The following is a 55,618-nucleotide window of genomic DNA, read 5'->3' as shown; positions in this document are numbered from 1 at the left end:
TGGCAGCATTGATTTTCGCGGGCTGTGGCACCCAGGCGCCGGATCAAAGTGCTGCCCATATGCAGGGCACGGCACAAGCTGATTCCGGCTTTTATCTGCAACAAATGCAGCAAAGTTCAGATGATAGCAAGACCAACTGGCAATTACTCGCCATTCGTGCACTGCTGAAAGAAGGCAAAAGCCAGCATGCCATCGAATTATTCAACCAGTTGCCGCAAAACCTGAACGATGCGCAGCGTCGCGAACAGTCGCTGCTGGCGGTTGAGATCAAACTGGCGCAGAAAGATATCGCCGGCGCGCAGGCGCTGCTGGAAAAACTCACTCCGGCTGATTTGGATCAGAACCAACAGGCGCGTTACTGGCAGGCGAGAATTGATGCCAGCCAGGGCCGCCCTTCTCTTTCACTGCTGCGCGCGTTAATCGCCCAGGAGCCGCTGCTGTCTGCAAAAGACAAGCAGAAGAACATGGACGCCACCTGGCAAGCGCTCTCCTCTATGACCCAGGAACAGGCTCAGGCGCTGGTCATTAACGCCGATGAAAACGTCCTGCAAGGCTGGCTGGATTTACAGCGTGTCTGGTTCGATAACCGTAACGACCCGGACATGATGAAAGCCGGGATTGCTGACTGGCAAAAACGCTACCCGCAAAACCCAGGGGCAAAACTGCTGCCTACACAACTGGTCAATGTGCAAAGCTTTAAACCGGCTTCCACCAGCAAAATCGCCCTGCTGCTGCCGCTGAACGGCCAGGCCGCCATTTTTGGCCGCACCATTCAGCAAGGTTTTGAAGCGGCGAAAAATCTGGGGACGCAACCGGTGGACGCGCAGCCTGCCACTGTGCCTGTCGCGGAACCGACAGCGCCGGCAGAACCTGCCCAGCCGCAAGCCGCTGACGGCGTCGCCAGCCCTTCCCAGGCGGCGGTGAACGATTTAACCGGCGACGAACAAACGCAGCCCGTCGAGCAACCGGTAAGCGCCCCGGCGCAGACCGCTACGGCGAGCGCGCCGGCCAACCCTTCCGCTGAACTGAAAATCTACGACACCACCTCTCAACCGCTGGATCAGATCCTCACGCAGGTTCAGCAGGACGGCGCCAGCATTGTTGTCGGGCCGCTGCTGAAAAATAACGTTGAAGAGCTGATCAAAAGCAATACGCCGCTGAATGTCCTGGCGCTTAATCAGCCTGAGAAGGTGCAGAACCACGCCAATATTTGCTACTTTGCCCTCTCACCTGAAGACGAAGCCCGCGACGCGGCGCATCATATTCACGACCAGGGTAAACAAAATCCGCTGTTGTTGATTCCACGCAGCGGGCTGGGCGATCGCGTGGCGAACGCTTTCGCTCAGGAGTGGCAGAAGCTGGGCGGCGGCACGGTGTTGCAGCAGAAATTCGGTTCTACCGCTGAGCTGAGAATGGGCGTCAACGGCGGCTCCGGCATTGCCCTGACGGGCAGCCCTGTCGCCGCCAGCCAGCCCTCACAGCCGGGCGTCACCATTGGCGGCCTGACGATTCCAGCACCGCCGACAGACGCGCAGATCACTGGCGGCGGCGGTCGCGTTGACGCGGTCTACATTCTGGCGACGCCGGAAGAGATCGGGTTTATTAAACCGATGATCGCCATGCGTAACGGCAGCCAAAGCGGCGCAACGCTGTACGCCAGCTCGCGCAGCGCGCAGGGCACTTCCGGCCCCGACTTCCGTCTGGAGATGGAAGGCTTGCAGTACAGCGAGATCCCAATGCTGGCCGGTAGCAACATGCCGTTAATGCAGCAGGCGCTCGGCGCCGTACGCAACGACTACTCCCTTGCCCGTATGTACGCGATGGGCGTAGACGCGTGGTCGCTGGCGAACCACTTCTCGCAGATGCGCCAGGTGCCGGGTTTCGAAATTAACGGTAATACCGGGGCGTTAACCGCCACACAGGATTGCGTGATTAACAGGAAGTTATCATGGCTCAAATACCAGCAAGGGCAAATCGTCCCCGCCAGTTAACGAGTAAACAGACCGGCGACGTGTGGGAAGCCGCCGCACGCCGCTGGCTGGAGAGCAAGGGACTGCGTTTTGTTGCCGCCAACGTGCGTGAGCGCGGCGGCGAAATCGATCTGATAATGCGTGACGGAAAAACCACGGTCTTTGTTGAGGTTCGTTATCGCCGCTCGGCACAGTTTGGCGGCGCGGCCGCCAGTGTGACCTGGAGCAAACAACACAAATTATTACAGACCGCCCGCTTGTGGCTTGCTCGCCACAATGGGAGTTTTGATACTGTGGATTGCCGGTTCGATGTGTTAGCCTTCACCGGAAATGATGTTGAGTGGTTTAAGGATGCCTTTAACGACCGCTCATAATTGAAGATTTAAGGATTAGCGTGCTCGATAGAATTAAAGTCTGCTTTACAGAAAGCATTCAAACGCAAATTGCTGCGGCAGAAGCTCTCCCGGATGCAATTTCCCGTGCCGCCATGACGCTGGTTCACTCCCTGCTCAACGGCAACAAAATTCTCTGTTGTGGTAATGGTACTTCCGCCGCCAACGCACAGCATTTTGCTGCCAGCATGATCAACCGTTTTGAAACAGAACGTCCCAGTTTACCCGCTATTGCACTTAATACCGATAATGTGGTCTTAACAGCGATTGCCAACGATCGCCTGCATGATGAAATCTATGCAAAACAGGTCCGTGCGCTGGGCCATGCCGGTGATGTTTTATTGGCGATTTCTACGCGTGGCAACAGTCGCGATATCGTTAAGGCCGTTGAGGCCGCCGTCACTCGGGATATGACCATTGTGGCGTTGACAGGCTATGACGGGGGCGAGCTGGCCGGGTTATTAGGGCCGCAGGATGTTGAAATCCGTATTCCCTCGCACCACAGCGCGCGCATTCAGGAAATGCATATGCTGACGGTAAACTGCTTGTGCGATTTGATCGACAACACGCTTTTCCCTCACCAGGATGATTAAGGAGTACATATGAAGGCATTTTCGCCACTCGCAGTCCTTATTTCTGCGTTGCTGTTGCAAGGTTGCGTCGCTGCCGCGGTGGTTGGAACCGCCGCTGTGGGTACGAAAGCCGCAACCGATCCACGTAGCGTTGGCACCCAGGTGGATGACGGAACCCTGGAGCTGCGCGTAAACAGCGCGCTGTCGAAAGACGAACAAATCAAGAAAGAAGCGCGCATCAACGTAACGGCGTATCAGGGCAAGGTATTACTGGTGGGTCAGTCGCCGAATAGCGAACTCTCCTCGCGGGCAAAACAGATTGCGATGGGTGTCGATGGGGCGACGGAAGTGTATAACGAAATCCGCCAGGGCCAGCCGATTGGTCTTGGGACGGCTTCGAACGATACCTGGATCACCACCAAAGTGCGTTCGCAGCTGTTGACCAGCGATCAGGTGAAATCGTCCAACGTAAAAGTGACGACCGAAAATGGCGAGGTTTTCCTGTTGGGTCTGGTCACCGAGCGTGAATCAAAAGCCGCTGCGGACATCGCCAGCCGGGTCAGCGGTGTGAAACGCGTCACCACCGCCTTTACGTTTATCAAATAACCCGCCGTTTTAGCCGGATGGCGGCTAACGCCTTATCCGGCCTACGGGAAGTACCATTTGTAGGCCCGGTAAGCGCCAGCGCCATCGGGCATTGAGCCGGATGGCGGCTTCGCCTTATCCGGCCTACAGAGAAGCACTTACGTAGGCCGGGCAAGCGAAGCGCCCCCGGCATTGCCACTTCACACCAGCGCAATACTTCCCACTATCACCCCAGAAATCGCCACCAGTACGCCTGTAAGCCACAACGCTTTTGCCGGGAAGGCTTTACGCAGCATAATCAGCGACGGCAGACTCACCGCCGGCAAGGTCATCAGCAGCGCCAGAGCAGGCGCGGTTCCCATTCCTGCCAGCATCATCGTTTGTACAATCGGAATCTCTGCGGCGGTAGGGATCACAAACAGGCATCCCGCGACGGCCATCGCAATAACCCACATCAGCGTATTATCAACTGCGCCATCGGCATGCGGGAACAGCCAGACGCGCGCCGCGCCTAATACCAGTACCGCCAGGATATAAACCGGGATCGTACTCCAGAACAGCGCCCACAATGCTTTTCCCCAGCGAGCAAAGAATCCGCCCTGCGGTTCAGATACGGCGATCTCCTGAGGAATGTCTACCTGCGGCGACTCTTTCACCCATTTCTGCACCAGCGTCGCCACCACCAGCACCATCGCCAGCCCGGCAACCAGACGAATAGCCGCAAAATGCCAGCCGAGCACAAAGCCCATAAACACCAGCGTTGCCGGATTCAGTAACGGATTACCCATCCAGAACGCCAGCGCGCCGCCCATAGAAACCTGCTGGCGACGCATTCCCGCCGCCACCGGCGCGGCGCAGCAGGTACACATCATGCCTGGCAGCGAGAACAGGGTGCCAAACAGCGTGCCGCGAAAACGCGACTGCCCCAGCGTACGTAGCAGCCAGTCGCGCGGGATCAACACCTGAATCAGCGAACCGAGGATCACCCCCAGCACCGCCGCCTTCCAGACCGCGATAAAATAGATCATCGCGTAGTCCCAGGCAGCTCGCCACGGGTTCGCATCCGCCTGCGCCAGAATAGATTTACCGATACTGTGCGTTTCCGCAGCCGTGAAGGCTTTGCCGTAATAAGGCTGCCATTTCACATACCAGAGGCCAACGATAACGACGAGAAAGAAGAGTGCGGGTTTCCACCATTGAAATGGCGTCACCGCCTGAGATGAAGACTGACCAGCCATAGCATTCCCCAGGAAGTTATTGAGATAATTAAGCCCGTGAATACTACGCCTTTGGGAAATGTTTGGAAACGTCGTTTTTTATTGGATGGGGGCAAAATGCCCGGTGGCGCTCGCGCTTATCGGGCCTGGAGAACGCCACGAAATCCCATGTCGGATAAGGCGTTAGCCACCATCCGGCAGTGAACAGATGCTATAACGCCCTTTCCCGCAACTGGGATGAGGTCAGGATGGTAACGCCTTCTTGCTCCGGTGCCAGAGCCTCCTCCAGCATCGCACGCGCCACATCTCTGGCGTCGATGGATTTCCAGTTACCCGGCAGCAGCCGGAACAGCGGCGCAAACAGCGTTTCATTCATCCGGTGTTTAGCTCTGTCGCCAAGCAACATGGAGGGACGCGCAATCGTCAGGCGCGGCCATTGCTGGGCGATTAACGCCTCTTCCATTTCACCTTTGACCCGGTTATAGAAAAACGGCGATCGCGCATTTGCGCCCATTGCGCTCACGACCAGCATATGTCGGGCGCCCATCCGCCGCCCCGTCAGCGCGGTATCCACCACCAGCGTATAATCCGCATGAATAAACGCCTCTTTGCTTCCGGCCTCGCGGCGAGTCGTTCCCAGACAGCAAAAAACAATGTCCACCGGATCGGTCACCTGCGCCAGCGCATCGGTCAGTTGAGGATCGTGAGGATTATAAACGCCGACCATATCCGCCAGAGGGCGGCGTGTGGGCGCGGCTATCGAATGAATCCGGGGTTCATTAAGCAACATCCGCAGGAGGTGTCCTCCCACCAGCCCCGTCGCCCCTGTAATTAACACCTGAGTCATCACGCGCTCCATAACCTCAACCATTCATCTAACTATAGGCTACGGATCGGGCTGCGTAGCCAGTGCATTTTTTTGCCAAATCCCAACGTGTTGTCAGTGAATTTGATTTCATCCAGGCGGATTTCCCATACTGGCGCAGGCAGCATTCTGGCGACAGGAAAGCGGCGGAGATAGGCCTGACGCGCCGCATCGCTTTCCTCTCCCTCAAGCTTGCGGATCTCCCCTTTAAACTGTATTCCGCGAATCCGCGCCACCGTTTTCGGCTGGCCGTTGACCGTTCCGGCAACGGGCGCGCGCGGGCCGGACATCTGCGCATGGCGCGTTTTCTCTTCCGTGAGTACATAAAACGCAACCTTTTGCGCATCAAACAGATAAAACGCGTTTGCGCACCAGAGTTCGCCCTCATGCTGAACGCACCAGGTGACCACATGCTGCTTTGCCAGCCAGCGGCTTATCGCGGTGAGTGTTTCCATCGTTATTCTCTCTTATACTGGGCATCTGAAAATTAACACGCTAATGGTCATGATGACACCCTGGTATCTGTATCTGATCCGCACCGCAGACAATGCCCTCTACACCGGGATTACGACCGATGTAGCGCGTCGCTATAAGCAGCATCAAAGTGGTAAAGGCGCAAAAGCGTTGCGCGGAAAAGGGGAACTCACCCTGGCGTTTTCGGCGCAGGTCGGCGAGCGCTCGCTTGCCCTGCGCATGGAGTATCGCATCAAGAGACTCACAAAGCGCCAGAAGGAGCGACTCGTGACAGAAGGTGAAGGGTTTGAGGCGCTACTGGCCAGCCTGCAAACCCCAACGCTTAAAAGCGATTGAAATGGTCGTGGTATTCCACCAGGCCCGTCACGCCGTCCAGCGCATCTTCCGCCAGGCGGTGTACCTGGAAAGCGCTTTCGGTGCCCGGCCAGCGGCAATGAAGATCGTAATGCGCCGCCAGTTCAAAGCCGAAACGGCTGTACAATGCCGGCTCGCCCAGCGTGACGACCGCCGCATAGCCAAACTCGTTGAGTGAATCCAGTCCTTCGTAGACCAGTTGGCGCGCAAGCCCTTGTCCACGGTAGTTTTCATCTACCGCCAACGGCGCCATTCCCACCCATTGCAGGTCTTCACCCTGTACATCGACCGGACTAAACGCCACATAGCCAACCACCTGACCTTCGTCGTCAGTGGCGACCAGACCCAGCGTCAGGAAGCCATCTTCGCGCAGGTCATGCACCAGCTTCGCTTCCGCATCGCTTTCGAACGTGCGGCGCAGCAAAGCGTCGATACCGGGCGCGTCAATGGGAATTTCAACTCGAATCAGCATGGTTCACCTACCGAGGTCTGTTTGGTTTCTGGCGAGGTTTTCATACCCGCCTCAACAAAATCCGCCAGTTGCAGCAGCATAATGCGTAACGCTTTCGGCATCTGCTCCAGTTCGATGGCGTCCATCAGGTTTTTCACATACAGCCCTAACTCTGTATCGCCTTCAATGACCAGACGACGCTGGAAGAAGAGCGTATCAGGGTCCTGCTTACGCGCCGCAATCATCAACAAGTCGCTGGCATCGGCGCTAAAGCTCACGTCGGCCTCAGCGTTCTGACTGACAATCAGTTTGCCGTTCTCAACAGAGGTGTACCATCTGAGGTTAATATCACGCACCGTAATACTTAACCAACGGCCTTCGAGGAACTCAAGCTCCCCATCTGCCAGCGCCTGACGAAATTGCCAGCTCAGAACCTGTTCCAGAACCTGGCGCTTCAGCGCAAAGGGCGTCAGTTTAACCGGAACACTCATCAGAGACGGGCCAAAATGTACTAAGCGTGAACGCAGTTTATCCAACACGAGCTTTACTCCCTGTTTCAATAATCCCGTTATTTTGCCATATCAGATAAACGACATAGCGGCGTAAATCAACAATTCGATACGAAATTGTTACCCAGTTATAGGTGTAACCAATACGCCTTTAACTGCCTTAAATCAAAAATTGTCGCAGCAAGGTTAACTAAAATCTCTCTTCGTTAACAATTTTGCGGCCTGGACGGCGCAACATTCAGGAATAATTATGGAGCTGCTCTGCCCTGCCGGAAATCTCCCGGCGCTTAAGGCGGCCATTGAGAACGGTGCTGATGCCGTTTATATCGGGCTAAAAGATGATACTAACGCCCGTCACTTCGCCGGTCTTAATTTTACTGAGAAAAAATTGCAGGAAGCGGTGAATTACGTCCATCAACATCGCCGTAAACTGCACATCGCGATTAACACGTTTGCACACCCGGATGGATATGTTCGCTGGCAGCGTGCCGTGGATATGGCGGCGCAACTGGGCGCGGATGCGCTGATCCTGGCCGACCTTGCTATGCTTGAGTATGCAGCAGAACGCTATCCGCATATTGAGCGCCATGTCTCTGTTCAGGCATCGGCAACGAATGAAGAAGCAATTAACTTCTACCATCGCAACTTTGACGTTGCGCGCGTCGTCCTGCCGCGCGTGCTTTCCATTCATCAGGTGAAACAGCTCGCCCGCGTCACGCCCGTGCCGCTGGAGGTCTTCGCCTTCGGCAGCCTGTGCATTATGGCGGAAGGCCGTTGCTACCTCTCCTCTTATCTGACGGGTGAATCCCCCAATACCGTTGGCGCCTGCTCTCCGGCCCGCTTCGTGCGCTGGCAACAGACCTCCCAGGGGCTGGAATCGCGCCTGAACGAGGTGCTCATCGACCGCTATCAGGACGGTGAGAACGCCGGTTATCCAACGCTGTGTAAAGGTCGCTATCTGGTTGATGGCGAGCGCTACCACGCGCTGGAAGAACCTACCAGCCTCAACACGCTGGAACTGCTGCCTGACCTGCTGGCGGCGAATATCGCCTCGGTGAAAATTGAAGGACGTCAGCGCAGCCCGGCGTATGTCAGCCAGGTGGCGAAAGTGTGGCGTCAGGCGATCGACCGCTGCATGGCCGACCCGCAAAACTTCGTCCCGCAAAGCGCCTGGATGGAGACGCTTGGCTCCATGTCCGAAGGCACTCAGACCACGCTTGGCGCGTATCACCGTAAATGGCAGTGAGAGAAGCAATGAAATATTCCTTAGGGCCGGTGCTTTACTATTGGCCGAAAGAGACGCTGGAAGCATTTTATCAGCAGGCCGCCACCAGCAGCGCCGACGTGATTTACCTTGGCGAAGCGGTGTGCAGCAAACGCCGCGCCACCAAAGTGGGCGACTGGCTTGATATGGCGAAATCCCTTGCCGGAAGCGGCAAGCAGGTCGTGCTCTCCACGCTGGCGCTGGTACAGGCCGCCTCTGAATTAGGCGAACTAAAACGCTATGTGGAAAACGGCGACTTCCTGCTGGAGGCCAGCGACCTCGGCGTCGTGAATATGTGCGCCGAGCGCAAGCTGCCGTTTGTCGCCGGTCATGCGCTTAACTGCTATAACGCGGTAACGCTGCGTCTGCTGCTTAAACAGGGCATGGTGCGCTGGTGCATGCCGGTCGAGCTTTCCCGCGACTGGCTGGTGAATCTGCTGAACCAGTGCGATGAGCTCGGCATCCGCAATCAGTTTGAAGTGGAAGTGCTGAGCTACGGTCATCTGCCGCTGGCGTACTCCGCCCGCTGTTTTACCGCGCGTTCGGAAGACCGCCCGAAAGACGAGTGTGAAACCTGCTGCATCAAGTACCCGAACGGGCGTAACGTGTTGTCGCAGGAGAATCAGCAGGTGTTCGTGCTTAACGGTATTCAGACCATGAGCGGCTATGTTTATAACCTCGGCAACGAGCTGACCTCCATGCAGGGGCTGGTCGACATTGTGCGCCTTTCCCCGCTGGGTACGGAGACATTCGCCATGCTCGACGCCTTCCGCGCCAATGAAAACGGCAGCGCGCCGTTGCCGCTGGCCGCGCACAGCGACTGCAACGGTTACTGGAAACGCCTGGCCGGTCTGGAACTACAGGTGTAACTGAACCTTGCCGGATGACGGCATAAATGCCTTATCCGGCCTACAATGCGTTTGTAGGCCTGATAAGCGAAGCGCCATCAGGCAGTTGATGTTTGCGCCCCGCCTTATACCGCTCACTTTGTTAACAACGGTAATCAAATTTTAATGCAGTATTAAATGATTCACCGACGACAAAGTGAGCCGTTATGACTGACAAAACCATTCCATTTTCGCTGCTGGATCTGGCACCGATCCCCGAAGGCTCCTCTGCGAAAGAGGCCTTCTCACACTCACTGGATCTCGCCCGTCTGGCAGAGCGGCGCGGCTATCACCGCTACTGGCTGGCGGAACATCACAACATGACCGGTATCGCCAGCGCAGCGACATCGGTGCTGATTGGCTATCTGGCCGCCAATACCACCACATTGCATCTGGGTTCTGGCGGGGTGATGCTCCCCAACCACTCGCCGCTGGTTATCGCCGAGCAGTTCGGTACGCTGAATACGCTCTATCCTGGACGGATTGATCTGGGCCTGGGGCGCGCGCCGGGAAGCGATCAGCGCACCATGATGGCGCTGCGCCGTCATATGAACGGCGATATTGATAATTTCCCGCGCGACGTTGCTGAACTGGTGGACTGGTTCGACGCGCGCGATCCCAATCCGCATGTACGCCCGGTTCCGGGCTATGGCGAGAAGATCCCGGTGTGGCTGCTGGGTTCCAGCCTGTACGGCGCACAGCTGGCGGCGCAGCGTGGTCTACCGTTCGCCTTCGCCTCCCACTTCGCACCCGATATGCTGTTCCAGGCGCTGCATCTCTATCGCACCCAGTTCAAGCCGTCCGCGCGGCTGGAAAAACCGTATGCGATGGTGTGCATCAATATCATCGCCGCTGACAGCAATCGCGATGCGGAATTTCTGTTTACCTCTATGCAGCAGGCGTTTGTGAAACTGCGTCGCGGTGAGACCGGACAGCTACCCGCGCCAATTCAAAATATGGATCAGTTCTGGTCGCCGTCCGAGCAATATGGCGTGCAGCAGGCGCTGAGCATGTCGCTGGTGGGCGATAAAGCCAAAGTACGTCACGGGCTGGAATCTATTCTGCGCGAAACGCAGGCGGATGAGATTATGGTCAACGGGCAGATTTTCGATCATCAGGCGCGGCTGCATTCGTTTGACCTGGCGATGCAGGTGAAAGAAGAGTTGGTGGGGTAGTGCGTTGTTTTGCCCGGTGGCGCTTCGCTTACCGGGCCTACGAGATTGTTCAGGCCGGATAAGGCGTAGCCGCCATCCGGCACAACAAACTTACTGGTACACCGGTAGCAGGTTCACGCTCGACAGAATATGCACCAGCGCGTTGCCGATACCGAATACCAGGATCAGCGCAATCATCGGCTTGCCGCCCCAGACGCGGAATTTCGGGCTGCCGAAGCGTTGGCGTGAAGCTCGCGCCAGCAGAGCCGGAACAATGGCTGCCCAGATGGTTGCCGCCAGCCCCGCATAGCCAATAGCATACAGGAACCCGTTCGGCCACAGCAGACCGCCAATCACCGGCGGCAGGAAAGTCAGCAGCGCAGTTTTGAAGCGCCCCAGCGCCGAATCATCAAAACCAAACAGATCCGCCAGATAGTCAAACAGACCGAGCGTCACGCCGAGGAACGAACTCGCCACCGCAAAGTTAGAGAACACCACCAGCAGCAGATCCAGACTGCGGCTGTTCAGTACGCCGCTCAGCGCCTGTACCAGCACATCAATATTACCGCCCTGCTGCGCAATACCGATAAACGCCGGGCGCGGAATATTACCCATCGTACCCAACAGCCAGATGGTATACAGCACCAGCGCCATCAGCGTACCGTACACCAGGCATTTCACGATGGTACGCGGATCTTTACCGTAATACTTCATCAGGCTTGGTACGTTGCCGTGATAACCAAACGACGCCAGACAAAACGGCAATGTCATCAGCAGGTACGGCGTGTAAGACGCGTTGCTTTCGGCCACGTTAAACAGCGTCGCCGGCGTGACGTGCCCCAGCAGACTGCCGAAGGTCAGAAAGAAGGTGATGACTTTCGCGCCCAGCACAATCGCCGTCATCCGGCTAACCGCTTTCGTACTCAACCAGACGACAAAGGCCACCAGCAACGCAAACGCAAAACCTGCTGCCCGCGCCGGAACGTTCAGCGACATTTCAGCAAAGGTATGATGCAGAATCGAGCCGCTCGCCGAGATATAGGCGTAGGTCAGGATATAGAGCACAAAGGCAATAGAGATCCCATTCACCACGTTCCAGCCTTTACCCAGCAGGTCTTTGGTGATGGTGTCAAAGCTGGAGCCAATCCGGTAGTTGAGGTTGGCTTCGAGGATCATCAGCCCGGAATGCAGCATACAGAACCAGGTAAACACCAACCCCGCCATCGACCAGAAGAACCACGCACCGGACATGACCACCGGCAGGGAGAACATTCCCGCGCCAATAATGGTGCCGCCGATGATCACCACGCCGCCAAGCAGCGAAGGTGACGTTTGGGTGGTGGTTAGTGTTGCCATTCAGCCCTCTCTCCAGTGAATAATATTGCGACTACATTTTATTGTGTCGCACTGTACCAGTACGCGAGTACAAAGGAAATAAAAAAAGCCCCGATCGCAATCATCGGGGCTGTATATTTTACTTTACGGTGCGAGACCGCGATTTAGCGTGAATTACGCATCACCGCCGAAACGACGACGACCGGTGGAGTCGTCACGACGCGGCGCACGGCCTTCACGACGCTCACCGCTGAAACGACGACCATCACCACGGCCACCTTCACGACGTTCGCCGCCAAAACCACGACCGCCTTCACGACGCTCGCCACCGAAGCTACGACCACCGCCACGACGCTCGTTACCGGAATGCGGTTGCGCATCGCCCAGCAGTTGCATGTTCATCGGCTTGTTCAGGATGCGGGTGCGCGTAAAGTGCTGCAACACCTCACCCGGCATACCTTTCGGCAGCTCAATGGTGGAGTGGGAAGCAAACAGCTTGATGTTACCAATGTAACGGCTGCTGATGTCGCCTTCGTTAGCAATCGCGCCAACGATATGACGCACTTCAACACCGTCATCACGGCCCACTTCAATGCGGTACAGCTGCATATCGCCAACGTCACGACGTTCACGACGCGGGCGATCTTCACGATCACCACGATCAGCACGCGGGCCACGATCGTTACGATCGCGCGGACCACGGTCATCACGGTCACGGAATTCACGTTTAGGACGCATCGGCGCATCCGGCGGTACGATCAGCGTGCGTTCGCCCTGCGCCATTTTCAGCAGTGCGGCAGCCAGCGTTTCGAGATCCAGCTCTTCGCCTTCTTCGGTCGGCTGGATTTTCGCCAGCAGCGCGCGGTACTGATCCAGATCGCTGCTTTCCAGCTGCTGCTGAACTTTCGCTGCAAATTTTTCCAGACGGCGTTTGCCCAGCAGTTCTGCGTTCGGCAGTTCCACTTCCGGGATGGTCAGCTTCATGGTGCGTTCAATGTTGCGCAGCAGACGACGCTCGCGGTTCTCAACGAACAGCAGCGCGCGGCCAGCACGACCCGCACGACCGGTACGGCCGATACGGTGAACGTAAGACTCGGAGTCCATCGGGATATCGTAGTTTACAACCAGGCTGATGCGCTCAACGTCCAGGCCACGGGCCGCAACGTCAGTTGCAATCAGGATATCCAGACGACCGTCTTTCAGACGCTCCAGAGTCTGCTCACGCAGCGCCTGGTTCATGTCGCCATTCAGCGCGGCGCTGTTGTAACCGCTACGCTCCAGCGCTTCAGCCACTTCCAGGGTCGCATTTTTAGTACGAACGAAGATAATCGCCGCATCAAAATCTTCAGCTTCCAGGAAACGCACCAGCGCTTCGTTTTTACGCATGCCCCAGACAGTCCAGTAGCTCTGGCTGATGTCAGGACGCGTGGTCACGCTGGACTGAATGCGCACTTCCTGCGGCTCTTTCATAAAGCGGCGGGTAATGCGACGAATCGCTTCCGGCATGGTGGCAGAGAACAGTGCGGTCTGATGACCTTCAGGAATCTGCGCCATGATGGTTTCAACGTCTTCGATGAAGCCCATACGCAGCATTTCGTCGGCTTCGTCCAGCACCAGACCGCTCAGTTTAGAGAGATCCAGCGTGCCGCGTTTTAAGTGATCAAGCAGACGTCCCGGCGTACCGACAACGATCTGCGGCCCTTGACGCAGGGCGCGTAACTGCACGTCATAACGCTGGCCGCCGTACAGGGCAACCACGTTCACGCCGCGCATATGTTTAGAGAAATCCGTCATGGCTTCAGCAACCTGAACCGCCAGTTCGCGGGTCGGTGCCAGCACCAGAATCTGAGGTGCCTTCAGCTCAGGATCAAGATTGTTAAGCAGCGGTAAGGAGAACGCTGCGGTTTTGCCGCTACCGGTCTGGGCCATACCCAGAACATCGCGACCGCCCAGCAGATGCGGGATGCATTCTGCCTGGATTGGAGATGGTTTTTCGTAACCCAGATCGTTAAGGGCGTCAAGGATAGGAGCCTTCAGGCCCAGATCTGCAAAAGTGGTTTCGAATTCAGCCATGTAGTACGTGTGCCTCAAAATTAATGGCGGCCAGTCTACATAACTCATCATGAAATTGATCTGCAATTTTCATTGAAAAGTGTGAACCGGCTCAAAGTAGGTGTATTAACGAACAACAACGCCCTCACCCGTGAAGGTGATGGCAATCAAAAAGATTACGGGCTGATGTGTACGTCAGCTATTGCTGGTCCGATTCTGCCAGGTCATCTTGGTCCTGGCCCAGGAGCGATAATTCCAACAATGCGTATCGGTGCTCAACAAAGTTATGAACGTTGTTAGCCACCGCCAGTTTGAACAATGCCGTAGCGTTGTCCAAATCCCCCAGACTTAGGTAATACTTACCTAAATAGAAGTTGGTTTCACTGAGATGCTCAGCGAGCGAGGTGTTATCCGTTGCGTCCGCCTTCAGGCGTTCCATCAGCGTTGCTTCGCTAATGTTGCCCAGGTAGAACTCGACAATGTTCCATCCCCATTGTTCTTTATCCGATTTCTCGAAGCGTTGCTTTAACGCTTCTTTCGCCTGCTTCTCATCGAGCTTCTGCTCAGCGAGATAAAGCCACAGACTGCGGAAAGGATCATTGGGATCGTCTTGATAAAACGCCAGCAGATCATCTTGCGCTAACTTGTCGCGACCGCCGTAATACAATGCGATACCGCGATTTAAGTACGCGTAGTTGTAAGTTGGATCAAGCTCAAGTACAGAATCAAACGCTTCATAGGCAGCATCAAAATTGCCTGCCTGCGTTAAATAAATGCCTAAGTAATTGAATACTTCAGGCATATCCGGTCGGATTGCCAGCGCTTGTGAAAAATCATTTCGCGCTAATGCCCTCAGACCCAGACTATCATACAACACTCCGCGCTCATATAAAAGCTGTGCGCGTTCGTCATCGGTTAAAGCCCGACTGGCAAGAATTTGTTCCATGCGTGCCAGAATCACTTCCTGCTGCAAAGTCGGTTGCAATGGCACCGCGAGGACTTCACTCTTACGCCAGGCAGAGTTGCTGCATCCTGCCAGCGTGAGTGCTGTCGCAACGAAACACCAGCGCAAAAAAGGCTTCATTTCCCACTCCCGAAGACAACGATTGAATGAACGTCCTGTTCCCCGGTTGCTGACAAGGCGTCCTGCCGGGTCAAAGGCCCTCCGCCAAAGCGGAGGGCAAATGGCAACCTTACTCGCCCTGTTCTGCTGCCGGAGCTTCCGGCGCCGCAGTTGGTTGAGACTGCTCAGTTGCTTCTTTAATGCTCAGACGTACGCGGCCCTGGCGATCAACTTCCAGAACTTTAACCGGTACTTCCTGACCCATTTGCAGGTAATCGGTCACTTTCTCTACGCGCTTGTCAGCGATCTGAGAGATGTGTACCAGACCTTCTTTACCGCCGCCAATGGCAACAAACGCGCCAAAGTCAACGATGCGGGTCACTTTACCATTGTAGATACGGCCCACTTCGATTTCCGCAGTGATCTCTTCGATACGACGGATAGCATGTTTCGCTTTTTCGCCGTCGGTCGCCGCGATCTTCACCGTACCGTCATCTTCGATTTCGATGGTGGTGCCGGTTTCTTCGGTCAGAGCACGGATAACAGAACCGCCCTTACCGATAACGTCTTTGATCTTGTCCGGGTTGATCTTGATGGTGTGGATACGCGGAGCAAACTGAGAAATGTCGCCACGCGGCGCGTTGATCGCCTGTTCCATCACGCCCAGGATGTGCAGACGCGCACCTTTTGCCTGGTTCAGCGCAACCTGCATGATCTCTTTGGTGATACCTTCAATTTTGATATCCATCTGCAACGCAGAGATACCGTCGCGGGAACCCGCCACTTTGAAGTCCATATCGCCCAGGTGGTCTTCGTCGCCCAGGATGTCAGACAGAACAACAAAGTTGTCGCCTTCTTTCACCAGACCCATCGCGATACCCGCAACGGCCGCTTTAATCGGCACGCCTGCGTCCATCAGCGCCAGGGAAGCGCCACACACGGAAGCCATAGAGGAAGACCCGTTGGATTCAGTAATTTCAGACACCACGCGAACGGTGTACGGGAATTTGTCCATTTCCGGCATAACTGCCAGAACGCCGCGCTTCGCCAGACGACCGTGACCAATTTCACGACGCTTCGGAGAACCGACCATGCCGGTTTCGCCAACGGAGTACGGAGGGAAGTTATAGTGGAACAGGAAGCTGTCAGTGCGTTCGCCCATCAGTTCATCAAGAACCTGCGCGTCACGAGCGGTACCCAGCGTCGCCGTGACCAGCGCCTGCGTTTCGCCACGAGTGAACAGCGCGGAACCGTGAGTACGCGGCAGCACGCCAGTACGCACGTCCAGGCCACGGATCATGTCTTTTTCACGGCCATCAATACGCGGCTCGCCGGCCAGAACGCGGCTACGAACAACGTTTTTCTCGATAGCGTGCAGGATTTCGCCCAGTTCGTTTTCGTCCAGGGTTTCGTCTTCTGCAACCAGCGCAGCGATGGTTTCAGATTTGATCACGTCAACCTGAGCATAACGCTCCTGTTTGTCGGTGATACGGTAAGCGTCGCTCAGGCGAGCTTCGGCCAGCGCAGCAACGCGCGCGTTCAGCGCTTCGTTTACCGCTTCCGGCTGCCAGTCCCAACGCGGTTTGCCCGCTTCTTTCACCAGATCGTTGATGTTTTGAATCACAATCTGCTGCTGCTCGTGGCCGAATACCACGGCGCCCAGCATGGTGTCTTCGCTCAGCAGTTCTGCTTCGGATTCAACCATCAGAACAGCCGCTTCAGTACCGGCAACCACCAGGTCCAGCTTACTTTCTTTCAGTTCGTCCTGAGTCGGGTTCAGTACATACTGGTCATTGATATAACCAACACGCGCGGCGCCAATCGGGCCGTTGAACGGAATGCCGGACAGAGACAGCGCGGCGGAAGCACCGATCATCGCGACGATATCCGGGTTAACCTGCGGGTTAACGGAAACGACGGTTGCGATAACCTGAACTTCGTTAACGAAGCCTTCCGGGAACAGCGGACGAACCGGGCGGTCAATCAGACGCGCGATCAGGGTTTCGCCTTCGCTCGGACGGCCTTCACGACGGAAGAAGCTGCCCGGGATACGGCCAGCAGCGTAAGTACGCTCCTGATAGTTAACGGTCAGCGGGAAGAAATCCTGGCCCGGCTTCGCTTTTTTCTGACCAACAACGGTAACGAATACCGCAGTGTCATCCATGCTTACCATAACGGCGGCAGTTGCCTGACGCGCCATCATGCCAGTTTCCAGCGTAACGGTATGCTGACCGTACTGGAATTTACGAACGATCGGATTAAGCAAAATAATACCCTTTCTTAATTTTTGACGGCACACTCAGGCGCCATCGTTAATACCCGATCTTCTGCGCATCCTCGCGACTAATGACAACCCTAACCCATGCTCTTTGGGTGAAGCCTCTCATTAGCCGCGCGAACCTCTGCAACGGAAGATCATCCATAGCAACAATACATTAGTTTCCAGTGAATTGCTGCCGTCTGGTTGAAAAAAGGGGCCATGAAGGCCCCCTCTTTCTGAAACTCGCAAGAATTAGCGACGCAGACCCAGACGCTCGATCAGCGCGGTGTAACGTGCAACATCTTTACGTTTCAGGTAGTCGAGCAGTTTACGACGCTGAGAAACCATGCGCAGCAGACCACGACGGCTGTGGTGATCTTTTTTGTGCTCTGCAAAGTGGCCCTGCAGGTGGTTAATCTGTGCAGTCAGCAGAGCAACCTGAACTTCGGTAGAACCGCTGTCGTTAGTACCACGACCAAACTCAGAAACGATTTTAGCTTTAGCTTCAACGCTTAGAGACATGATGAACTCCAAAAATAATAAAGAATGAAAGGGTGCCAATCTCTAATTCAGCGACCCCATGTAAACGCCGCGCGAACTTGTTAAAAAATTTACGTGACGTTAAGCGGCGGTATTCTACTCGTAGCGTCCTGTTATCGCAAGACGGAGCAGCATTACGCCGGGTACTCAACCACTAACCGACGAGGCGCCACGCGGCCTTCATCGTCGATTTCACCCATGCCAATAAATTTTTCGTCATCACCTTCCGTCACGCGAACCAGCCCTTCAAGCGGCACGCCTGTCGTCCGTACCGGGTTACCGTTTTTAAAGTAAACCGATGACGTTAAAGGAAGATTGACAACTGGATAGTCCGAAGCCGGACTGTCCATCGGCATCAGCAGCGGATCTAACAGTTGCGCAGCCGGAATATCCTGCCGTTCCGCCTGTTCAACAAGCTCACGTAGCTGTTCCAGCGTGACCATACGGTCAACCGGATATTTACTGACCGCCAGACGTCGCAGGAAGATCACATGCGCGCCACACCCAAGTTGCTCACCCAAATCATCGATAATGGTGCGAATGTAGGTGCCCTTCGAGCAGTGAACCTCCAGCTCCAGTTCATCCCCTTCATGGCGAATAAACAGCAGTTCGTAAACGGTAATCGGGCGGGCTTCACGGGGAACTTCAATCCCCTGACGCGCATATTCGTAGAGCTTCTTGCCCTGATACTTCAGCGCCGAATACATCGATGGAATCTGCTCGATATCGCCACGGAACGTCTCCAGCGCGGCAGCTAACTGCTCTGCGCTGAAGGTTACCGGACGTTCCTGCACGATTTGACCATCGGCATCGGAGGTGTCGGTACGCTGCCCCAGGCGGGCAACCACGCGATAACGTTTGTCAGAATCCAGCAGATACTGCGAAAACTTTGTCGCTTCCCCGAGGCAGATGGGCAACATGCCTGTCGCCAGCGGGTCCAGCGCGCCGGTATGTCCGGCACGGTTGGCGTTATAGATGCGTTTTACTTTCTGCAAGACGTCATTGCTGGACATGCCCTGCGGCTTATCCAGCAGCAGGACACCGTGAATGTCGCGACCACGACGACGAGGACGACTCATTAGTCCTCCTTGCTGTCGTCCGGGTTCACACGACGTTCTTCGTCATGTTTCACCACGTTAGTCACCAGGTTAGACATACGCATCCCTTCAACCAGCGAGTTGTCGTAGAAGAAGGTCAGTTCCGGCACGATACGCAGACGCATCGCTTTCCCCAGCAGGGTACGGATAAAGCCAGACGCTTCCTGCAACGCTTTGATGCCCGCTTTTACCGCGTCTTCATCTTTGTCGTTCAGAAAGGTGACATACACTTTGGCATAGGCCAGATCGCGGGACATCTCCACACCGGAAACGGTGGTCATCATGCCAAGACGCGGATCTTTAATTTCGCGTTGCAGGATGATAGCGATCTCTTTTTGCATTTCCTGGGCTACGCGCTGCGGGCGACCAAATTCTTTCGCCATAATAAATTCTCCAGAATAAAGACAAAAAAGGGGCCAAAAGCCCCTTTTTAAATTTCATGCCGGGTGGCGTGGGCTATAAACTGTAGGCCTGATAAGCATGGCGCCATCAGGCATTACATTGCCGGATGGCGGCGTAAACGCCTTATCCGGCCTACAACCCGGCCGACCTTACGCAATCGTACGTTGGATCTCGATGATCTCGAACACTTCGATCATATCGCCAACGCGAACGTCGTTGTAGTTCTTAACGCCGATACCACATTCCATGCCGTTACGGACTTCGTTAACGTCATCTTTGAAGCGGCGCAGGGATTCCAGCTCGCCTTCGTAGATAACCACGTTGTCGCGCAGTACGCGGATCGGGTTGTGGCGTTTAATCGTACCTTCAGTAACCATACAGCCTGCGACAGCGCCAAATTTCGGTGATTTGAACACGTCACGGACTTCAGCCAGACCAATGATCTGCTGTTTCAGTTCTGGAGACAGCATGCCGCTCATTGCCGCTTTCACTTCGTCGATCAAGTTATAGATGACGGAGTAGTAGCGCAGATCCAGGCTTTCCGCTTCAATCACTTTACGCGCAGAGGCATCGGCACGCACGTTGAAGCCAACCAGGATCGCGTTGGATGCAGCAGCCAGGGTTGCGTCGGTTTCGGTGATACCACCTACGCCGGAACCGATGATCTTCACTTTCACTTCGTCGGTAGACAGTTTCAGTAAAGAGTCGGAGATCGCTTCCACAGAGCCCTGAACGTCCGCTTTCAGTACGATGTTCACTTCATGAACTTCGCCTTCGGTCATGTTAGCGAACATGTTCTCAAGTTTAGATTTCTGCTGACGCGCCAGTTTAACTTCGCGGAATTTACCCTGACGATACAGCGCAACTTCACGGGCTTTCTTCTCGTCACGAACCACGGTCACTTCATCACCGGCAGCCGGAACACCGGACAGACCCAGGATCTCAACCGGAATGGACGGACCCGCTTCCAGCACTTCCTGACCCAGTTCGTTACGCATTGCACGAACGCGGCCATATTCGAAGCCGCACAGGACGATGTCGCCTTTGTTCAGCGTACCTTCACGAACCAGGACGGTTGCAACCGGACCACGACCTTTATCCAGGAAGGATTCGATTACCGCGCCGCTCGCCATGCCTTTACGAACTGCTTTCAGTTCGAGGACTTCAGCCTGCAACAGGATTGCATCCAGCAGTTCGTCGATGCCAGTACCCGCTTTTGCAGATACGTGGACGAACTGGCTTTCGCCGCCCCACTCTTCCGGCAGGATGCCGTACTGGGACAGTTCGTTTTTAACACGATCCGGATCGGCTTCTGGCTTATCGATCTTGTTCACCGCAACCACAACCGGCACACCCGCCGCTTTCGCATGCTGGATAGCTTCGATGGTCTGTGGCATCACGCCGTCGTCTGCCGCCACAACCAGAACAACGATATCCGTTGCCTGCGCACCACGAGCACGCATAGAGGTAAACGCGGCGTGACCCGGGGTATCCAGGAAGGTGATCATACCGTTGTCGGTTTCAACGTGGTAAGCACCGATGTGCTGGGTAATGCCGCCCGCTTCGCCAGAGGCAACTTTCGTTGAACGAATGTAGTCCAGCAGAGAGGTTTTACCGTGGTCAACGTGGCCCATGATGGTCACAACAGGAGCACGCGGTTCTGCCGCCGCACCTGTATCACGGTCGCTCATTACCGCTTCTTCCAGCTCGTTTTCACGACGCAGGATAACTTTATGGCCCATCTCTTCAGCAACCAGCTGTGCGGTTTCCTGGTCGATGACCTGGTTGATGGTTGCCATCGCGCCCAGCTTCATCATCGCTTTGATGACCTGAGAGCCTTTTACCGCCATCTTGTTCGCCAGCTCGCCAACGGTGATGGTTTCACCAATCACAACGTCACGGTTAACAGCCTGAACCGGTTTCTGGAAGCTCTGTTGCAGAGCAGAACCTTTACGGTTTTTACCGCCTTTACCGCCGCGAACGGCCGCACGGGCTTCTTCACGATCGGCTTTCGATTCAGAGTGTTTGTTGCCTTTTTTCGCCGGACGCGCTGCTTTCGCATTGCGACTACGGCCACGGCCGCCTTCAACTTCACGGTCGTTTTCGTCTTCGGCCTGGCGGGCGTGTTGAGACGTGGTAACGTGATAATCGCTGGTGTCTTCAGTCGGCTCCGCGTTATCAGTCCATTTGTTCTCTTCCGCCATGCGGCGAGCTTCTTCTGCTACGCGACGCGCTTCTTCTTCAAGTTTGCGACGCGCTTCTTCTTCCGCTTTACGCTTCAGCTCTGCTGCTTCATTTTCACGGCGGGCTTTTTCGGCCTGGGCGGTTTTGGTCATATCGTCAGTCTGTTGATTGCTCACTTTGTCTTTTTCCGCAGCTTCACGTTTCGCTTTTTCAGCGGCGTCACGTTTAGCTTGTTCTGCGGCCTCACGGTCAGCTTTTTGTTGCGCCTCGCGTTTGGCTGTTTCTTCTGCCTCACGACGGGCTTGCTCTTCCGCTTCACGCTGCGCCTGCTCTTCCGCAGCGAGACGTTCTGTCTCTTGCGGATCGCGTTTCACAAAGGTGCGTTTCTTGCGGACTTCGATTTGTACCGATTTACTTTTTCCACCGGTACCTGGAATATTCAACGTGCTGCGCGTTTTACGTTGCAGCGTCAACTTATCCGGCCCTGAACCATTTTCACGATTCAGGTGCGCCAGTAAAGTCTGTTTTTCTTGTGCGGACACAGAGTCATCAGCAGACTTCGGGATACCGGCATCAGCGAATTGCTGTACCAGGCGATCCACGGAGGTCTGTATCTCTGCGGCCAGCGCTTTTACGGTTACATCTGTCATGCTGTTCCTTCCTGCTACAGTTTATTACGCTTCGTCGCCGAACCAGCAAATATTACGGGCAGCCATAATCAGCTCACCGGCTTTTTCGTCGGTCAACCCTTCGATATCAGCCAGATCATCAATGCCCTGCTCAGCGAGATCTTCCAGCGTACAAACACCACGGGCAGCCAGTTTGAATGCCAGGTCGCGACCCAATCCTTCCAGATTCAGCAGATCGTCAGACGGTTTGTTATCACCAAGGCTTTCTTCCTGGGCCAGTGCCAGAGTGGTCAGTGCGTTTTTGGCACGCTCGCGCAGCGCTTCAACGGTCGGTTCATCCAGCCCGTCGATTTCCAGCAGTTCTTTCATTGGCACGTAGGCCAGTTCTTCCAGCGTCGCGAAACCTTCTTCAACCAGTACGGTTGCGAACTCTTCATCAATATCGAGATATTTGGTGAAGGTATCGATCGCTGCATGTGCTTCAGCCTGATGCTTAGCCTGCAAGTCATCAACCGTCATCACGTTAAGTTCCCAGCCGCTCAGTTGCGCAGCCAGACGGACGTTCTGACCATTACGTCCGATCGCCTGAGCCAGGTTACCGGCTTCAACAGCGATATCCATGGTGTGTTTATCTTCATCCACCACGATAGAAGCGACGTCTGCTGGCGCCATCGCGTTAATCACGAACTGCGCCGGGTTATCATCCCACAGGACGATATCAATACGCTCGCCGCCCAGTTCAGTAGAAACGGCCTGAACGCGCGCACCACGCATACCCACACAGGCGCCGACCGGATCGATACGCTTGTCGTTGGTTTTCACCGCGATTTTCGCACGGGAACCCGGATCGCGAGCCGCCGCTTTAATTTCGATGACTTCTTCGCCGATTTCCGGTACTTCAATACGGAACAGCTCGATCAGCATTTCCGGTTTGGAACGCGTCACAAACAGTTGCGCACCGCGCGCTTCCGGGCGAACGGAGTACAGAACGCCACGAATACGGTCGCCAGGACGGAAGTTTTCGCGCGGCAGCATATCTTCACGCAGGATCACGGCTTCAGCATTGCTGCCCAAATCCAAAGAGATGTTGTCGCGGTTTACTTTCTTCACCACGCCGGTGATGATTTCGCCTTCGTGCTCGCGGAACTGATCGACCACCATCGCACGCTCGGCTTCACGAACTTTCTGTACGATAACCTGTTTTGCCGTCTGGGTGGTGATACGGTCAAAGGTGACAGATTCAATCTGATCTTCAACGTAGTCGCCCAGGTTCAGGCTTTCGTCTTCAAAACGCGCCGCTTCCAGCGTAATTTCTTTTGTCGGCAGCGTGACTTCTTCTACGATTAACCAACGACGGAAGGTATCGAAATCACCGCTTTTACGATCGATTTGTACGCGAACATCGATCTCTTGTTCGTATTTTTTCTTCGTTGCTGTAGCCAGCGCACTTTCCAGCGCTTCAAAAATCTTCTCGCGTGGCAGCGCTTTCTCATTGGAAACGGCTTCAACAACGGCCAAAATTTCTTTGTTCATCGCGGGCTTTTCACCTCAATCCAGACTATTAAAAGTGGGGAACCAGGTTCGCCTTCTGGATATTACTCAGCGCGAACACTTCATCTTTACCTTCGACTGTGACAGTGATCATTTCACCGTCAACCGCTTTGATAACGCCCTGCCATTTACGACGGTTTTGTACCGCCATACGAAGTACCAGCGTCACTTCTTCACCCAGGAAACGCGCGTAGTGCTCAGCCGTGAACATAGGACGGTCGAGACCTGGCGAGGAGACTTCCAGGTTGTATGCCACAGTGATGGGATCTTCGACATCCAGCACCGCACTCACCTGGTGACTCACATCAGCACAATCATCAACATTGATGCCATCTTCACTATCAATATAGATGCGCAGTGTGGATGTGCGACCGCGAATAAATTCGATGCCGACCAGTTCGTAACCTAAGGCTTCAACTGGCGCTGTAATCATCTCTGTTAATTTTTGCTCTAATGTGGACAAGCCCACCCCCAAGACATAAAAAAAGGGCCTAAAGCCCAGTTATTCTGTAGTCAGATAACAAAAAACCCCGATAAATCGGGGCTTTAGATAACTGAACCCTATAACCGCAACTGCGGTCTGGAGAACCTTCCGAAAGAATTTTTTTCAAATCCAGCTACGAAGGCCTAAGTCTTCACAGTATATTTGAAAAAGAACTCTAAGGGAAAGTGGTTGCGGGGGCCGGATTTGAACCGACGACCTTCGGGTTATGAGCCCGACGAGCTACCAGGCTGCTCCACCCCGCGCCTGAAACGTGGCAAATTTTACTCGCTTTGGGTAAAAGATGCAAATACTGCTGGGATTTGGTACCGAGGACGGGACGTAAAATCTGCGCGTATTATATTGATTCAATATGCGATATGTCAACCGCGTTAATAATATGCACATGAATGAATACTAACCCGGCCTCCGTTAAGAAGCCGCGCCAGTCAGGAAAGAAGCCACCCCATACCGTTTTTTAACGAAATTATCACTAAACTCTTCCTGTCATCCGTAAAAGATGATTAAATGAAAACTCACTTATTTTGCATAAAAATGCACTGAGAGCAGAAAGCCGATCTCTTCATCAGTCTATCAAGCAGGGTTTTATTTATGACGACGATTCTCAAGCATCTTCCGGTAGGTCAACGTATTGGTATCGCTTTTTCCGGCGGCCTGGACACCAGTGCTGCACTGCTGTGGATGCGACAAAAAGGCGCTGTCCCTTATGCATATACTGCGAATCTGGGTCAGCCGGATGAGGATGACTATGACGCCATTCCTCGTCGCGCAATGGAATACGGCGCAGAGAACGCTCGCCTGATTGATTGCCGTAAACAGCTGGTTGCCGAAGGGATCGCCGCGATTCAGTGCGGCGCTTTCCATAACACCACCGGCGGACTGACCTATTTCAACACCACGCCGCTGGGCCGCGCCGTTACCGGCACAATGCTGGTCGCCGCGATGAAGGAAGATGGTGTTAACATCTGGGGCGACGGCAGTACCTATAAAGGAAACGACATCGAGCGTTTCTACCGTTACGGCCTGTTGACCAACGCGGAGCTACAGATTTACAAACCGTGGCTGGATACCGACTTTATTGATGAGCTGGGCGGTCGTCATGAGATGTCCGAGTTTATGATTGCCTGCGGTTTCGACTACAAGATGTCCGTCGAAAAAGCCTATTCCACTGACTCCAACATGCTCGGCGCGACCCATGAAGCCAAAGACCTGGAATTCCTGAACTCCAGCGTCAAGATCGTCAATCCAATCATGGGCGTCAAGTTCTGGGATGAAAACGTGAAAATCCCGGCGGAAGAAGTTACCGTGCGCTTTGAACAGGGGCATCCTGTCGCGTTGAACGGTAAGACCTTCAGCGATGATGTTGAACTGATGCTGGAAGCTAACCGTATCGGCGGCCGTCACGGTCTGGGCATGAGCGATCAGATTGAGAACCGTATCATCGAAGCGAAGAGCCGGGGTATCTATGAAGCGCCGGGGATGGCGCTGCTGCATATCGCCTACGAGCGTCTGCTGACCGGCATCCACAACGAAGACACTATCGAGCAGTATCATGCGCATGGCCGTCAGTTAGGCCGCCTGCTGTATCAGGGCCGCTGGTTTGACTCCCAGGCGCTGATGCTGCGTGACGGTCTGCAACGTTGGGTGGCCAGCCAGATTACCGGTGAAGTCACGCTGGAGCTGCGTCGTGGTAACGACTACTCGATCCTGAATACCGTCTCTGACAATCTGACCTACAAACCAGAGCGTTTGACGATGGAAAAAGGAGACTCCGTGTTCTCGCCGGATGACCGTATCGGTCAGTTGACGATGCGCAATCTGGATATCACCGATACGCGTGAAAAACTGTTTGGTTATGCGCAGTCAGGCCTGCTTTCCGCCTCTTCCGCTACGGGTTTGCCGCAGGTTGAGAATCTGGAAAACAAAGGCAAGTAAGTTAACGGACAACGATTAAAGGCCGCGTAAGCGGCCTTTTTTGTGGGCGGTGTAGGCCTGATAAACAAAGTGCCATCAGGCACATTACGTAACATGTCGGATGGCGGCGTAAACGCCTTATCCAACCGACAAAAACAAAGTCTATAACCCCCGCGAGATACAGACGAAAAAAAAGACGCTTTTCAGCGTCTTTCTTTCGGAATATTGGTACCGAGGACGGGACTTGAACCCGTAAGCCCTATTGGGCACTACCACCTCAAGGTAGCGTGTCTACCAATTCCACCACCTCGGCACGGAAATCTTAGTGTGGGATATCGCTGCTCGGCTGTGCCGGTGCAACTGGCTGAGTCTGCTCGGTTTTTGCCGGAGCGCTCAGATTTTCCCACTCACTTCCTTTATTGGTCTTGTTGCTGTTGATATTGCCCAGCGCCAAACTGATGATGAAGAACAACGTTGCCAGCACCGCCGTCATGCGGGTCATGAAGTTACCAGAACCACTTGAACCAAACAGCGTAGCGGAAGCGCCTGCTCCAAAGGAGGCTCCCATATCAGCGCCTTTACCTTGCTGTAGCATGATCAAGCCTACCAGGCCAATTGCCACAATAAGGAAAACTACCAAAAGAGCTTCGTACATAATCAACCTGTTCCTTGCGGAGTTGCCGCATACCAATGCTTCAACCAATAAAGCGGGATAATTTACTGTTTCCCACTGAAGCGGGTGTGAATACTAACCAAAGCGAATGACCTTCGCAAGGGCAATTTTAGTGCATTGTATCAACTGCGGAAAAAAACAGCAAAAAGGTCTTTTTCCTGCAACAAAAAGGCGGCAAACGCCGCCTTTTTAGTCACTTATCACCAGGATTAAACCGCTTTTACGGCATCCGCAATACGATGAGCAAACTCAGTAACCTGCGCTTCATCCTCGCCTTCTACCATTACGCGAATTAACGGTTCAGTACCGGACTTACGCAGCAGCACGCGACCACGATTTCCCAGCGCCGCTTCGACTTCCGCCGTCACCGCCTTAACGTTGTCATTCTCCAGCGGATCGCCGCTACCGGCTGCATAACGTACGTTAACCAGAATCTGCGGGAACATTTTCATGCCGCTGCACAAATCGTGCAGACTCATGTGGTTACGCACCATCGCCGCCAGAACCTGTAGCCCCGCGACAATACCGTCACCGGTGGTGGTTTTATCCAGCAGAATAACGTGGCCGGAGTTTTCCGCCCCAATACGCCAGCCTTTTTCTTGCAGTTTTTCCAGCACGTAGCGGTCGCCAACTTTAGCACGCGCAAACGGAATGCCCAGCTGTTTCAACGCCAGCTCCAGGCCCATGTTGCTCATAAGCGTACCGACTGCGCCACCGCGCAGTTGACCCTGACGCAAACCTTCGCGGGCGATGATATACATGATCTGATCGCCATCGACTTTATTCCCTTCATGGTCAACCATGATCACGCGATCGCCGTCGCCGTCCAGCGCGATCCCTAAATCGGCTTTCTCCGCGATCACGCGCGCCTGTAGCGCACGCACATCCGTAGCGCCGACTTCTTCATTAATATTGACGCCGTTCGGCTCACAGCCAATCGCAATGACATTCGCACCCAGTTCACGCAGGACGTTCGGTGCAATGTGATAGGTCGCGCCGTTGGCGCAATCCACAACAATCTTCAGCTCATTCAGGCTCAGTTCGTTCGGGAACGTACCTTTGCAGAACTCAATGTAGCGCCCCGCAGCATCCACAATACGGCTGGCTTTACCCAGCTCAGAGGAATCCACGCAGGTGATCTCTTTTTCCATCTCTGCTTCAATGGCCTCTTCAACTTCATCAGGCAGTTTAGTGCCGTCAATGGAGAAGAATTTAATCCCGTTGTCATAAAACGGGTTATGTGAAGCGGAGATAACGATCCCGGCCTCTGCCCGGAAGGTTCGGGTCAGGTAAGCCACCGCAGGCGTCGGCATCGGGCCGGTAAAAGAGGCAGACAATCCCGCTGCCGCCAGACCGGCTTCCAGCGCAGACTCCAGCATATAGCCAGAAATACGCGTGTCTTTACCGATAATGATTTTACGTGAACCATGACGCGCCAGCACTTTCCCTGCGGCCCAGCCCAGCTTAAGCACAAAGTCAGGAGTAATGGGCGCATCGCCTACACGACCACGGATCCCATCGGTGCCAAAATATTTACGATTACTCATAGCGTTTATTTTCCTTTGCAGACAGGGTGGCTTCTACCACACGCATCGCTTCTACGGTTTCTTTAACGTCATGGACACGAATGATATGCGCCCCCTGCATTGCGGCGATAACCGCACACGCCAGGCTCCCGCTCAAACGATCGGAGGGCCCGACGTTGAGCAACTGACCAATCATCGATTTACGTGACATTCCCACCAGCAGCGGCAGGTTAAAATGATGAAACTCCGCCAGACGTGCCAGTAACGTATAGTTATGGGAGAGATTTTTACCGAAACCGAATCCCGGGTCGAGCAACAATTTCTCTTTTGCGATGCCAGCCCTTTCACAGCGTGCTATTTGGTCAATAAAGTAGCGATTGACCTCCGCAAAAACGTCTTCGTACTTTGGCGCTTCCTGCATTGTTTTAGGCTGCCCTTGCATATGCATCAGGCAGACCGGTAAACCAGTCTCAGCCGCCGCCTCAAGCGCGCCCGGTTCAGAGAGAGAGCGGATGTCGTTGATGATGTGAGCGCCCACTCTTGCCGATTCCCGAATCACCTCCGGTTTTGAGGTATCCACTGAAATCCATACCTCAAAACGCTGGGCGATGGACTCAACTACCGGGATCACGCGTTCCAGTTCTTCTTCAACGCTGACATCCGCCGCGCCAGGTCGCGTTGATTCGCCGCCGACATCAATAATCGTCGCTCCGGCGTTAATCATCAGATTAGCGTGCTTCACCGCCTCCACCAGCGTATTGTGCGTCCCGCCATCGGAGAAAGAATCCGGCGTGACGTTCAGGATGCCCATTACGTGTGGGTGAGAGAGATCCAGCGTGGAGCCCTGGGCGAAGAGTTTCATAGCTAATCCTTCTGATGTTATTTCAAATATAAAAAACCCCGGAGCAAGCCCCAGGGTTTCGGTGAAGCAGAGTCATCAATAACAGATAACTTATTTGTCGCCTAACTGCTCTGACATGGTGTTGCCTGGGTTCGGCGTACGCGGTTCATCAACCGGGCGCGGCGCACGAGGCGTGCCATTGTTGTCAGAGTTGTTGGTGCCGTTCGGATCTTCCCAGCCAGCCGGCGGGCGAACTTCGCGGCGCGCCATCAGGTCATCAATCTGCGGCGCATCGATGGTCTCATACTTCATGAGCGCATCTTTCATTGCATGCAGGATGTCCATATTGTCATTCAGGATCTGACGAGCACGATTGTAGTTACGTTCAATCAGCGCTTTCACTTCCTGGTCGATGATACGCGCGGTTTCATCAGACATGTGTTTGGCTTTCGCAACGCTACGTCCCAGGAACACTTCACCCTCTTCCTCTGCATACAGCAGCGGACCGAGCTTATCGGAGAAGCCCCACTGGGTGACCATGTTACGCGCCAGGTTAGTCGCGACTTTAATGTCGTTCGACGCACCGGTAGAAACATGCTCTACGCCATAGATGATCTCTTCCGCCAGACGACCGCCGTACAACGTGGAGATCTGGCTTTCCAGTTTCTGACGGCTGGCGCTAATCGCGTCGCCTTCAGGCAGGAAGAAGGTCACACCCAGCGCACGACCGCGCGGAATAATCGTCACTTTATGCACCGGATCGTGCTCAGGAACAAGGCGACCAATAATCGCATGGCCTGCTTCGTGGTAAGCGGTAGATTCTTTCTGCGCTTCCGTCATCACCATGGAGCGGCGTTCCGCACCCATCATGATTTTGTCTTTCGCTTTCTCGAACTCAACCATGGATACCACACGCTTGTTGCCACGGGCAGCAAACAGCGCAGCTTCGTTCACAAGGTTCGCCAGATCGGCGCCAGAGAAGCCCGGCGTGCCGCGTGCGATGATTGCCGCATCGATATCCGGCGCCAGCGGTACGCGACGCATATGCACTTTCAGGATCTGCTCACGACCACGCACGTCTGGCAGACCTACCACGACCTGACGGTCGAAACGGCCAGGACGCAGCAGCGCAGGGTCAAGTACGTCTGGACGGTTAGTCGCCGCGATAACGATGATACCTTCGTTACCTTCGAAGCCGTCCATCTCAACCAGCATCTGGTTCAATGTCTGTTCACGTTCATCATGACCGCCGCCCAGACCCGCGCCACGCTGGCGGCCTACGGCGTCGATTTCATCGATGAAGATAATGCACGGCGCCGCTTTCTTAGCCTGCTCGAACATGTCACGCACACGAGATGCGCCAACACCGACGAACATTTCGACGAAGTCAGAACCGGAAATCGTAAAGAACGGGACTTTCGCTTCGCCTGCGATAGCTTTCGCCAGCAGGGTTTTACCCGTACCCGGAGGGCCGACCATCAGGACGCCTTTCGGGATTTTACCGCCCAGCTTCTGGAAGCGGCTTGGTTCACGCAGATACTCGACCAGCTCAGCCACTTCTTCTTTCGCTTCGTCACAACCTGCGACATCGGCAAAAGTGGTTTTGATCTGATCTTCCGTCAGCATGCGCGCTTTACTCTTACCGAACGACATGGCGCCTTTGCCACCGCCGCCCTGCATCTGACGCATGAAGAAGATCCAGACGCCGATCAGCAACAGCATCGGGAACCAGGAAATAAAGATTGAAGCCAGCAGGCTCGGCTCTTCAGGTGGTTCGCCAACAACCTTGACGTTTTTGGTCAGCAGGTTATCAAGCAGCTTCGGATCGTTAACCGGAATGTAGGTCGTGTAACGGTTACTATCTTTCTTGGTAACGTTGATCTCACGTCCGTTGATACGCGCTTCACGAACCTGGTCCTGGTTGACCTCTTGCAGGAAGGTAGAGTAATCCACCTTACGGCCATTAGACTCGCTGGGCCCAAAGCTCTGGAATACTGACATCAGCACAACGGCAATGACCAGCCAGAGTATTAGGTTTTTCGCCATGTCACTCAAGGGATTAACCTCTTATTACAACTGTGTTAAAAACAGCGTCAGGATACTCTATATCCAGCTTCTTTCAAACTTTCGTCTGAAATCCCCCGGTTATGGTTTTCGCCCGGTCGCTACAATATACACTTCGCGTGAACGCGCACGCGAAGAGTCCGGCTTACGAACTTTAACCTTCGTAAACAGGGAGCGAATTTCCCTTAGGTACTCATCGAAACCTTCGCCCTGGAACACCTTCACTACAAAACTTCCACCTGGCGCCAGCACATCACGACACATTTCTAACGCCAGTTCCACCAGATACATGGCGCGGGGGATATCCACCGCCGGTGTTCCGCTCATGTTTGGTGCCATATCTGACATGACAACTTGTACTTTACTGTCACCCACGCGTTCCAGCAGCGCTTTCATAACAAGTTCATCACGAAAATCGCCCTGAAGAAAGTCCACACCAACGATAGGATCCATAGGTAAAAGATCGCAAGCGATGATACGGCCTTTGCCGCCAATCTGCGTGACCACATACTGTGACCAGCCTCCTGGCGCAGCACCGAGGTCGACAACTGTCATCCCCGGCTTAAAAAGTTTGTCACTTTGCTGTATTTCATCAAGTTTAAACCAGGCACGGGAACGTAACCCCTTTTTCTGCGCCTGTTGAACATATTTATCGCTAAAGTGTTCCTGAAGCCAGCGACTCGAGCTGGCAGAACGCTTTTTACCTGTCATTTAACTTTCCCATCGGGGCAATTCATCGTTACCCGTAGCGTAAATTTTTACGCGCTCATTTGGTGATATATGGGAGATGGCGGTAGAATGACCCGTTTTCAATCCCAACGTAAGCAAAAATATACGATGAATCTGAGTACTAAACAAAAACAGCACCTGAAAGGTCTGGCACATCCGCTCAAGCCGGTAGTTATGCTTGGCAACAATGGTTTGACCGAAGGGGTACTGGCCGAGATTGAACAAGCGTTAGAGCACCATGAACTTATCAAGGTGAAGATCGCCTCGGAAGATCGCGAAACCAAAACCTTGATCGTGGAAGCTATCGTACGCGAAACCGGCGCCTGTAACGTACAGGTCATCGGTAAAACGCTGGTACTTTATCGCCCAACTAAAGAACGTAAAATCTCGCTGCCACGCTAAGAATATCCTAAAGTCGAACACAAAATCTGTGTAAAACGAGGGGTTTTCCGCAAGCAGGAGAGCAAAATGCCACGCTCTCTTCGTTGATAAAAGGCCGCATAGCGGCCTTTTTCCTTTCTTTACAATACATCAACATCTTGAGTATTGGGTAATTCTTACAGGTATTCCACCTTAATCACTTCGTATTCCACTTCGCCGCCAGGCGTTTTGATGGTCACGACGTCATCCTGCTCTTTGCCAACCAGGCCGCGCGCGATAGGTGAATTCACGGAAATCAGGTTCTGTTTAAAATCCGCTTCGTCATCGCCGACAATACGCCAGGTCTGCTCTTCATCGTTATCGAGATTCAGAACAGTTACCGTTGCGCCGAAAACAACACGTCCGTTGTTCGGCATCTTCGTCACGTCGATCACCTGCGCATTCGACAGCTTCGCCTCGATATCCTTGATACGTCCTTCGCAGAAACCCTGCTGTTCACGCGCAGCGTGATACTCGGCGTTCTCTTTCAGGTCGCCATGCTCACGCGCTTCCGCGATAGCGGCGATGATTTCAGGACGGCGCACAGATTTCAGAAAATCCAGCTCTTCGCGCAGTTTTTCGGCACCACGTAAAGTCATCGGAATAGCTTGCATTTGTTATACCTCTTGAACATTCCTGTAGGGGGTGATTGACCCCGCCTCGGCTGCTAAGCCTGCTCCGGTATGCGTTCTACCAAAGCCAGAAGCAAAAAAATACCGACCCGGGTACAAAGCCCCAGGTCAGCTACAATTCTCAATTTGATACGTATTTTACCCTGGAGTTCCCTATGGGTCATCGTTTACTTTCCAGGGCATTGCGCCGTAGTATGACGGCTTGTTTCCAGGTTGTTAGCGCGAGATTATGCGATTTTCCAGATTTATCATCGGATTGACCACCAGTATAGCGTTCAGCGTCCAGGCCGCGAATGTTGATGAATACATCAATCAGCTCCCTGATGGGGCCAACCTTGCTTTCATGGCTCAGAAGGTCGGCGCGTCCACGCCCGCGATTGATTACCATAGCCAGCAGATGGCGCTGCCCGCCAGTACGCAAAAAGTGATCACGGCCCTCGCGGCATTGATTCAGCTCGGCCCCGATTTTCGTTTTACCACCACGCTGGAGACAAAAGGCAACGTGGACAATGGCGTCTTAAAAGGGGACTTAGTGGCGCGATTTGGTGCCGATCCGACGCTAAAACGCCAGGATATTCGCAATATGGTCGCAACGCTGAAAAAATCCGGCGTGACGCAAATTGCGGGAAATGTGCTCATCGACACCTCCATTTTCGCCAGCCATGATAAAGCGCCAGGCTGGCCCTGGAATGACATGACGCAGTGTTTTAGCGCACCACCCGCAGCCGCCATTGTCGATCGCAACTGCTTTTCCATCTCCCTCTACAGCGCGCAAAAACCGAATGACTTAGCGTATATTCGCGTGGCGTCCTATTACCCGGTGACCATGTTCAGTCAGGTTCGCACTCTCCCACGCGGCTCTGCGGAAGCGCAATACTGTGAGCTGGATGTCGTTCCGGGGGATTTAAACCGCTTCACGCTGACAGGCTGCCTGCCGCAGCGCGCCGAACCGTTACCGCTAGCCTTCGCCATTCAGGACGGCGCCAGCTATGCCGGAGCGATCCTGAAAGACGAGTTAAAACAGGCAGGTATTACCTACAGCGGTACGCTGTTACGCCAGACGCAGGTCAACGAACCCGGAACGGTGGTTGCCAGCAAGCAGTCTGCGCCGCTGCATGATTTGCTTAAGATTATGCTGAAAAAATCGGACAACATGATTGCCGATACCGTCTTTCGCATGATCGGCCACGCACGCTTCAACGTTCCCGGCACATGGCGGGCGGGATCCGATGCCGTGCGCCAGATCCTGCGTCAGCAGGCTGGCGTTGATATTGGCAACACCATCATCGCTGACGGTTCGGGCCTTTCTCGCCACAACCTGATTGCCCCGGCCACCATGATGCAGGTGCTGCAATACATCGCCCAACACGACAACGAGCTGAACTTTATCTCCATGCTGCCGCTGGCGGGATATGACGGCTCTCTGCAATACCGTGCAGGTCTGCATCAGGCTGGGGTTGATGGTAAAGTTTCGGCGAAAACAGGCTCGCTGCAAGGGGTCTATAATCTGGCGGGATTTATTACAACGGCAAGTGGGCAACGGATGGCATTTGTTCAGTATCTTTCCGGGTATGCCGTTACGCCAGCTGACCAGCGCAATCGTCGTATTCCGTTAGTACGTTTTGAAAGCCGGTTGTACAAAGATCTTTATCAGAACAACTAGGTGAGGATAGTGCCGGATGGCGCTGACGCTTATCCGGCCTACACACTAGATGGGTCATTTAATTGCCGGATGGCGGCGCTTTGCGCCTTATCCGGCCTACTATCCGTAGGCCCGGTAAGCGTAAGCGCCACCGGGCATTTGAACCAGATTAACGTTTGTAGATGAACTCGACGCCTTCTTCGTCGTCTTCGTCCCAGTCGTCATCCCAGTCATCTTCCGCTTCGTCTTCGACTTCAGCGAGCTGCTGACGGTGATAATCGTCCCACATGAACTCCACTTTCTCCGGCTGCTTCGCTTCATCAGCCTGAACGATAGGGTTCTCGATGATAAAGGTCATCACATCCCAGCAGAGATCTTTCACGCCAGTCTGGCTGGCAGCGGAAATCATGTAGTACTTATCTTCCCAGCCCAGCGCCTGCGCGATAGCTTTCGCTTTTTCTTCCGCTTCGGCCTGGTCCAGCAAATCAATTTTGTTGAACACTAACCAGCGCGGCTTAGCAGCCAGATCCTGACTGTATTTTTCCAGTTCGCCGATAATGATACGGGCGTTTTCCACCGGATCGGAACCGTCGATAGGATCGATATCAATAAGGTGCAGCAGTACGCGGCAACGTTCCAGGTGCTTCAGGAAGCGAATCCCCAGACCCGCGCCTTCCGCCGCGCCTTCAATCAGCCCCGGAATATCGGCAACCACAAAGCTCTTTTCGTTGTCCATACGCACAACGCCAAGGCTCGGCACCAGAGTGGTAAACGGATAGTCCGCCACTTTCGGTTTTGCCGCAGATACCGCGCGGATAAAGGTTGATTTACCGGCGTTTGGCATACCCAGCATACCCACGTCCGCCAGCAGCATCAGCTCCAGCATCAAATCGCGCTTATCGCCCGGCGTGCCCATCGTTTTCTGACGCGGAGTACGGTTAACAGAGGACTTAAAGCGGGTATTGCCCAGGCCGTGCCAGCCGCCTTTGGCAACCATCAGACGCTGACCGTGTTTGGTCATATCGCCCATGGTTTCGCCGGTGCCCTGATCGATAACACGCGTACCGACAGGCACTTTGATCGTGACATCTTTCCCACGTTTACCGGTGCAGTCACGGCTTGCGCCATTCTGACCACGTTCAGCGCGGAACGATTTTTCAAAGCGGTAATCGATCAGCGTGTTCAGGTTTTCGTCGGCTTCCAGCCAGACGTCGCCACCATCGCCGCCATCACCGCCATCCGGGCCGCCTTTCGGGATGTATTTTTCGCGGCGGAAGCTCACGCAACCATTACCGCCATCGCCAGCAACGACCAGAATCGATGCTTCATCAACAAACTTCATTTTACTCTCCGTAAATCATTCGCCTGAGCGGGGTTGCGAAACCACCGTTTCATGCTTGCGTAAACCGCCCCAAATACGATGACCAATGGCGGAATACATCGCGCCCGCAACCACGACAAACGCACCGAGATAACCTAAAAGGTTTAACATCGGTCTGGCGAAGAAATCGGGCCAGGCCATAGATAATAGATCTGAAAATAACAGCGTAAACAGCGGAGTGAGCGTGATTAACGCACTTACCTGCGCTGCCTGCCAACGCGCCATCGCTTCCGCCAGGGCGCCATATCCTACCAGCGTATTCAGCCCACAGAAAATCAAACACGCGAGCTGCCAGTCGCTTAACTGCGAGATAACCCCCGGCTTCGCCAGCGGCAATAACGCAATCGTACATAAAGTGTACAGTAAAAACAGGATCTGCTGTGAGGCCAGACGACGCAATAACACCTTTTGTGCGACGCCATAACTCACCCAGACCGTCGCCGCACCGACCCCAAAGATCACACCCCAGGTGTAATCGGTCAGTTTGGTAAAAATCTCGACCAGACTGGTATTAAAGAACATCACCAGCCCACAAAGCAGCATGAGCGCGCCAATCACCTGCGTGCCGCGCATCTTTTCTTTCAAAATAAAGACGCTGGCGACCATCATGCCAACCGGTGACAGCTGACCGATAACCTGCGATGCCGTCGGACTCAAATATTGCAGGGAAGAGCTGAACAGGATGAAATTCCCGAAAAGTCCACCTGTTGCAATCGCCAGCAGCACCAGCCAGCGCGGTTTGCGAAAAATACGCAATGGCGGGAGCTTTCTTTTAACTGCCAGGATCGCGCCGAGGCCGATACTCGCCATTAAAAAGCGATAGAAGACAATGGTTGGAGGTTCCATCACCTCCAGCACCTGCTTCATTGCAATTGGCAAAGCGCCCCAACACATTGCAGTGGTGAGTGCTAAAAGGATGCCAATGCCAGCCTGCTGCTTCATGCCCGTTTTCCCTACAAGAAAATTTTCCGGGTTTTCAATGTAAAAAGCCCCGCAACACGTTGCGGGGCTTTAATCCGTTACCGGACCACGAAGAACTTACTCAGCAACGATGCTGATGTATTTACGGTTGTTCGGGCCTTTAACTTCGAATTTCACTTTACCGTCTGCTTTAGCAAACAGAGTGTGGTCACGACCGCAACCTACGTTAGTGCCAGCGTGGAATTTGGTGCCACGTTGACGAACGATGATGCTACCCGCCAGAACGGTTTCGCCACCGAAACGCTTAACGCCCAGGCGTTTAGCTTCTGAATCGCGACCGTTACGAGTTGAGCCGCCAGCCTTTTTATGTGCCATTTAAATCTCTCCTCAGGTCTTAGGCGCTGATGCCAGTAATTTTCACATCAGTGAACCACTGACGGTGGCCTTGCTGCTTACGATAGTGTTTACGACGACGAAACTTAACGATTTTAACTTTCTCGCCACGACCGTGAGCAACAACTTCAGCTTTGATTACGCCGCCATCAACGAAAGGAACGCCGATTTTGACTTCTTCACCGTTTGCGATCATCAGAACTTCAGCGAACTCAATAGTTTCGCCAGTTGCGATGTCCAGCTTTTCCAGGCGAACGGTCTGACCTTCGCTTACTCGGTGTTGTTTACCACCACTTTGGAAAACCGCGTACATAAAAAACTCCGCTTCCGCGCACGCCTTTTCAATGATTCAGAGTGCGCTATAAATATTCACAATAGGGCGCGAATATTACGCAAAACGCGAGCCTTTGACAAGTGCTACCGTCAATACATGAAGAAAAAAAACACAACGTGTACGGTAACGTTTATCTGCGCCGTTTTTTCAGTACAATCAGCATATATTCCTAACCCTAAACCCTTAGTTATCTCATCCCATGATGAGTTAATCGGGGCGATAAGCCCGGCTTTTGCGATGAATTTAGAAAAAATCAATGAGTTAACCGCGCAAGATATGGCGGGTGTCAATGCGACAATCCTTGAACAGCTCAATTCCGACGTCCAACTGATCAATCAGTTAGGGTATTACATCGTTAGCGGCGGCGGAAAACGTATCCGCCCGATGATTGCCGTACTCGCTGCGCGCGCCGTTGGTTATCAGGAAAATGCGCACGTCACGATCGCTGCCTTAATCGAGTTTATCCACACCGCCACTCTGCTACACGACGATGTTGTGGATGAATCCGATATGCGTCGTGGGAAGGCAACGGCGAATGCGGCATTTGGCAACGCCGCCAGCGTCCTGGTCGGTGATTTTATCTACACCCGCGCGTTCCAGATGATGACCAGCCTTGGCTCGCTGAAAGTGCTGGAAGTAATGTCAGAAGCGGTGAACGTCATCGCCGAAGGCGAAGTGCTACAACTGATGAACGTCAACGACCCGGACATCACCGAAGAAAATTACATGCGCGTGATTTACAGCAAAACGGCGCGCCTGTTTGAAGCTGCGGCGCAGTGTTCCGGTATTCTTGCTGGCTGCACTCCTGAGCAGGAAAAAGGGTTGCAGGATTATGGTCGTTATCTCGGTACGGCCTTTCAGCTGATTGACGATTTACTCGATTACAGCGCTGATGGCGAGCAGTTAGGTAAAAATGTCGGCGATGACCTCAACGAAGGAAAACCAACGCTGCCGCTGCTGCACGCTATGCGTAACGGTACGCCAGAGCAGGCGCAAATGATCCGTACCGCCATTGAACAAGGCAATGGTCGCCACCTTCTGGAACCCGTTCTGGAAGCCATGACCGCCTGCGGTTCACTGGAATGGACGCGTCAGCGTGCAGAAGACGAGGCCGATAAAGCCATCGCCGCCCTACAGATTCTGCCTGATACGCCGTGGCGCGAAGCCCTGATCGGTCTGGCGCACATCGCCGTACAACGCGATCGTTAACCCTCCCTTCTCATCCCGTGCCCTGCGCGGGATGAATCTTTTAGTTCCAGTAAATTCCAGTTACTCATTTCTTTTCCAGCCCCTTAGCCATCGCACGTATGCTGTCACATTTTATGAATATGCATACTCTTTACAGGAACATATTAGAGCAATACTATCACCTGGCGTATAGTATTTCTCACAGGCTGATTATCCAGGCCGCAAGCGACTGACTGACCGAAGGAGTGAGGGAATAATGGAAAATAAACTCATTGACTGGCATCCCGCAGACATCATTGCCGGATTACGTAAAAAAGGGACATCTATGGCGGCGGAATCACGCAAGAATGGATTAAGTTCCTCGACGCTGGCAAACGCCCTGACCCGACCGTGGCCGAAAGGAGAGCTCATCATTGCGAAGGCGCTGGGTACAGAACCCTGGGTGATCTGGCCGTCGCGCTATCATGACCCAGAAACCCATGAGTTCATTGACAGAACGCGTCTGATGCGGGCTCGAAAAGGGAAATAGAGAAGTAAGGAACGGATAACGCTCTGAACGGTAGCCCCCGAACAAGGGGCTACCAGTGCATGTAGAAAAGATTACTCGCCTTTCACACGCTCAATATTCGCGCCCAGCGCGCGCAGTTTGTCTTCAATGCGCTCATAGCCACGATCGATGTGATAAATACGATCAACCAGCGTCGTGCCTTCTGCAATGCATCCCGCCAGCACCAGGCTCGCAGACGCACGCAAGTCGGTCGCCATCACCTGCGCCCCGGAGAGTTTTTCAACGCCGTGGCAAATCACGGTATTGCTCTCGATTTCCGCGTGCGCGCCCATACGGATCAGTTCAGGCACATGCATAAAGCGGTTTTCGAAAATGGTTTCCGTGATGAAACCCGTCCCTTCCGCGACAAGGTTCAACAGCGTGAACTGCGCCTGCATATCGGTCGGGAAAGCCGGGTGCGGCGCGGTACGCACATTCACAGCTTTCGGACGCTGGCCATGCATGTCCAGGCTGATCCAGTCTTCACCGGTTTCAATATCCGCTCCGGCGTCACGCAGTTTAGCCAGTACGGCATCCAGCGTATCCGGCTGCGCGTTACGGCAGACGATTTTACCGCCGGAAATCGCCGCCGCGACCAGGAAGGTGCCGGTTTCAATGCGATCGGGCAGAACACGGTATACGCCGCCGCCCAGACGCTCAACGCCCTCAATGGTAATACGATCGGTGCCCTGACCGCTGATCTTCGCTCCCAACGTCACCAGGAAGTTCGCGGTATCGACGATCTCCGGCTCACGCGCGGCGTTTTCAATCACGGTGGTCCCTTCGGCCAGCGTTGCCGCAGACATGATGGTCACCGTCGCACCGACGCTGACTTTGTCCATCACGATATGCGCGCCTTTCAGACGACCATTAACAGACGCCTTCACATAGCCTTCTTCCAGCTTGATCTCAGCGCCCAGTTGTTCCAGGCCGGTGATGTGCAGATCGACCGGACGCGCGCCGATGGCGCAGCCGCCTGGCAGAGAAACCTGCCCCTGACCAAAACGCGCAACCAGCGGCCCCAGCGCCCAAATCGACGCGCGCATGGTTTTTACCAGTTCATAAGGCGCGCAGAAGATGTTGACCTGGCTGGCGTCGATCCAGACAGAACCGTTACGTTCCACTTTCGTTCCAAGCTGGCTGAGCAGTTTCATCGTCGTATCGATGTCTTTCAGCTTTGGAACGTTCTGGATCTCTACCGGTTCTTCTGCCAGCAGCGCCGCGAAAAGGATCGGCAATGCGGCATTTTTAGCGCCTGAAATTGTGACTTCGCCCTGGAGCGTTGTCGGCCCCTGTACACGAAATTTATCCATTATTCTGTTCTCTGTTAAGAATTCATATCTGCTACCGGCGTGTCGCCCGTCGCTCAAAAACCGTTAAGTTTGCGATCGCGTTCCCATTCCGCTGGGGTATACGCTTTGATCGATACGGCATGGATACGGTTATCCGCAATAAACTCCATCAACGGGCCGTAAACAGACTGCTGCTTCTTGACCCGGCTCATGCCGTCAAACATCTCACCCACGGCGATAACCTGAAAGTGACTGCCATCGCCAGAGACGTGGACTTCCTGGAGGGAGAGTGCGCTCATCAGCACGCTCTGAATTTCATGATTTTCCATGGGCTCTTCATTCGTCAAATAGGGAAAACAGCCCAACATCTTAGAGCAAAGTGGCGCTGTCATAAATAAGCAAAAAGCCCAGCTGATAAATCAGGCAAGGCTTTGGTGGCAAATCCCACTTAGGGGTTTTGCCGGATGGCGGCACAAGGCCTTATCCGGCCTACAAAAATTAACGTGGAAGCACGTCAGCAGGCAAATTATAGAGCTTCGCCAGCGTGTAAACCTTCTCGTTTACCCCTTGCAGCGAAACGCTGTTGCCCTGTCGCTTCGCCTGATCGACAAGATGCACCAGTAACGCCAGACCACCGCTATCCACCCGGGAGACCTGGCTCAGATCGATGCAGGTTACGCCTTTCATCGCATCAACGCGCGCATCCCACAGCGGGTTCAGCACGTCCTGGTCCAGCTCCCCCGCTAATGCCAGCGTGTCACCTTCGCGCGTCCAGCTAAGTGACTGCGTCATTATTTTTTCTCTTCCAGCGAAATTTTCTGACGAGAAATTGACTGCAACTGCGCGGTCAGGCCGTCGATGCCTTTGGTACGCAGCAGATCGCTCCACTCATTCTGTTTTGTGGTGATCATACTGACGCCTTCCGCGATCATGTCATAAGCCTGCCAGTTACCGGTCTGGGTGTTTTTACGCCACTGGAAATCCAGTCGAACCGGAGGACGGCCATTCGGATCGATGATCGTCACGCGGATCGGCACGATGGTCGCATTGCCCAGCGGTTGTTCCGGCGCAATCTGGTAAGTCTGGCCGTGGTACATCGCCAGCGCCTGACCATAAGCCTGTTTCAGGTATTCACGAAACGCCGCGAAATAGGCGTCACGCTGCGCCGGCGTCGCATCCCGGTAGTAACGACCCAGTACCAGCGCGCCCGCGTATTTCACCTGCACATACGGCAGCAGTTCCTGGTCAACGACGTCGCGCAGGTAATCCGGGTTGGCACGGATTTTCGGCTGTTCGTTTTTCAGACGATCGAAGGTTTTCTGCGCCGCCTCATTCATCAATTTATACGGGTTAGTCTGGTCCGCCGCGGTTGCCGCGCTCAACGGTGCAATGACCAGCAGCGCTACCATCATTAATCGCTTAAACATACATCGATTCTCCTGTGATTAATTTGTTGCGCCCGCAGGCGGTGTCGCTTCATTATTGCCTTCAGTTGGCGCTGGCGCATCGCCAGAATTCTTATTGTCGTCCCCTTTACTGTTGTAAAGGAACTGACCAATCATGTCTTCAAGCACCATCGCGGACTTGGTGTCCTGAATAGTGTCGCCATCTTTGAGGATAGACGTTCCCAGTTCAGGATCTTCAAACCCAACGTTTAACGCCAGATATTGCTCCCCCAGCAGGCCAGAGGTGCGGATACTCAGCGAACTGGTATCAGGAATGTGGTTATAGCGCTCTTCAATATCCAGCGTGACGCGCGGCAGGTAGGTTTTCGGATCCAGCGAGATATCCGCAACCCGGCCGACAACCACCCCGCCGATACGTACCGGAGAGCGCGCTTTCAGGCCGCCAATATTGTCGAAGGTCGCATAAATCGTGTAGGTCGGCTCCGTGCGCATCGAGGTGACATTGGCCGCTTTCAGGCAAACAAACAGCGCCGCCAGCAACGCAACCAGCAAGAAGATCCCTACCCAAATTTCACTTTTTTTCGTTTGCATGAACTCAATTCCCAAACATCAGTGCGGTCAACACAAAATCCAGACCCAGAACGGCCAAAGACGAGTGCACAACGGTGCGCGTGGTTGCGCGGCTAATCCCGGCAGAGGTCGGAATCGCGTCATACCCATTGAACAGCGCAATCCACGTTACCGTGATGGCGAACACCACGCTCTTAATCAAACAGTTCACGAGATCCAGACGCCAGTCGACGGCATCCTGCATCGCCGACCAGAAGAAACCGGCATCGATCCCCTTCCAGCTAACGCCAACCAGCGATCCTCCCCAGATGCCAACGGCCACGAAGATAATCGTCAGCAACGGCAGCGAAATCACCCCCGCCCACAGGCGCGGAGAGATCACCCGGCGCAGCGGATCGACGGCCATCATTTCCATACTGGAGAGCTGCTCAGTCGCTCGCATAAGACCAATTTCTGCGGTCAGCGCAGACCCAGCGCGCCCGGCAAACAGCAACGCCGCGACAACCGGCCCCAGTTCACGCAACAATGAAAGCGCCACCAGCATACCCAGGCTGGTTTCCGCGCTGTAGGTCGTCAGAACCAGATAGCCCTGCAACCCGAGCACCATGCCGATAAAAACGCCAGAGACGATAATAATGAGCATCGACAGGACGCCCACATTATAAAGCTGACGCACCAGCAGCGGCGCATGCTTGCGAAATTCCGGCTTACCAATCACCGCATTGAATAACATTAACCCGGCACGCCCGAACGTTCTGAGGGTTTTGATCCCCCGGTGTCCAAGCGATGCCAGCGCATTTAACAGCATGAGTGGCTTAACTCCCTGTTTCGAGTAAATCGGAGTGATAATCGCCCGCCGGATAGCGGAACGGAACCGGCCCGTCGGCAATACCGTCCAGGAACTGGCGGACGCGCGGGTCGGCATTTTCTTGCAGTTCCTTCGCGCTACCGTGCGCCACGATTTTTTTGTCCGCCATAATCCAGGCGTGATCGGCGATGCTCAGCACCTCCGGCACATCGTGGGACACGACAACGCAGGTTACGCCCAGCGTGCTGTTCAGTTCTGAAATCAGCTTCACCAGTACGCCCATCGTAATCGGGTCCTGACCCACAAACGGCTCATCGAACATAATGAGGTCGGGTTCCAGCGCAATAGCACGGGCTAATGCCGCACGCCGCGCCATCCCCCCGGACAGTTCAGAGGGCATGAGCTTTGCCGCACCGCGCAGACCAACGGCTTCCAGTTTCATCATCACCGTGCTTTTCAACAGCGGCGCGGGTAAATTCGTGTGCTCCCGCAGCGGGTAGGCTACGTTATCAAACACGTTCATGTCGGTGAACAGCGCCCCCGACTGAAACAGCATGCTCATCCGTTTTCGTACCGTGTACAACCGCGAGCGAGACATAGCAGGTACGTTTTCGCCATCAAACAGTATTTCCCCGCTATCCGGCGGGATCTGTCCGCCAATCAGTCGTAACAGCGTGGTTTTACCGATCCCCGATGGCCCCATGATCGCCGTGATCTTCCCGCGTGGCACGGTCAGGGAAATATTATCGAAAATGCAGCGGTCGCCACGCGAAAAGCTGACGTCGCGCATATCGACTAAATTCGCCACAGACTGACCCATTGATTCATCCTTTGTATCGCCTTGTTGATCTAAGCATGGCGCTGAATTTAGCCATGAACCCAACATATTTACAGAATATTACCTGCCCTGGTTAGCTAAAGCTGGCATTTGTTTTACTTTTTAGCCGCATAAAGTCAAAATTAAGACTTCGTTACGGCTTCCAGAAGATCCCTCCAGTGGACCGGCGAGTATACCTGAAGAAAGGACTTTAGATGCTTTTAGCTACGGCGCTGTTAATTATTGGTTTACTTCTGGTGGTCTACAGCGCCGATCGTCTGGTGTTTGCCGCATCGATTTTGTGTAGGGCAGTGGGGATTCCTCCGCTCATTATCGGGATGACGGTCGTCAGTATCGGAACATCATTACCGGAGATAATTGTCTCGGTTGCCGCGTCGCTTCACGGGCAACTGGATTTAGCCGTGGGCACCGCGCTCGGCTCCAACATCATCAATATCTTGCTGATTCTGGGCCTGGCGGCGCTGTTTCACCCTTTTACCGTGCATTCTGATGTTTTGCGCCGCGAATTGCCGCTAATGTTATTTGTCAGTGTGCTGGCGGGCTCCGTCCTGCACGATGGCGAGCTGAGCCGTAGCGACGGAATCTTTCTTCTGCTGCTGGCCGTGCTATGGCTGCTGTTCATTGTTAAGATCGCGCGCCTGGCGGAGCGGCAAGGAAATGACAGCCTCACCCGGGAGCAGGTGGCGGAGCTGCCGCGCGAAGGCGGCTTACCCGTCGCGTTTTTGTGGCTGGGTATCGCGCTGATTATTATGCCGATGGCGACGCGGATGGTGGTTGATAACGCCACCGTACTGGCGAACTACTTCGCCATGAGCGAACTGACTATCGGCCTGACGGTGATTGCGATTGGCACCAGCCTGCCGGAGCTGGCGACGGCGATCGCGGGCATCCGCAAAGGTGAAAATGATATCGCCATTGGCAACATTATCGGCGCCAATATTTCTAATATCGCCATCGTTCTGGGGCTGCCTGCATTGATTACGCCAGGCGACGTCAACCCGCTGGCGTTTGGGCGTGACTATAGCGTGATGCTGTTAGTGAGCATTGTTTTGGCATTGCTGTGCTGGCGGCGTCCGCGCCAGATTGGTCGGGGCGCAGGCGTGCTGCTGACCGGCGGTTTTATCGTATGGCTGGCGATGCTGTACTGGCTATCGCCGCTTCTTATTGGATAACGGGAAAACGGACTATGTCGCACTTAGCGTTACAACCGGGTTTTGACTTTCAGAAAGCAGGCAAAGACGTCCTGGAGATTGAACGTGAAGGCCTGGCGGAGCTTGATCAATACATCGACCAGAACTTCACGCTCGCCTGTGAAAAAATCTTCTCGTGTACAGGCAAAGTCGTTGTCATGGGGATGGGGAAATCAGGTCATATCGGGCGGAAAATGGCCGCCACCTTTGCCAGCACCGGCACTTCCGCCTTTTTTGTTCACCCAGGCGAGGCCGCGCATGGCGATCTCGGCATGGTCACCTCGCAGGATGTGGTGATCGCGATTTCCAACTCTGGCGAATCCAATGAGATTGCCGCATTAATCCCGGTTCTCAAACGCTTGCAGGTGCCGCTGATTTGTATCACCGGGCGGCCAGAAAGCAGCATGGCGCGTGCGGCGGATGTGCATCTGTGTGTTAAAGTGCCGAAAGAAGCCTGCCCGTTGGGTCTGGCGCCGACCAGCAGCACTACGGCTACGTTGGTCATGGGCGATGCGCTCGCGGTCGCGTTATTAAAAGCCCGCGGCTTTACCGCCGAAGATTTTGCGTTGTCGCATCCGGGCGGCGCACTTGGCCGTAAACTTCTGCTGCGCGTTAACGATATCATGCACACCGGCGATGAAATCCCGCATGTGAATAAAAACGCCAGCCTGCGTGATGCCCTGCTGGAAATTACGCGTAAAAATCTCGGCATGACCGTCATTTGTGATGACACAATGAAGATTGACGGCATCTTTACCGATGGCGACTTGCGTCGTGTTTTCGATATGGGTGTGGATGTTCGCCAGTTAGGGATTGCCGACGTCATGACGCCAGGGGGAATTCGCGTTCGCCCCGGTATTCTCGCCGTTAACGCCCTGAACTTAATGCAGTCCCGTCATATCACCTCCGTTTTGGTTGCTGATGGCGACCAGTTACTGGGTGTGTTACATATGCATGATTTACTGCGTGCAGGCGTAGTGTAGAAACTCAAGGATAAAAGAAATGAGTAAAGCAGGTGCGTCGCTTGCGACCTGTTATGGCCCCGTCAGTACACAGGTTATCGCCCAGGCGGAAAACATCCGTCTGCTCATCCTCGATGTGGATGGCGTGCTGTCTGATGGTCTGATTTATATGGGCAACAACGGTGAAGAGCTGAAGGCCTTTAACGTCCGTGATGGCTACGGCATTCGCTGTGCGCTCACTTCCGGGATTGAGGTCGCTATTATTACCGGGCGAAAGGCTAAACTTGTAGAAGATCGCTGTGCCACCCTGGGGATCACGCATCTCTATCAGGGGCAGTCGGACAAACTTATCGCGTTTGGCGACCTGCTCGATAAGCTGGGCGTTGCGCCTGAAAATGTGGCTTACGTCGGTGACGATCTGATCGACTGGCCGGTGATGGAAAAAGTGGGTCTGAGCGTTGCGGTCGCTGATGCGCATCCGCTCCTGATCCCCCGCGCCGACTATGTGACGCATATCGCCGGTGGACGCGGCGCGGTGCGGGAAGTGTGCGATCTACTCTTGCTGGCGCAGGGTAAGCTTGATGAGGCCAAAGGGCAATCGATATGAGTAAAACCAGACGTTGGGTTATCATTCTACTGTCGTTGGCCGTACTGGTGTTGATCGGAATTAATCTGGCGGATAAAGACGATCCTGCTCAGGTTGTGGTGAACACCAGCGATCCGACTTATAAGAGCGAGCATACCGATACGGTCGTCTATAGCCCGGAAGGCGCGTTGAACTATCGTCTTATTGCGCAGCACGTTGAATATTATTCAGAACAGGCGCTTTCGTGGTTTACCCAACCGGTATTAACCACCTTTGATAAAGATAAAGTCCCGACATGGTCGATTAAAGCGGATAAGGCGAAATTGACCGAAGACCGGATGCTCTATCTGTATGGTCACGTTGAAGTCAATGCGCTGGCGCCTGACGCTCAACTACGCAGAATCACGACGGATAACGCGACGATCAACCTGGTGACGCAGGATGTCACCTCTGAAGATCTGGTCACGTTATACGGAACAACATTTAACTCCAGCGGACTGAAAATGCGCGGCAACTTACGCAGCAAGAACGCCGAGCTGATTGAAAAGGTTAGAACCTCCTATGAAATTCAAAACAAACAAACTCAGCCTTAATCTTGTGCTTGCCAGCACACTTCTGGCCGCCAGTCTTCCGGCGTTCGCGGTCACCGGCGATACCGAACAACCGATTCATATTGAATCGGACCAGCAGTCACTGGATATGCAGGGTAACGTGGTGACGTTTACCGGAAATGTCGTCGTGACTCAGGGCACCATCAAAATCAATGCCGATAAAGTGGTCGTCACCCGTCCGGGCGGCGAGCAAGGCAAAGAGGTGATCGACGGCTTCGGCAACCCGGCGACGTTTTATCAGATGCAGGACAACGGCAAGCCGGTAAAAGGCCATGCCCAAAAAATGCATTATGAGCTGGCGAAAGATTTCGTCGTCCTGACCGGTAACGCCTACCTGGAGCAGCTCGACAGCAACATCACCGGCGATAAGATCACTTACCTGGTGAAAGAGCAGAAAATGCAGGCGTTCAGCGAAAAAGGCAAACGTGTAACGACGGTTCTGGTGCCGTCGCAATTGCAGGACAAAAACAAAGACCAGGCCCCGGCACAGAAGAAGGGTAACTAATTCGTTATGGCAACATTAACTGCAAAGAATCTTGCGAAAGCCTATAAAGGCCGTCGCGTGGTGGAAGATGTCAGCCTCACCGTGAATTCCGGGGAGATCGTCGGTCTGCTCGGGCCGAACGGCGCAGGTAAAACCACTACCTTCTACATGGTGGTGGGCATTGTGCCGCGCGACGCTGGCAACATTATTATTGACGATGAGGACATCAGCCTGCTGCCGCTGCATGCCCGCGCGCGTCGCGGTATTGGCTATTTACCGCAGGAAGCCTCCATTTTCCGCCGTCTGAGCGTGTTTGATAACCTGATGGCGGTGCTGCAAATTCGTGACGATCTCACGACCGAACAGCGTGAAGACCGCGCCAATGAACTGATGGAAGAGTTCCACATCGAGCATCTGCGCGACAGCCTCGGACAAGCGTTGTCCGGCGGTGAGCGCCGCCGTGTGGAGATTGCCCGCGCGCTGGCCGCAAATCCGAAATTTATCCTGCTGGATGAACCGTTTGCAGGCGTTGACCCGATTTCCGTCATCGACATCAAACGCATTATCGAGCACCTGCGCGACAGCGGTCTCGGCGTTCTGATTACCGACCACAACGTTCGTGAAACGCTGGCGGTGTGTGAACGCGCGTATATTGTCAGCCAGGGGCATCTGATCGCACACGGCACACCGACAGAAATCCTGCAAGACGAGCACGTTAAGCGCGTATACCTTGGGGAAGACTTCAGACTCTGATAGGGTAGAAGACTGCGACGTCACAGCGGGAGAAAACGACTCTGAACATGAAGCAAGGTTTGCAACTCAGGCTCAGCCAACAACTGGCGATGACGCCCCAGCTACAACAGGCCATCCGTCTGTTGCAGTTGTCTACGCTGGAACTTCAGCAGGAACTTCAGCAAGCGCTGGAGAGTAATCCGCTGCTTGAGCAAACCGATCTTCACGATGAAATCGACACGCGCGAAACCCAGGACAACGAAGCCCTGGATACCGCAGACGCGCTCGAACAGAAAGAGATGCCCGAAGAGCTGCCGCTTGACGCCAGCTGGGATGAGATTTACACCGCAGGTACGCCGTCCGGCACCAGCGGCGACTACATCGACGACGAGCTGCCGGTGTACCAGGGCGAAACCACGCAGTCCCTCCAGGACTACCTGATGTGGCAAGTCGGGCTGACTCCGTTCTCGGATACCGATCGCGCGATTGCCACCTCAATTGTCGATGCCGTTGATGATACCGGCTATCTCACCATTTCGCTGGATGACATTCTCGAAAGCATCGGCGATGAAGAGATCGGCCTCGATGAAATAGAAGCGGTACTCAAACGCGTTCAACGCTTCGATCCCATCGGCGTGGCGGCGAAAGATCTCCGTGACTGCCTGCTGATCCAGCTCTCACAGTTCGATAAATCCACGCCCTGGCTGGAAGACGCCCGGTTGATCATCAGCGATCACCTCGATCTGCTGGCCAATCATGACTTCCGCACCCTGATGCGCGTTACGCGGCTGAAAGAAGAGGTGCTGAAAGAGGCGGTCAATCTTATCCAGTCGCTCGATCCCAGACCGGGTCAGTCTATCCAGACCGGCGAACCTGAATATGTGATCCCGGATGTGCTGGTGCGTAAGCATAACGGTTACTGGATGGTGGAGCTGAACGGCGACAGCATTCCCCGTCTACAGATCAATCAACATTATGCCGCCCTGTGCAACGGCGCGCGTAATGATGCCGACAGCCAGTTCATTCGCAGCAACCTTCAGGATGCGAAGTGGCTGATCAAAAGTCTGGAAAGCCGCAACGACACCCTGTTACGCGTGAGCCGCTGTATTGTTGAGCAGCAGCAGGCCTTCTTCGAGCAAGGCGAAGAGTTTATGAAACCGATGGTGCTGGCGGACATCGCCCAGGCCGTCGAGATGCACGAATCGACGATTTCCCGTGTGACCACGCAGAAGTATCTGCACAGTCCACGCGGCATTTTTGAACTGAAGTATTTCTTTTCCAGCCATGTGAATACCGAAGGCGGAGGCGAAGCCTCTTCCACGGCGATACGTGCGCTGGTGAAGAAATTAATTGCTGCGGAGAACCCCGCGAAGCCGCTGAGCGACAGCAAGTTAACCTCTATGTTGTCGGATCAGGGTATCATGGTGGCGCGCCGCACCGTTGCGAAGTACCGAGAGTCTTTATCCATTCCGCCGTCCAATCAGCGCAAACAGCTGGTTTGAACCAACCGATAAGGAAGACACTATGCAGCTCAACATCACTGGAAATAACGTCGAAATTACTGAAGCCCTGCGCGACTTTGTCTCAACCAAATTCGCCAAACTTGAGCAGTATTTTGACAGGATTAATCAGGTCTACGTTGTTTTGAAAGTGGAGAAGGTAACACACATCTCGGATGCGACACTGCATGTAAACGGTGGCGAAATTCACGCCAGCGCGGAAGGTCAGGATATGTATGCCGCCATTGACGGTTTGATCGATAAACTGGCAAGGCAGCTAACGAAACACAAAGATAAACTGAAACAACACTAATTGTCCGGGCAGTTAGCGAGTGCAGGACGGCCTGTTGTGACGCACAACAGGCCATTTGTACAGTTAGCGCTCCGAATCTGCCTCATCAGGAATCATTCTGATGGAACAGGTTCTTAGGTGAAATTATGACAAATAACGATACGACTCTACAACTGAGCAGCGTACTTAACCAGGAATGTACGCGCAGCGGCGTTCACTGCCAGAGCAAAAAACGTGCGCTGGAGATTATCAGTGAACTGGCGGCAAAACAGCTCAGCCTGCCTCCGCAGGTGGTATTTGAAGCAATCCTGACGCGTGAGAAAATGGGCAGTACCGGCATTGGCAATGGTATCGCCATCCCACACGGCAAGCTGGAAGAAGATACGCTGCGCGCCGTCGGCGTGTTCGTCCAACTCGAAACGCCTATCGCTTTCGATGCCATTGATAATCAACCGGTCGATCTGCTTTTCGCCCTGCTGGTGCCCGCAGATCAAACCAAAACGCATCTGCATACACTGTCGCTGGTCGCTAAACGTCTGGCGGATAAAACCATCTGCCGCCGTCTGCGCGCCGCGCAGAGTGACGAAGAGCTGTATCAAATCATCACTGACACCGAAGGTGGAAAGGATGAGGCATAACCACCCAATGGCATCTGTTGTGAGGAGAAACGGTACATGGTACTGATGATCGTCAGCGGTCGTTCAGGGTCAGGGAAATCTGTCGCCCTGCGTGCGCTGGAAGATATGGGTTTTTACTGCGTGGACAACCTCCCCGTGGTGCTGTTGCCCGATCTGGCTCGTACGCTGGCCGATCGCCAGATTTCTGCGGCCGTCAGCATTGACGTGCGTAACATGCCTGAGTCCCCTGAAATTTTCGAGCAGGCGATGAACAACCTGCCCGATGCATTTTCACCACAGCTTCTGTTCCTTGATGCCGATCGCAACACGCTGATTCGCCGTTACAGCGATACGCGCCGTCTGCATCCGCTTTCCAGCAAAAATCTCTCCCTGGAGAGCGCCATCGACCAGGAAAGCGATCTGCTGGAACCGCTGCGTTCCCGCGCCGATCTGATTGTCGATACCTCTGAAATGTCCGTGCATGAACTGGCGGAAATGCTGCGTACCCGTCTGCTGGGCAAGCGCGAACGCGAGCTGACAATGGTGTTCGAGTCCTTCGGCTTCAAGCACGGTATTCCAATTGATGCCGATTATGTTTTTGACGTGCGCTTCCTGCCTAACCCGCACTGGGACCCGAAACTGCGTCCAATGACCGGCCTCGATAAACCAGTTGCGGCATTCCTCGACAGGCACACAGAAGTACACAATTTTATCTACCAGACTCGCAGCTATCTTGAGTTATGGTTACCCATGCTGGAGACAAACAACCGTAGCTATCTCACCGTAGCCATCGGCTGTACCGGCGGGAAACACCGTTCGGTGTATATTGCAGAACAGCTGGCAGACTACTTCCGCTCACGCGGTAAGAACGTGCAGTCACGCCATAGAACGCTGGAAAAACGCAAAACATGACCGTGAAGCAGACTGTAGAAGTCACGAACAAGCTGGGTATGCATGCCCGGCCTGCCATGAAACTGTTTGAATTAATGCAGGGTTTTGAGGCCGAAGTGCTGTTACGCAATGATGAAGGCACCGAAGCCGAAGCCAATAGCGTCATCGCCCTGCTGATGCTGGACTCTGCTAAAGGTCGCCAGATAGAAATTGAAGCCACCGGCCCGCAGGAGGTCGAAGCGCTGGCGGCGGTGATCGCGCTGTTCAATTCAGGATTCGACGAAGATTAGGCCATTTCGCTTTCGTCTCTTCCTCTCCCCCAGAAAACGCCACCCGGCGTTTTTTTATTCCCTCGTCTTTCTGCCTGCGTCGATATTGTACATTCCGTGCGCTTTTCCGTCCTGATTAAACCTTAAGAAAACCTTAAGAGGGGTTGTTTACGTTCTATTTAAGTTGAGCGTTCATACTGGTTCTATTAGCAACATTACCAGGAGATCTCATGATACTTTTATCTGAACAAAATCCCCTGGGCACCGGACGCCATCGTAAATGTTATGCGCATCCGGGCGATGCCCAACGCTGCATTAAGATCATTTACAATGCCGACCGCAGCGGCAAGAAAGAGATCCGCCGCGAGCTGAAATATTACGCGCATCTGTCACGTTACCTGCAAGACTGGAGCGGCATCCCGCGCTATCACGGTACGGTAGAGACCGATTGTGGTACGGGCTACGTCTACGATGTAATAACCGATTTCGATGGCAAACCGTCCGTCACGCTGACTGAATTTGTGGCGCAGTGCCGCAATGACGAAGATGCCGCCGTCCTGCGCCAGTTGCTGAAAACGCTCAAGCGTTATATCTACGATAACCGCATCGTCACCATGACCCTGAAGCCGCAAAATATTCTGTGTCACCGCATTAGCGAATCCGAAGCGATCCCGGTGATCTGCGACAACATCGGCGAGAGCACGCTGATCCCGCTGGCAAGCTGGTCAGCCTGGTTTTGCCATCGCAAACAGGAAAGACAGTGGGAACGGTTGATTGCCCAACCGGGTCTGGTGGCGGCGCTGAAGATGAACCGCCAGGAAGAAGACAAAAGCGCGCTGCCGCTCCCCTCTCTTGAGGCCGCGCGTCAGCGCAATCTTAATACAGATGGTTACGCGTCATAAACGATTCGCCGCCCAACTGGCGCATCTGACGCAAAATCCACGCCTGACGGCTACGCACGTAGCCTGAAGGCGCGTTCGCTTTAAAGCGTAAAGGGTTCGGCAGCACCGCCGCCAATAGCGCGGCTTCTGACATACTTAACCGGCTGGCAGGTTTATTAAAATAGCGCTGCGACGCCGCTTCCACGCCAAACACGCCGTCGCCAAACTCCGCAATATTCAGGTAGACGGTCAGAATGCGTTTTTTACTCCAGACGGTTTCCAGCCCGACGGTGAGCCCGGCCTCCAGCCCTTTGCGCAGCCAACTGCGGCTATCCCATAAAAAGAGATTCTTCGCCGTTTGCTGAGAAAGCGTGGACGCCCCACGAATTCGGTTTTCATTGCGCTCATTGTGCGCCAGCGCCTTCTCAATGGCCGAAACATCAAAGCCCCAGTGTTCCGGGAATTTCTGATCTTCCGCCGCAATCACCGCCAGCCCCATCCACGGCGAGATCTCATCCATGCCAGCCCAGTCGGAATGCGCAACATAGCCGAAATCGCCTTGCAGCCACGCGCTAATCTGCCGCTCCACCATCACTGCGGAAAAAGGCACCGGAACGACGCTGAACAGCGCGATGCCGCCGCCCCAAAAAACCGCCAGCACCACAAGGATGCGCAGGAGCAAACGGCGCAGGGACGCCAGCGGAGTGAAACGCCCTTTACTCATTCAGCCAGAACCAGTACGCGAGACACCAGTTTTTCAATGCCGGTCGCCGCCTGTGCAATATCCTGCGCCAGCATGTAAGCAGGCGTGGTGACAATTTTGTTATCTTCATCCACCACAATATCGTCAACCGGACATGGCACATGCTCGGCCCCCATATCTTCCAGCACTTCCGCCGTATCGATATCGGTGCCAATCGTCAGACGAAGCGGGAAACCAAAAATCTTGGGCAGCATTGCCGGGGCAATGCACATAAACCCTAACGGCTTACCCGACTGGTGCATGGCGATTGCCAGCGCGGCCAGGTCGCTATCTACCCGGCACTCACTGCCCTGGCTGGCAAAATTACTCAGGTTTTTCGCCGCGCCAAATCCACCCGGAACAATCAGCGCGTCCAGATCGCTGGAGACCGCCTGGGCGAGTGGACGAATTTCACCTCGCGTAATGCGCGCGGCTTCGATCAGGACATTTCGCGTCTCCGCCATCGCTTCGCCCGTCAGATGATTAATCACATCAGCCTGCTGTTTATCCGGCGCAAAGCAGATGGCCTGCGCGCCGCTGCGGGCAATCGCCAGAAGGGTCAGAACGGCTTCATGAATCTCGGCGCCGTCGTATACGCCACATCCACTGAGCACTACGCCAATTTTTTTCATCGTGATGATCCTTTTCGCAACTTACTGAAGCGTATTAATAATTCTGATTAAAATGCTGCGCTTCACACATTTAACTGATTCATGTAACAAAACATTTAAGATTTGCTATCTTAACTGCGTGCGGCCTGAAAAGCAGAGCTGCGCCTGTGTAAAAAACAATCATAACTTACGGCGCAGCCACGATTTCCCTGGTGTTGGCGCAGTATTCGCGCACCCCGGTCAATCCGGGGTCATTTTTTTTCCGCGTTTGCCACCCAGGCTTTCAGCACCGCGACGTCGTGCTGCCACTCCTGCTTCATCTCTTCAACCCATTCACCCACGTTATCTTCCCAGGCAGGAAGATCCGGCGACTGAATTTGCTGACCCAGTTGCTGTAGATGACGCAACCCGACGGAGCCCGCCGCGCCTTTAATTTTGTGCCCTTCTTCAACAACGCCTTTGGTATCTCGCGCCGTCAGGTTGGACTCCAGAATGCTTAAGTAACCCGGCATCATTTTTTCGAACACCGCCAGTCCATCCGTAATTAATTTCGGGCCGACCAGTTCGATATACTGCTCTAACATCGGGATATCTAACAACGCTTGCGATTTACTGCTCTCTTCAGATGTCACAGTGCTCTCCTCTTCGTTACGGGTATCCCAGTATTTTTTAATCATGGCGGTTAACGCTGGAACCGACAGCGGCTTGCTCAACACATCATCCATTCCCGCGTCCAGATACTCTTTCTTGTCTTTCAGGACGTTAGCAGTGAGTGCGACCAGCGGCGGTAATTCTTCCCGCGCATAGCGGCGGGTAAGTTCTC

The 55,618-nt window shown here is 54.2% G+C and carries 61 protein-coding genes and 2 tRNA genes (2 of these 63 only partly in view); 25 read left to right on the top strand and 38 right to left on the bottom strand.

What is annotated here, in order from left to right; translation table 11 throughout:
• The 4 genes in view from FD428_RS02800 to dolP are tightly spaced (at most 20 nt apart) and all read left to right on the top strand, a layout consistent with a single transcriptional unit that may run on beyond the window.
• Positions 1–1,991 carry the 3' portion of a penicillin-binding protein activator gene (locus FD428_RS02800; protein ID WP_114848363.1) on the top strand. The gene continues 55 nt to the left of window position 1, outside the view, so 1,991 of the gene's 2,046 nt are visible here — the last part of the coding sequence; its start codon lies off the left edge, out of view; the stop codon is at positions 1,989–1,991.
• Complete coding sequence (locus FD428_RS02795) at positions 1,949–2,344, top strand: YraN family protein (protein ID WP_047461029.1); 396 nt, start codon at positions 1,949–1,951, stop codon at positions 2,342–2,344. The genes FD428_RS02800 and FD428_RS02795 overlap by 43 nt, the downstream gene beginning before the upstream one ends.
• 20 nt (positions 2,345–2,364) lie before the next feature.
• Positions 2,365–2,955 carry a DnaA initiator-associating protein DiaA gene (gene diaA / locus FD428_RS02790; protein ID WP_012135279.1) on the top strand — a complete coding sequence of 197 codons (591 nt, stop codon included), beginning with the start codon at positions 2,365–2,367 and terminating at the stop codon, positions 2,953–2,955.
• A gap of 9 nt (positions 2,956–2,964) precedes the next feature.
• Entirely contained in the window at positions 2,965–3,540 is a 576-nt protein-coding gene (dolP, locus tag FD428_RS02785; RefSeq protein ID WP_012135280.1) for a division/outer membrane stress-associated lipid-binding lipoprotein, read from the top strand.
• Between the two features lie 179 nt (positions 3,541–3,719).
• Here dolP and FD428_RS02780 read toward each other — a convergent pair whose 3' ends face one another.
• The 3 genes from FD428_RS02780 to FD428_RS02770 form a co-directional block, all read right to left on the bottom strand.
• Positions 3,720–4,757, bottom strand: coding sequence for a permease (locus FD428_RS02780; RefSeq protein WP_114848364.1), 1,038 nt, complete (start codon positions 4,755–4,757; stop codon positions 3,720–3,722).
• 190 nt (positions 4,758–4,947) lie between these two features.
• The gene (locus FD428_RS02775; RefSeq protein WP_114848365.1) at positions 4,948–5,583 is read right to left on the bottom strand and encodes an NAD(P)H-binding protein; all 636 of its coding nucleotides are present in this window, start codon (positions 5,581–5,583) and stop codon (positions 4,948–4,950) included.
• 32 nt (positions 5,584–5,615) lie between these two features.
• Positions 5,616–6,056: a YhbP family protein gene (locus FD428_RS02770; protein ID WP_012135284.1), complete on the bottom strand. Its 441-nt coding sequence runs from the start codon at positions 6,054–6,056 to the stop codon at positions 5,616–5,618.
• Positions 6,057–6,108: 52 nt separating this feature from the next.
• Here FD428_RS02770 and FD428_RS02765 point away from each other — a divergent pair, with 52 nt between their 5' ends.
• The gene (locus tag FD428_RS02765) at positions 6,109–6,411 is read left to right on the top strand and encodes a GIY-YIG nuclease family protein (RefSeq protein ID WP_024130980.1); all 303 of its coding nucleotides are present in this window, start codon (positions 6,109–6,111) and stop codon (positions 6,409–6,411) included.
• Here FD428_RS02765 and FD428_RS02760 read toward each other — a convergent pair.
• Together FD428_RS02760 and FD428_RS02755 are read right to left on the bottom strand one after the other, a co-directional pair.
• The gene (locus FD428_RS02760; RefSeq protein WP_012135286.1) at positions 6,398–6,901 is read right to left on the bottom strand and encodes a GNAT family N-acetyltransferase; all 504 of its coding nucleotides are present in this window, start codon (positions 6,899–6,901) and stop codon (positions 6,398–6,400) included. The two genes, FD428_RS02765 and FD428_RS02760, sit on opposite strands and share 14 nt — an antisense overlap.
• Positions 6,895–7,419 carry an SCP2 domain-containing protein gene (locus tag FD428_RS02755; protein ID WP_024130981.1) on the bottom strand — a complete coding sequence of 175 codons (525 nt, stop codon included), beginning with the start codon at positions 7,417–7,419 and terminating at the stop codon, positions 6,895–6,897. The genes FD428_RS02760 and FD428_RS02755 overlap by 7 nt, the downstream gene beginning before the upstream one ends.
• A 220-nt stretch (positions 7,420–7,639) precedes the next feature.
• On the opposite strand from FD428_RS02755, the gene FD428_RS02750 reads away from it, so the two are divergent.
• From FD428_RS02750 to FD428_RS02740, 3 genes are all read left to right on the top strand, one after another.
• Positions 7,640–8,635, top strand: coding sequence for a peptidase U32 family protein (locus FD428_RS02750; RefSeq protein ID WP_047461020.1), 996 nt, complete (start codon positions 7,640–7,642; stop codon positions 8,633–8,635).
• An 8-nt stretch (positions 8,636–8,643) separates the two neighbouring features.
• The gene (locus FD428_RS02745; RefSeq protein WP_114848366.1) at positions 8,644–9,522 is read left to right on the top strand and encodes a U32 family peptidase; all 879 of its coding nucleotides are present in this window, start codon (positions 8,644–8,646) and stop codon (positions 9,520–9,522) included.
• A 185-nt stretch (positions 9,523–9,707) separates the two neighbouring features.
• Positions 9,708–10,715 carry an LLM class flavin-dependent oxidoreductase gene (locus FD428_RS02740; protein ID WP_012135293.1) on the top strand — a complete coding sequence of 336 codons (1,008 nt, stop codon included), beginning with the start codon at positions 9,708–9,710 and terminating at the stop codon, positions 10,713–10,715.
• 90 nt (positions 10,716–10,805) lie between these two features.
• Here FD428_RS02740 and mtr read toward each other — a convergent pair whose 3' ends face one another.
• The 12 genes from mtr to FD428_RS02680 all read right to left on the bottom strand — a co-directional run bounded on the left by mtr (position 10,806) and on the right by FD428_RS02680 (position 24,554).
• The gene (gene mtr / locus FD428_RS02735) at positions 10,806–12,050 is read right to left on the bottom strand and encodes a tryptophan permease (RefSeq protein WP_114848367.1); all 1,245 of its coding nucleotides are present in this window, start codon (positions 12,048–12,050) and stop codon (positions 10,806–10,808) included.
• 153 nt (positions 12,051–12,203) lie between these two features.
• Positions 12,204–14,102, bottom strand: coding sequence for an ATP-dependent RNA helicase DeaD (gene deaD / locus FD428_RS02730; RefSeq protein WP_024130983.1), 1,899 nt, complete (start codon positions 14,100–14,102; stop codon positions 12,204–12,206).
• Complete coding sequence (gene yrbN, locus FD428_RS02725) at positions 14,095–14,175, bottom strand: protein YrbN (RefSeq protein WP_010723222.1); 81 nt, start codon at positions 14,173–14,175, stop codon at positions 14,095–14,097. Before yrbN ends, deaD begins: the two co-directional genes overlap by 8 nt.
• Before the next feature lie 105 nt (positions 14,176–14,280).
• Complete coding sequence (gene nlpI, locus FD428_RS02720; RefSeq protein ID WP_012135296.1) at positions 14,281–15,165, bottom strand: lipoprotein NlpI; 885 nt, start codon at positions 15,163–15,165, stop codon at positions 14,281–14,283.
• Positions 15,166–15,274: 109 nt separating this feature from the next.
• On the bottom strand, positions 15,275–17,410 hold the full coding sequence (gene pnp / locus FD428_RS02715; RefSeq protein ID WP_049011013.1) for a polyribonucleotide nucleotidyltransferase: 2,136 nt from the start codon (positions 17,408–17,410) through the stop codon (positions 15,275–15,277).
• 246 nt (positions 17,411–17,656) lie between these two features.
• Positions 17,657–17,926, bottom strand: a complete 270-nt coding sequence (rpsO, locus tag FD428_RS02710; protein ID WP_003861789.1) for a 30S ribosomal protein S15 — start codon at positions 17,924–17,926, stop codon at positions 17,657–17,659.
• Positions 17,927–18,078: 152 nt separating this feature from the next.
• Entirely contained in the window at positions 18,079–19,023 is a 945-nt protein-coding gene (gene truB / locus FD428_RS02705) for a tRNA pseudouridine(55) synthase TruB (protein ID WP_114848368.1), read from the bottom strand.
• Positions 19,023–19,424: a 30S ribosome-binding factor RbfA gene (gene rbfA / locus FD428_RS02700; protein WP_001040203.1), complete on the bottom strand. Its 402-nt coding sequence runs from the start codon at positions 19,422–19,424 to the stop codon at positions 19,023–19,025. The genes truB and rbfA overlap by 1 nt, the downstream gene beginning before the upstream one ends.
• Before the next feature lie 168 nt (positions 19,425–19,592).
• Positions 19,593–22,277: a translation initiation factor IF-2 gene (gene infB / locus FD428_RS02695; protein WP_012135301.1), complete on the bottom strand. Its 2,685-nt coding sequence runs from the start codon at positions 22,275–22,277 to the stop codon at positions 19,593–19,595.
• A 24-nt stretch (positions 22,278–22,301) separates the two neighbouring features.
• Positions 22,302–23,789: a transcription termination factor NusA gene (gene nusA, locus FD428_RS02690; protein WP_012135303.1), complete on the bottom strand. Its 1,488-nt coding sequence runs from the start codon at positions 23,787–23,789 to the stop codon at positions 22,302–22,304.
• 28 nt (positions 23,790–23,817) lie between these two features.
• A complete protein-coding gene (gene rimP / locus FD428_RS02685; protein ID WP_012135304.1) occupies positions 23,818–24,270 on the bottom strand; it encodes a ribosome maturation factor RimP in 453 nt (150 codons plus the stop codon).
• A gap of 207 nt (positions 24,271–24,477) precedes the next feature.
• Positions 24,478–24,554 (bottom strand) — tRNA-Met (locus FD428_RS02680).
• Between the two features lie 346 nt (positions 24,555–24,900).
• On the opposite strand from FD428_RS02680, the gene argG reads away from it, so the two are divergent.
• Complete coding sequence (gene argG, locus FD428_RS02675; RefSeq protein WP_012135306.1) at positions 24,901–26,244, top strand: argininosuccinate synthase; 1,344 nt, start codon at positions 24,901–24,903, stop codon at positions 26,242–26,244.
• A 205-nt stretch (positions 26,245–26,449) separates the two neighbouring features.
• On the opposite strand, the gene FD428_RS02670 is transcribed toward argG, so the two are convergent.
• The 6 genes from FD428_RS02670 to rlmE form a co-directional block, all read right to left on the bottom strand.
• Positions 26,450–26,536 (bottom strand) — tRNA-Leu (locus FD428_RS02670).
• A 9-nt stretch (positions 26,537–26,545) separates the two neighbouring features.
• Positions 26,546–26,878, bottom strand: coding sequence for a preprotein translocase subunit SecG (gene secG, locus FD428_RS02665; protein ID WP_012135307.1), 333 nt, complete (start codon positions 26,876–26,878; stop codon positions 26,546–26,548).
• A 227-nt stretch (positions 26,879–27,105) separates the two neighbouring features.
• The gene (gene glmM / locus FD428_RS02660) at positions 27,106–28,443 is read right to left on the bottom strand and encodes a phosphoglucosamine mutase (protein WP_012135308.1); all 1,338 of its coding nucleotides are present in this window, start codon (positions 28,441–28,443) and stop codon (positions 27,106–27,108) included.
• The gene (folP, locus tag FD428_RS02655) at positions 28,436–29,284 is read right to left on the bottom strand and encodes a dihydropteroate synthase (protein WP_058668151.1); all 849 of its coding nucleotides are present in this window, start codon (positions 29,282–29,284) and stop codon (positions 28,436–28,438) included. The genes glmM and folP overlap by 8 nt, the downstream gene beginning before the upstream one ends.
• 90 nt (positions 29,285–29,374) lie before the next feature.
• Positions 29,375–31,309, bottom strand: a complete 1,935-nt coding sequence (ftsH, locus tag FD428_RS02650) for an ATP-dependent zinc metalloprotease FtsH (RefSeq protein ID WP_012135310.1) — start codon at positions 31,307–31,309, stop codon at positions 29,375–29,377.
• 99 nt (positions 31,310–31,408) lie between these two features.
• Positions 31,409–32,038 carry a 23S rRNA (uridine(2552)-2'-O)-methyltransferase RlmE gene (gene rlmE, locus FD428_RS02645; protein ID WP_000145975.1) on the bottom strand — a complete coding sequence of 210 codons (630 nt, stop codon included), beginning with the start codon at positions 32,036–32,038 and terminating at the stop codon, positions 31,409–31,411.
• A gap of 126 nt (positions 32,039–32,164) precedes the next feature.
• Between rlmE and yhbY the strand changes: the two genes are divergently transcribed.
• Complete coding sequence (yhbY, locus tag FD428_RS02640) at positions 32,165–32,458, top strand: ribosome assembly RNA-binding protein YhbY (RefSeq protein ID WP_004139797.1); 294 nt, start codon at positions 32,165–32,167, stop codon at positions 32,456–32,458.
• A 155-nt stretch (positions 32,459–32,613) separates the two neighbouring features.
• Here the strand turns inward: yhbY and greA are convergent, their stop codons facing one another.
• Positions 32,614–33,090, bottom strand: a complete 477-nt coding sequence (gene greA / locus FD428_RS02635; protein WP_012135312.1) for a transcription elongation factor GreA — start codon at positions 33,088–33,090, stop codon at positions 32,614–32,616.
• Between the two features lie 247 nt (positions 33,091–33,337).
• On the opposite strand from greA, the gene dacB reads away from it, so the two are divergent.
• Positions 33,338–34,771, top strand: coding sequence for a serine-type D-Ala-D-Ala carboxypeptidase (gene dacB, locus FD428_RS02630; protein ID WP_049010979.1), 1,434 nt, complete (start codon positions 33,338–33,340; stop codon positions 34,769–34,771).
• A gap of 148 nt (positions 34,772–34,919) precedes the next feature.
• Here the strand turns inward: dacB and cgtA are convergent, their stop codons facing one another.
• The 4 genes from cgtA to rplU all read right to left on the bottom strand — a co-directional run bounded on the left by cgtA (position 34,920) and on the right by rplU (position 37,758).
• Positions 34,920–36,092 (bottom strand): Obg family GTPase CgtA, encoded by a 1,173-nt coding sequence (gene cgtA / locus FD428_RS02625; protein WP_012135316.1) that lies wholly within the window; start codon positions 36,090–36,092, stop codon positions 34,920–34,922.
• 15 nt (positions 36,093–36,107) lie between these two features.
• Positions 36,108–37,073 carry a DMT family transporter gene (locus FD428_RS02620; protein WP_012135318.1) on the bottom strand — a complete coding sequence of 322 codons (966 nt, stop codon included), beginning with the start codon at positions 37,071–37,073 and terminating at the stop codon, positions 36,108–36,110.
• A gap of 96 nt (positions 37,074–37,169) precedes the next feature.
• On the bottom strand, positions 37,170–37,427 hold the full coding sequence (rpmA, locus tag FD428_RS02615) for a 50S ribosomal protein L27 (protein WP_012135319.1): 258 nt from the start codon (positions 37,425–37,427) through the stop codon (positions 37,170–37,172).
• Positions 37,428–37,446: 19 nt separating this feature from the next.
• Positions 37,447–37,758: a 50S ribosomal protein L21 gene (gene rplU / locus FD428_RS02610; protein WP_000271396.1), complete on the bottom strand. Its 312-nt coding sequence runs from the start codon at positions 37,756–37,758 to the stop codon at positions 37,447–37,449.
• 258 nt (positions 37,759–38,016) lie between these two features.
• On the opposite strand from rplU, the gene ispB reads away from it, so the two are divergent.
• Positions 38,017–38,988 (top strand): octaprenyl diphosphate synthase, encoded by a 972-nt coding sequence (ispB, locus tag FD428_RS02605; protein WP_047460989.1) that lies wholly within the window; start codon positions 38,017–38,019, stop codon positions 38,986–38,988.
• A 235-nt stretch (positions 38,989–39,223) separates the two neighbouring features.
• Positions 39,224–39,496 (top strand): DNA-binding transcriptional regulator SfsB, encoded by a 273-nt coding sequence (sfsB, locus tag FD428_RS02600; protein WP_012135321.1) that lies wholly within the window; start codon positions 39,224–39,226, stop codon positions 39,494–39,496.
• A gap of 71 nt (positions 39,497–39,567) precedes the next feature.
• On the opposite strand, the gene murA is transcribed toward sfsB, so the two are convergent.
• The 7 genes from murA to mlaF form a co-directional block, all read right to left on the bottom strand.
• Positions 39,568–40,827, bottom strand: coding sequence for a UDP-N-acetylglucosamine 1-carboxyvinyltransferase (gene murA / locus FD428_RS02595; protein ID WP_012135322.1), 1,260 nt, complete (start codon positions 40,825–40,827; stop codon positions 39,568–39,570).
• A 53-nt stretch (positions 40,828–40,880) separates the two neighbouring features.
• The gene (ibaG, locus tag FD428_RS02590) at positions 40,881–41,135 is read right to left on the bottom strand and encodes a BolA family iron metabolism protein IbaG (RefSeq protein ID WP_024130986.1); all 255 of its coding nucleotides are present in this window, start codon (positions 41,133–41,135) and stop codon (positions 40,881–40,883) included.
• A 169-nt stretch (positions 41,136–41,304) separates the two neighbouring features.
• Positions 41,305–41,598 (bottom strand): lipid asymmetry maintenance protein MlaB, encoded by a 294-nt coding sequence (mlaB, locus tag FD428_RS02585; protein ID WP_112001517.1) that lies wholly within the window; start codon positions 41,596–41,598, stop codon positions 41,305–41,307.
• Positions 41,598–42,233 (bottom strand): phospholipid-binding protein MlaC, encoded by a 636-nt coding sequence (gene mlaC, locus FD428_RS02580; protein WP_114848369.1) that lies wholly within the window; start codon positions 42,231–42,233, stop codon positions 41,598–41,600. The genes mlaB and mlaC overlap by 1 nt, the downstream gene beginning before the upstream one ends.
• 18 nt (positions 42,234–42,251) lie before the next feature.
• Complete coding sequence (mlaD, locus tag FD428_RS02575) at positions 42,252–42,803, bottom strand: outer membrane lipid asymmetry maintenance protein MlaD (protein ID WP_012135326.1); 552 nt, start codon at positions 42,801–42,803, stop codon at positions 42,252–42,254.
• 4 nt (positions 42,804–42,807) lie between these two features.
• Complete coding sequence (gene mlaE / locus FD428_RS02570; RefSeq protein WP_047460983.1) at positions 42,808–43,590, bottom strand: lipid asymmetry maintenance ABC transporter permease subunit MlaE; 783 nt, start codon at positions 43,588–43,590, stop codon at positions 42,808–42,810.
• A 7-nt stretch (positions 43,591–43,597) separates the two neighbouring features.
• Positions 43,598–44,410 (bottom strand): phospholipid ABC transporter ATP-binding protein MlaF, encoded by an 813-nt coding sequence (gene mlaF / locus FD428_RS02565; protein WP_012135328.1) that lies wholly within the window; start codon positions 44,408–44,410, stop codon positions 43,598–43,600.
• A 212-nt stretch (positions 44,411–44,622) separates the two neighbouring features.
• Here mlaF and FD428_RS02560 point away from each other — a divergent pair, with 212 nt between their 5' ends.
• The 12 genes from FD428_RS02560 to yrbL all read left to right on the top strand — a co-directional run bounded on the left by FD428_RS02560 (position 44,623) and on the right by yrbL (position 53,463).
• Positions 44,623–45,600, top strand: a complete 978-nt coding sequence (locus FD428_RS02560; RefSeq protein ID WP_012135329.1) for a calcium/sodium antiporter — start codon at positions 44,623–44,625, stop codon at positions 45,598–45,600.
• 14 nt (positions 45,601–45,614) lie between these two features.
• Complete coding sequence (gene kdsD, locus FD428_RS02555; protein WP_012135330.1) at positions 45,615–46,601, top strand: arabinose-5-phosphate isomerase KdsD; 987 nt, start codon at positions 45,615–45,617, stop codon at positions 46,599–46,601.
• 19 nt (positions 46,602–46,620) lie between these two features.
• Positions 46,621–47,187, top strand: a complete 567-nt coding sequence (gene kdsC, locus FD428_RS02550) for a 3-deoxy-manno-octulosonate-8-phosphatase KdsC (protein ID WP_012135331.1) — start codon at positions 46,621–46,623, stop codon at positions 47,185–47,187.
• The gene (gene lptC, locus FD428_RS02545; RefSeq protein WP_012135332.1) at positions 47,184–47,759 is read left to right on the top strand and encodes an LPS export ABC transporter periplasmic protein LptC; all 576 of its coding nucleotides are present in this window, start codon (positions 47,184–47,186) and stop codon (positions 47,757–47,759) included. The genes kdsC and lptC overlap by 4 nt, the downstream gene beginning before the upstream one ends.
• Entirely contained in the window at positions 47,728–48,282 is a 555-nt protein-coding gene (gene lptA, locus FD428_RS02540; protein ID WP_012135333.1) for a lipopolysaccharide ABC transporter substrate-binding protein LptA, read from the top strand. Before lptC ends, lptA begins: the two co-directional genes overlap by 32 nt.
• A gap of 6 nt (positions 48,283–48,288) precedes the next feature.
• Positions 48,289–49,014 carry an LPS export ABC transporter ATP-binding protein gene (gene lptB, locus FD428_RS02535; RefSeq protein ID WP_012135334.1) on the top strand — a complete coding sequence of 242 codons (726 nt, stop codon included), beginning with the start codon at positions 48,289–48,291 and terminating at the stop codon, positions 49,012–49,014.
• A gap of 47 nt (positions 49,015–49,061) precedes the next feature.
• Positions 49,062–50,495, top strand: coding sequence for an RNA polymerase factor sigma-54 (gene rpoN / locus FD428_RS02530; protein WP_012135335.1), 1,434 nt, complete (start codon positions 49,062–49,064; stop codon positions 50,493–50,495).
• 22 nt (positions 50,496–50,517) lie between these two features.
• Positions 50,518–50,805 (top strand): ribosome hibernation promoting factor, encoded by a 288-nt coding sequence (gene hpf, locus FD428_RS02525; RefSeq protein WP_012135336.1) that lies wholly within the window; start codon positions 50,518–50,520, stop codon positions 50,803–50,805.
• Positions 50,806–50,930: 125 nt separating this feature from the next.
• Positions 50,931–51,422 (top strand): PTS IIA-like nitrogen regulatory protein PtsN, encoded by a 492-nt coding sequence (gene ptsN / locus FD428_RS02520; RefSeq protein ID WP_012135337.1) that lies wholly within the window; start codon positions 50,931–50,933, stop codon positions 51,420–51,422.
• Positions 51,423–51,458: 36 nt separating this feature from the next.
• The gene (gene rapZ / locus FD428_RS02515) at positions 51,459–52,313 is read left to right on the top strand and encodes an RNase adapter RapZ (protein ID WP_012135338.1); all 855 of its coding nucleotides are present in this window, start codon (positions 51,459–51,461) and stop codon (positions 52,311–52,313) included.
• Positions 52,310–52,582, top strand: a complete 273-nt coding sequence (npr, locus tag FD428_RS02510) for a PTS phosphocarrier protein NPr (RefSeq protein ID WP_012135339.1) — start codon at positions 52,310–52,312, stop codon at positions 52,580–52,582. Before rapZ ends, npr begins: the two co-directional genes overlap by 4 nt.
• A gap of 209 nt (positions 52,583–52,791) precedes the next feature.
• The gene (gene yrbL, locus FD428_RS02505) at positions 52,792–53,463 is read left to right on the top strand and encodes a PhoP regulatory network protein YrbL (RefSeq protein ID WP_012135340.1); all 672 of its coding nucleotides are present in this window, start codon (positions 52,792–52,794) and stop codon (positions 53,461–53,463) included.
• Here the strand turns inward: yrbL and mtgA are convergent.
• From mtgA to arcB, 3 genes are all read right to left on the bottom strand, one after another.
• Positions 53,438–54,166, bottom strand: a complete 729-nt coding sequence (mtgA, locus tag FD428_RS02500) for a monofunctional biosynthetic peptidoglycan transglycosylase (protein ID WP_114848370.1) — start codon at positions 54,164–54,166, stop codon at positions 53,438–53,440. The two genes, yrbL and mtgA, sit on opposite strands and share 26 nt — an antisense overlap.
• Positions 54,163–54,816, bottom strand: a complete 654-nt coding sequence (gene elbB, locus FD428_RS02495; protein ID WP_114848371.1) for an isoprenoid biosynthesis glyoxalase ElbB — start codon at positions 54,814–54,816, stop codon at positions 54,163–54,165. The genes mtgA and elbB overlap by 4 nt, the downstream gene beginning before the upstream one ends.
• Positions 54,817–55,046: 230 nt before the next feature.
• On the bottom strand, positions 55,047–55,618 hold the final stretch of the coding sequence (arcB, locus tag FD428_RS02490; protein WP_012135343.1) for an aerobic respiration two-component sensor histidine kinase ArcB. It continues 1,765 nt past the right edge of the window; the window shows 572 of its 2,337 coding nt (coding positions 1,766–2,337); the start codon falls outside the window, past its right edge; the stop codon is at positions 55,047–55,049.

The sequence above is a fragment of the Citrobacter sp. TBCP-5362 genome (assembly GCF_005406305.1).
In the GTDB taxonomy this organism is placed as follows: domain Bacteria; phylum Pseudomonadota; class Gammaproteobacteria; order Enterobacterales; family Enterobacteriaceae; genus Citrobacter_B; species Citrobacter_B koseri.
The sequence above is the reverse complement of the archived record's forward strand: the minus strand, read 5'-3'. Positions and strand labels throughout refer to the sequence as shown.

Bases quoted from the DNA above. Each gene is read 5' to 3' on its own strand.
- FD428_RS02795 (WP_047461029.1), top strand. From the start codon at position 1,949: ATGGCTCAAATACCAGCAAGGGCAAATCGTCCCCGCCAGTTAACGAGT.
- dolP (WP_012135280.1), top strand. From the start codon at position 2,965: ATGAAGGCATTTTCGCCACTCGCAGTCCTTATTTCTGCGTTGCTGTTG.
- FD428_RS02780 (WP_114848364.1), bottom strand. From the start codon at position 4,757: ATGGCTGGTCAGTCTTCATCTCAGGCGGTGACGCCATTTCAATGGTGG.
- FD428_RS02775 (WP_114848365.1), bottom strand. From the start codon at position 5,583: ATGACTCAGGTGTTAATTACAGGGGCGACGGGGCTGGTGGGAGGACAC.
- FD428_RS02770 (WP_012135284.1), bottom strand. From the start codon at position 6,056: ATGGAAACACTCACCGCGATAAGCCGCTGGCTGGCAAAGCAGCATGTG.
- FD428_RS02765 (WP_024130980.1), top strand. From the start codon at position 6,109: ATGACACCCTGGTATCTGTATCTGATCCGCACCGCAGACAATGCCCTC.
- FD428_RS02760 (WP_012135286.1), bottom strand. From the start codon at position 6,901: ATGCTGATTCGAGTTGAAATTCCCATTGACGCGCCCGGTATCGACGCT.
- FD428_RS02750 (WP_047461020.1), top strand. From the start codon at position 7,640: ATGGAGCTGCTCTGCCCTGCCGGAAATCTCCCGGCGCTTAAGGCGGCC.
- FD428_RS02745 (WP_114848366.1), top strand. From the start codon at position 8,644: ATGAAATATTCCTTAGGGCCGGTGCTTTACTATTGGCCGAAAGAGACG.
- FD428_RS02740 (WP_012135293.1), top strand. From the start codon at position 9,708: ATGACTGACAAAACCATTCCATTTTCGCTGCTGGATCTGGCACCGATC.
- mtr (WP_114848367.1), bottom strand. From the start codon at position 12,050: ATGGCAACACTAACCACCACCCAAACGTCACCTTCGCTGCTTGGCGGC.
- deaD (WP_024130983.1), bottom strand. From the start codon at position 14,102: ATGGCTGAATTCGAAACCACTTTTGCAGATCTGGGCCTGAAGGCTCCT.
- yrbN (WP_010723222.1), bottom strand. From the start codon at position 14,175: ATGAAAATTGCAGATCAATTTCATGATGAGTTATGTAGACTGGCCGCC.
- nlpI (WP_012135296.1), bottom strand. From the start codon at position 15,165: ATGAAGCCTTTTTTGCGCTGGTGTTTCGTTGCGACAGCACTCACGCTG.
- rpsO (WP_003861789.1), bottom strand. From the start codon at position 17,926: ATGTCTCTAAGCGTTGAAGCTAAAGCTAAAATCGTTTCTGAGTTTGGT.
- truB (WP_114848368.1), bottom strand. From the start codon at position 19,023: ATGAGTCGTCCTCGTCGTCGTGGTCGCGACATTCACGGTGTCCTGCTG.
- rbfA (WP_001040203.1), bottom strand. From the start codon at position 19,424: ATGGCGAAAGAATTTGGTCGCCCGCAGCGCGTAGCCCAGGAAATGCAA.
- infB (WP_012135301.1), bottom strand. From the start codon at position 22,277: ATGACAGATGTAACCGTAAAAGCGCTGGCCGCAGAGATACAGACCTCC.
- nusA (WP_012135303.1), bottom strand. From the start codon at position 23,789: ATGAACAAAGAAATTTTGGCCGTTGTTGAAGCCGTTTCCAATGAGAAA.
- argG (WP_012135306.1), top strand. From the start codon at position 24,901: ATGACGACGATTCTCAAGCATCTTCCGGTAGGTCAACGTATTGGTATC.
- secG (WP_012135307.1), bottom strand. From the start codon at position 26,878: ATGTACGAAGCTCTTTTGGTAGTTTTCCTTATTGTGGCAATTGGCCTG.
- glmM (WP_012135308.1), bottom strand. From the start codon at position 28,443: ATGAGTAATCGTAAATATTTTGGCACCGATGGGATCCGTGGTCGTGTA.
- folP (WP_058668151.1), bottom strand. From the start codon at position 29,284: ATGAAACTCTTCGCCCAGGGCTCCACGCTGGATCTCTCTCACCCACAC.
- ftsH (WP_012135310.1), bottom strand. From the start codon at position 31,309: ATGGCGAAAAACCTAATACTCTGGCTGGTCATTGCCGTTGTGCTGATG.
- rlmE (WP_000145975.1), bottom strand. From the start codon at position 32,038: ATGACAGGTAAAAAGCGTTCTGCCAGCTCGAGTCGCTGGCTTCAGGAA.
- yhbY (WP_004139797.1), top strand. From the start codon at position 32,165: ATGAATCTGAGTACTAAACAAAAACAGCACCTGAAAGGTCTGGCACAT.
- greA (WP_012135312.1), bottom strand. From the start codon at position 33,090: ATGCAAGCTATTCCGATGACTTTACGTGGTGCCGAAAAACTGCGCGAA.
- dacB (WP_049010979.1), top strand. From the start codon at position 33,338: ATGCGATTTTCCAGATTTATCATCGGATTGACCACCAGTATAGCGTTC.
- cgtA (WP_012135316.1), bottom strand. From the start codon at position 36,092: ATGAAGTTTGTTGATGAAGCATCGATTCTGGTCGTTGCTGGCGATGGC.
- FD428_RS02620 (WP_012135318.1), bottom strand. From the start codon at position 37,073: ATGAAGCAGCAGGCTGGCATTGGCATCCTTTTAGCACTCACCACTGCA.
- rpmA (WP_012135319.1), bottom strand. From the start codon at position 37,427: ATGGCACATAAAAAGGCTGGCGGCTCAACTCGTAACGGTCGCGATTCA.
- rplU (WP_000271396.1), bottom strand. From the start codon at position 37,758: ATGTACGCGGTTTTCCAAAGTGGTGGTAAACAACACCGAGTAAGCGAA.
- ispB (WP_047460989.1), top strand. From the start codon at position 38,017: ATGAATTTAGAAAAAATCAATGAGTTAACCGCGCAAGATATGGCGGGT.
- sfsB (WP_012135321.1), top strand. From the start codon at position 39,224: ATGGAAAATAAACTCATTGACTGGCATCCCGCAGACATCATTGCCGGA.
- murA (WP_012135322.1), bottom strand. From the start codon at position 40,827: ATGGATAAATTTCGTGTACAGGGGCCGACAACGCTCCAGGGCGAAGTC.
- ibaG (WP_024130986.1), bottom strand. From the start codon at position 41,135: ATGGAAAATCATGAAATTCAGAGCGTGCTGATGAGCGCACTCTCCCTC.
- mlaB (WP_112001517.1), bottom strand. From the start codon at position 41,598: ATGACGCAGTCACTTAGCTGGACGCGCGAAGGTGACACGCTGGCATTA.
- mlaC (WP_114848369.1), bottom strand. From the start codon at position 42,233: ATGTTTAAGCGATTAATGATGGTAGCGCTGCTGGTCATTGCACCGTTG.
- mlaD (WP_012135326.1), bottom strand. From the start codon at position 42,803: ATGCAAACGAAAAAAAGTGAAATTTGGGTAGGGATCTTCTTGCTGGTT.
- mlaE (WP_047460983.1), bottom strand. From the start codon at position 43,590: ATGCTGTTAAATGCGCTGGCATCGCTTGGACACCGGGGGATCAAAACC.
- mlaF (WP_012135328.1), bottom strand. From the start codon at position 44,410: ATGGGTCAGTCTGTGGCGAATTTAGTCGATATGCGCGACGTCAGCTTT.
- FD428_RS02560 (WP_012135329.1), top strand. From the start codon at position 44,623: ATGCTTTTAGCTACGGCGCTGTTAATTATTGGTTTACTTCTGGTGGTC.
- kdsD (WP_012135330.1), top strand. From the start codon at position 45,615: ATGTCGCACTTAGCGTTACAACCGGGTTTTGACTTTCAGAAAGCAGGC.
- kdsC (WP_012135331.1), top strand. From the start codon at position 46,621: ATGAGTAAAGCAGGTGCGTCGCTTGCGACCTGTTATGGCCCCGTCAGT.
- lptC (WP_012135332.1), top strand. From the start codon at position 47,184: ATGAGTAAAACCAGACGTTGGGTTATCATTCTACTGTCGTTGGCCGTA.
- lptA (WP_012135333.1), top strand. From the start codon at position 47,728: ATGAAATTCAAAACAAACAAACTCAGCCTTAATCTTGTGCTTGCCAGC.
- lptB (WP_012135334.1), top strand. From the start codon at position 48,289: ATGGCAACATTAACTGCAAAGAATCTTGCGAAAGCCTATAAAGGCCGT.
- rpoN (WP_012135335.1), top strand. From the start codon at position 49,062: ATGAAGCAAGGTTTGCAACTCAGGCTCAGCCAACAACTGGCGATGACG.
- hpf (WP_012135336.1), top strand. From the start codon at position 50,518: ATGCAGCTCAACATCACTGGAAATAACGTCGAAATTACTGAAGCCCTG.
- ptsN (WP_012135337.1), top strand. From the start codon at position 50,931: ATGACAAATAACGATACGACTCTACAACTGAGCAGCGTACTTAACCAG.
- rapZ (WP_012135338.1), top strand. From the start codon at position 51,459: ATGGTACTGATGATCGTCAGCGGTCGTTCAGGGTCAGGGAAATCTGTC.
- npr (WP_012135339.1), top strand. From the start codon at position 52,310: ATGACCGTGAAGCAGACTGTAGAAGTCACGAACAAGCTGGGTATGCAT.
- yrbL (WP_012135340.1), top strand. From the start codon at position 52,792: ATGATACTTTTATCTGAACAAAATCCCCTGGGCACCGGACGCCATCGT.
- mtgA (WP_114848370.1), bottom strand. From the start codon at position 54,166: ATGAGTAAAGGGCGTTTCACTCCGCTGGCGTCCCTGCGCCGTTTGCTC.
- elbB (WP_114848371.1), bottom strand. From the start codon at position 54,816: ATGAAAAAAATTGGCGTAGTGCTCAGTGGATGTGGCGTATACGACGGC.